Origin of the sequence: Pseudomonas veronii (genome assembly GCF_001439695.1) — a bacterium.
GTDB lineage: Bacteria > Pseudomonadota > Gammaproteobacteria > Pseudomonadales > Pseudomonadaceae > Aquipseudomonas > Aquipseudomonas veronii.
The window spans coordinates 1-57,671 of the sequence record NZ_JYLL01000028.1 but is presented as its reverse complement, the minus strand read 5'-3'; the positions used below and the strand labels follow the sequence as shown (position 1 = coordinate 57,671).

Sequence of the window (57,671 nt, the reverse complement as noted above, 5' to 3'; positions counted from 1 at the left end):
CATGAACAGCGAGGTCTGGGCAGTGCGGGTGGTCGGGCTGCTGAACACGTCTGTACCCTCCATGCCCAGTATTTTGAAGGCTTTGCCGATTTCGACGGCCTGTTGGGTGCCTTTGATCGTCAGGCCATCGGCGGGGCCGAAGCAAGGATTGGAGGAACGGTCGCAGCGTTCTTCATGGCGGACCAGCACCACCAGATTGCCGTCGCGCCAATTGGCCAGCAGGCCTGACGTCAGCAGGCGATTGGCCGTACTCAGGTCCGGTGGCGATACAGGCCAGGCCAGCAAACCTGCCAGCAATGTGCCGCACAGGGCGAGCGCTGCCGTGCCCAGCCAGAGTTTTTTCAGGCGTTTTGCCCGAGCTTGATACGAACGCGGTTTGGTCAGGGTCAGGTTAACCACACTATTCACCGTGGGATGTCAGGCAGCTTTTTATTAGTCAGGCACAACCGTTTGACTGTGCCCGTAGTGGAGCAAGAGCCTGTCATACGGTTGCTGTCTTTTTGCTGAAAACTGGAGCGTTAAAAGTTATGTGTGCCGACAACTAATAAGTTGAGCGTTATTGGCGCTTGTTCGGCACTTTATTCGGTGGTCGGTAGGTAACCGGTGAAATGTATGTGAAAAATTTGCGTGGCGAGGGCGGTCAGCCGTTATCCTCGATTGCAGTCCATTGGCGAGCGAGCGTTCCCATGTTGCAGGTGCAAGGTGTCCATAAATGCTACGTCACTGCGCAGGGCCCGCTGACGGTATTGGCCGGGGTTGATCTGCACTTGGCGGAGGGTGGCAGCCTGGCGCTGATGGGCGAGTCCGGCAGCGGGAAAAGCACGCTGCTGCACCTGGTGGCCGGCTTGGATCGTGTCGACGGCGGCAGTATCCGCGTGGGTGAGCAGCGTCTGGATCAGATGAGCGAGCGGCAGTTGGCCGATTGGCGGCGCACTGAGATCGGCCTGGTGTTCCAGCAGTTCAACCTGATCGGCAGCTTGCGCGTCGACGACAACCTGGCGTTCCAGGCGCGCCTGGCGGGGCGCTTTGATCCGCACTGGCAAGCGCAGTTGGTCGAGCGTCTGGGCCTGGGGGATCTGCTCAAGCGCTACCCGGAACAACTCTCCGGCGGCCAGCAGCAACGGGTGGCGGTGGGGCGGGCGCTGGCGTCTCGACCCGGCTTGCTGCTGGCGGACGAACCGACGGGCAATCTGGATGAGGCCACCAGCGATGAAGTGCTGCAACTGCTGCTGGACCTGTTGCGCGACACCCCCACCAGCTTGTTGATGGTCACTCACAGCCCGCGCATTGCCGCACGGCTCGACCGGCAGGTGGTGTTGCACCGCGGCCACGTCCTGCCTGCGGACGTCGGCTGAGATGGCGGTGCTCTATTGGACTTTACGCGCGTTGCTCAGCCACTGGCGGCGCCACCCCGTGCAGTTTTTCAGTGTGCTGACCGGGCTGTGGCTGGCCACCGCGCTGCTGACCGGGGTGCAAGCGCTCAACAGCCAGGCGCGGGACAGCTACGCCCGAGCCAGTCAGTTGATCGGCGGCGAACCCCAGGCCAGCCTCAGCATGCCCGACGGTGCCAGCTTCCCCCAGGCGCTGTTTGCCCAGTTGCGCCGCGCCGGCTGGCCGGTGTCGCCGGTGGTGCAAGGGCGGGTGCAGCTCAAGGGGCATGAGGACCGGCGCCTGCAATTGATGGGCATCGATCCGGTGTCGCTGCCCGGCAGCGGCGCGGTGGCGGGGCAGCGCTTGAGCCAGGCGCAAATGGTCGCGTTCTTCGACCCGCCGGGGCGCACCTGGATCGCCCCACACACCTTGCAGGCACTGGGGTTGCAGGCCGGTGAACGGCCGCTGACGGCCAGCGGGCAAGCCTTGCCGCCGTTGCAGGTTCAAGCGGACATGGCCCCCGGCCTGTTGCTGACCGACATCGGTTTTGCCCAACCGTTGCTGGACATGCCGGGGCGCCTGTCGCGGTTGTTGCTCGACACATCGTTCGCCGCCACCCATCCCACGCCGCCGGCCGGACTGCAACTCAAACAGGCGCAGGACAATAACCTCGCGCGCCTCACCGAAAGCTTTCACCTGAACCTGGATGCGCTGGGTTTTTTATCCTTTGTGGTCGGGCTGTTTATCGTCCATGCCGCCATCGGCCTGGCCCTGGAACAGCGGCGCGGGCTGCTGCGCACCTTGCGTGCTTGCGGGGTCAGCGGGCGGATGTTGCTCCTCGGCCTGGGCATGGAACTGGGCGCCCTGGCCCTGCTTGGCGGTGTGCTCGGTGTCGCCAGCGGCTATGTGCTCGCCAGTGTCTTGCTGCCGGATGTGGCCGCCAGCCTGCGCGGCCTGTACGGCGCTGAAGTGCCGGGGCAGTTGAGCCTCAGCCCGTGGTGGTGGCTCGCCGGGTTGGGCCTGAGCCTGCTCGGGGCGTTGCTCGCCGGGGCCGGCAGTGTGTGGCGCGCGGCGCGCTTGCCGTTGCTGGCGCTGGCCAACCCCCAGGCCTGGCATGAGGCCCATGGGCGCTGGTTGCGGCGTCAGGGCCGGGTGGCGAGTGCGGCGTTGCTGATCGCACTGTTGGCGCTATGGTGGGGCAACAGTCTGGCTGCCGGATTTGTGCTGATGGCGGCCTTGCTGCTCGGTGCCGCGTTGGGGCTGCCGGTGCTGCTCAATGCGCTGTTGAAAGCGCTGCTGGGACGCAGCCGCTCGGTGCTCGGGCAGTGGTTTCTCGCCGACTGCCGCCAACAGTTGCCGGCCTTGAGCCTGGCGCTGATGGCGTTGCTGTTGGCGCTGGCGGCCAACATCGGCGCGGGTTCCATGACCTCGGGTTTTCGCCTGACCTTCAGCAATTGGCTGGAACAACGCCTCACCGCCGAGCTGTACCTCAACCCAAGCACCCCGGCCCAGGCCGACCGGTTGAATACCTGGCTCACGCAACAACCGCTGGTGCAGGCGGTGCTGCCCACCTGGCAGGTCGCCGTGCAATTACAGGGCTGGCCGGCGGATGTGTTTGGCGTGGTCGACGCGCCGACCTATCGCCAGCATTGGCCGTTGCTCGAAGCCGTGAGCGCGCCGTGGGACCAGTTGCTGCGCAGTGACACGCTGATGCTCAGCGAGCAACTGGCGCGGCGCTTGAATGTGCAAGTGGGCGACGCCGTCAACATCCCCACGCCCGACGGTGTGTGGTCGCCCCAGGTGGTGGGGATCTACGCCGACTATGGCAACCCCAAGGGCCACGTGCTGGTCAATGCACAGCACCTGTTGGCGCATTGGCCGACGCTGTCGCCGGCTCGCTTCAACCTGCGCGTACTGCCGCAAAACGTGGCGCCGCTGGTGCATGAGGTGCAGCGCGAGTTCACCCTGGACGACAGCCGTATCGTTGACCAACAGACCCTCAAGGGCTGGTCAAGCCAAGTGTTCGAACGCACCTTTGCCGCCACCGCCGCCTTGAACAGCCTGACGCTGGGCGTGGCGGGCGTGGCGCTGTTCATCAGCCTGCTGACCCAGAGCCAAAGCCGCCTCGGCCAACTCGCCCCGCTGTGGGCATTGGGCGTGACGCGCCGGCAATTGATGCTGCTCAACCTGGGACAGACCTGGCTGCTCGCGGTGCTGACGCTGCTGCTGGCGTTGCCCTTGGGGTTGCTGTTGGCGTGGTGCCTGGATGCGGTGATCAATGTGCAGGCATTTGGCTGGCGCCTGCCGTTGCATGTTTTTCCCTGGCAGCTGGCGCAACTACTGGGGCTGGCGTTGCTGGCCACGTTGCTGGCGTCGGCATGGCCGTTGTGGCAGTTGTACCGCAGTCGCCCGGCGGATTTGTTGAGGACGTTTGCCCATGAAGATTAAGGCGCTGCTGTGCCTCGCTCTGTTGCTGGTGAGCGGCTGTGACAAAGCCCCCGCGCCCGAGGAAAGTTTCGCCGGCCTGGGCAGTGATGCGGCGGATTTTGCCCAGGTGGCGCCCGGCAAGGTCTTCGCTTTTCCCGAGGACCACGGCCCTCACGCCGGTTTTCGCATCGAGTGGTGGTACGTCACCGCCAACCTGCAAGACGCCCAGGGCCATGTGTTCGGCGTGCAATGGACCTTGTTTCGCAATGCCCTCAAGGCCGGGCCGACGCAACCGGGCTGGCACGACTCAACGATCTGGCTCGGCCACGCCGCCGTCACCTCGGCCACCCGGCACTACGCCGTCGAGCGCTACGCCCGTGGCGGCGTCGGCCAGGCCGGGGCCCAGGCCGCGCCGTTCAGTGCGTGGATCGATGACTGGAGCTTCGCCACCCGCCCAGGCGCCGCCGGCCCTTTGGCGGACATGCAGCTCAAGGCCAGCGGTCCGCAATTCGCCTACGACTTGCAACTGACGTCCAGTCGCCCGTTGGTGCTGCAAGGTGACAACGGCTACAGCCGCAAGTCCGACCAAGGCCAGGCCTCGTACTACTACAGCCAGCCGTTTTTCACCGCCAACGGCAGCGTCAGCCTCGACGGCAAGGTCTACCAGGTCACGGGCCCGGCCTGGCTCGACCGCGAGTGGAGCAGCCAACCCCTGGCCGCCGGCCAGACCGGCTGGGACTGGTTTTCCCTGCACCTGGACCGTGGCGAGCAGTTGATGCTGTTTCGCGTAAGGCAAAAGGACGGCACGGGTTATCTCACCGGCACCTGGATCGACCGCGAGGGCCATACCCAAACCCTGCACAACGCCGATATCCAACTTACGCCACTGGCCAGCACTGACATCGACGGGCGAAGTATCCCCACACGCTGGTCGCTGAAAATTCCCGGCAAGCAGTTGGATATCACCACCGATGCCGTCAACCCGAAGGCCTGGATGAACCTGAATATTCCGTACTGGGAAGGACCGGTGCAGTTTGAAGGCGGGGTTGGGTATCTGGAGATGACCGGGTATTAGCACTTTTCTGTAGGTGCTTATCGTCTTCTGCGTAGGCAACTTCCCAAATGTGATTTAGCCCCCTCGGACTTGTGCCGGGGCGGTGTTTGCTTGCTTATATTTCGACGCCAACTTCATCGCATCAAGGATGTAAGGCATGGCGCGGGGATACATCAACGACAAGCCAATCAGCTACAGCAGTTTGAAAACCTGGCTGATGGGCCACGGCATGAGCCGCCAGCACTCTGACCATTTTGATGTGTTGAATCATCACCTGCGCCGCGGGTGGGTGATACCGGGGCGGATGGTGATTGTTCCAGACACCGAGAGCGTCAGTTGCTCCTGGAATGAATCCTGGTGGGTGCGTTATGCCGAGGAAATTGATCGCAACCTGGAGCTGGACGCTGCGGCTGCACAGACGATGATCGATAACTACGACCTGCTGCAGAGCCTTCTGACGTATGGCTCGATAGGTATCGGCAGTGCGACATCGGCGTGGTCGCGGCACCTGGATGAAGTCGTGAACACATTGGAGGAAATCGAGCGTCTGCATCAACGCCTGAAAGCCGGCGGGTTGGATCGCCAGGCGTTTATCCGCCAGCGCCAAGTGCTGCTGGCGCTGCTGGGCACGCAACTGCGTGGTGCCGCACGATTTGGCACGGGATTGCGCGGCAATCAATCGCTGAAGAAGGTGCTGGGGATTTCAACCAAAAGCTATCTGAATAAGGGCGAGATCGCCGGGTATGCACAGCGCTTGAAGGCGATTTCGCAGACGTCGAAGTGGTTGGGCAAGGGCACTTATGTTGGGCTGGCGCTGGATGTGGGCGCAGCGGGTTTGGAGATCAAGGAGGCGTGTATGGTGGGGCGGGAGGCGCAGTGTCGGCGGGCGAAGTATGTGGAGATGGGGAGGTTGGCGGGTGGGGTGGCAGGAGCATCCTGGCTCACTGCGGCGGGTGCTGTTGCTACGCGTCGCGCCTGTACGATTTTTTTGGGTATTGCAACTAAAGGCCCCGGAGCACTGACGTGTGGAATTATCGGCGGCGCCGGGGGAGGGTATATAGGAGGAAATGCAGGGGGGGATACCGGTGCATTTCTGGGCGGCAAGATTATAGAGATCGATGGTGATTTGATCTTTCAACCCGAGGGGGCCTGACTATGGATCTTTTTCTCGTCTTTAGTATTTTACTGTTTATAGGCGCTCTGGTTGGCGTGGGACTTATGTTATACGCAGAGTGCAAAAAGCTCGAAGTGTTGGAAAGCTACTTCAGTGAAAACAAGCTGGTTTGCGATAACAAACGTTTTTGGGGAAGAAATATGCGGATCGACAGGTTTCAGCGCATGCTCCTGATCAATCAATTGTTAGGAATGCCCAAACTGCATGTAAAGAGGGGCGATGTGACTGAGGCAGAGCTGGCTTCAATCCCGATATCCCTTAAGCGTTGGGCACTTTGGCCGTATCGTCTTTCTTTTATTTGGCTGATCGCATCAGTCGTTTGGAGCATTTGGTACCGATGGTAGCTCACCTGTCCTCACCGCCACCTGGATGAACCTGAGTATTCCGTACTGGAAGGGTCGGTGAGGTTTAAGGGCTCTGGAGATGACCAGGTATTAGCACTTTTCTGTAGGCGCCGATCTTCTTCTGTGTAGGCAACTTCCTAAATGTGATTGAGCCCCCTAGGGCTTGTGTCCGGACAGTATTCGATTGCCTATATTTTGACGCCAACTTCATTGGTGATTTGATATTCCAGCCAGAGGGGGCTTAACCATGGATTTTTTTCTCGTTTATTCCATTGTGTTGTTTGTTGGGATGTCTGTCGTCTTGGGACTGCTGCTATTTGCCGAATATACAAAACTCGACGAGTTGGAAAGTTACTTCAGTGAAAACGAAGAAGTTCGCAACAACAAGCGCTTTTGGCGACGAAACCAGTGGATCGACAGACAATATCGCATGATGCTGATTTTTGAATACCTTGCAGACTCTAAACGCCATGTGAAAGCCGGTCTTGTGACCGAAGCCGAACTGGCGTCTGTTCCTTTAGCGCTCAAACGTTGGGTGTTGTGGCCCTATTACCTTGCGTTCATTTGGGCCATCGCAACGGTGGTTTGGTCGGTTTGGCGCAGGTGGTGCAACGTCATCATCTGAAAGGCACTGCATTCCTTTCAAAAAATACTGTACATATATACAGTAATATCCTACAGTCCATCCCAGGTGACCGGATGTCACCTGACCTTCAGTTTTTAACTATGGATGGATAAAAAATGAAATCGAAAAAAAACCTTATGCTGGGTGCAGCCATGGCGGCCTCCTGCTTCGTTTCGGCCTTCGCCCTGGCCGAGCAATACCCTCACCTGGCTGCGCAAGCGCTTCAACCCAACGTCAAACAGGCGTTGAAATCCGGTGCAAAAATCGCCGCCAACAAGGCTCCCACGGCGCTGAAACAGCAACTGCGGGCAGACGCTCAGTCGAAGAAAGCGGTATTCGTCGCGAAGGCCGAGGCCGATTCGGTGGTGGAAGACAACACCGCGCCGGCCCCCGTCACCCAAGTACAGAAAGCCACTGCCAAACAGGCTGCTGCAGTGCAGGCGGCGCTGGTTCAGGGTTGTGAAACCACGCTGGATGTCAACGCGCTCTATACGATCACCGGCGTGCAAACCGGCGATTTGCTGTGCTACCACTTCAACCTGCCGAAGAAGGCCCGGATCAACGCTCTGCTGGTCAGCCAGACGGCGGGCACCGACATGTCGTTGACCTTGTTCCAGGACGACGGCCAGGGCAATCCGCTGCCCTTGGGCACCTCCAATAACCCGGGCACCGCTGATGAGAGCCTTGGCGGCGTGGTGCCGGCCGGTGATTACTACTGGTTCATGGAAGCCAACGCGGCGGTCCAGGGGTCGGGCTTTCAGTTCGGTGTGGCGGTCGATACCAACCTCGACGCCTTCGAACCCAATGACACGCCGGACACCGCCTTCAAACTGCCTGACACGCTGAACTACATCAGTGGCAATGCCGACAGTCTCGATGACGTTGATTACTTCGACTTCACCGCAGTACGTGGCCAGAGCGTGGGGATCGCATTGACTGCCGACGCTGCCAGCGGCAGCGCGCGAGGCAAATGGATACTGGAGCGTTTCGATGGCGCGCAGTGGGTCACCGTGGGCGCGAATGTGCTATCGACCTCGATCCCGAGCCCTGGCGTCGGAGGGGTGGTCAAAGTGCGCGTGCGTCCGAACCAGCACCCGAACGAACCGTGGAGCGCGACGGGCAAATACAACCTGTCGCTGGGTTCCAGCCCGCGGGTGAACAGCCCTGATGTGAAAGGCGAGGCGAATGTGTTGCGCATCCCGTCCTCCGCTTCCAATGTGGGCTATGGCTACATGACCACCCAAGCCTATCGCGATCTGACTTGGACCATGGGCCTGTCGGACAGCACCGGTGCGCCGCTGGTAGGGCTGCATCCGATTGTGTATCTCGATCAGCATATCAACCCGGACACCGGCAATATCGTCTACAAGGCCTACTCGGCGGCCACCGACAGCTCGGGTCAAGCCGGCGGCACGATCAACGTGGGCACGTGCTCCGGTGATTTCCAGACCACCTTTGTCGATTATGCCCAGGGCTACAAAAACACCTGGCGCAGCGACTTTAACTACGGCGTGTGGCGCATGGAGGTACTGGAGTATCCGGGCATCGGTGTCGGTGGTGACAATGTCGAGTACGTCAGTTTTGGCCACTTGTGCAAACAGACGCTGCTCAGCAGCACCAAGAGCTGATGCAGTAAACCGGTAGTACCCAGGGCATACAGGCCGAGCGCCTGTATGCCCTTTTTGCATTATGGCGTCAGCGCCAGTTTCAACGGCACGCGTGCCATGCTCTCGGGCGGTGGAGAATGTGCGAGTTTTGGTCCAATAGGCGAACCCGCGCTAGGACGGGCTCAGGCGTGAACATTCAAATCAGCGGGTCCCAGCGTTGCGACCAGTCGCTTTCCGCCTTGACCACACCGCGCAGCAACTCCAGCGCCTGCTGCAACACGGCCGAATCCCGCGCCCGTGAGTACACCAGGAACGTCGGGAAGCTGAACTCCGGCGCCTTGGGCGCGCGTTGCATCACGCCGCTGTCGAGGTAGCTTTGCACCACTCGGGTACGGAAATACCCGGCACCGCCGTTCTCCAGAATGTACTGCAGCGCCAAGGGCCCGAGGTTGAAACTCAGCGCAGCGCGGGCCTTGTCGGGCAGCGCGGCGTCATGCTGCTGGCGAAACCCCGGGCCCCAGTCGATATACACATACGGGCCCGGCTTGCTCACCAGTTGCACCAGGATCAGCTTTTCTTCCAGCACCTGCTCCACCTGCAAACCCGGCCAGTACTGCGGCTGGAACACCAGCGCGGCGTCGAGCACACCCAGTTCCAATTGGCGCAGCAGGTATTCGCCCTCACGGATTTCCGTGCGCAGCGCATAGCCTGGGATATGTTCGCGCAAGGCCTGGGCCCAGCCGAGCATCAACGGGTTACACAGGCTGACCTCACCGCCGATATGCAGCACATTGCGATAGCCCTCGGGCAATGGCAGGTCGCGGCGCGCGGCTTCCCAGGTTTGCAGCAACTGGTTGGCGTACACCACAAAGGCCTCGCCGTCGGCGGTCAGCCGCGCACCGGCGCGGTTGCGCACAAACAGCGTGCTGTCCAGCTGGCTTTCGAGGTTCTTCACGCGTGCGGTGATGGCGGTCTGGGTGACGTGCAGTTTCTCGGCCGCCGCGGCCAGGCTGCCGCAGCGGGTGATTTCGAGGAAAGTGCGTGCCAGTTCGATGTCCATGAAGCCCCCGGGGATGATTGGGGGCCTATTGTAGTGGAATGCGCTCAAAAACTGTGGGAGGGGGCTTGCTCCCGATGGGGGTGTGCCAGAACCCGATCAGTCAACTGACACACTGCAATCGGGAGCAAGCCCCTCGCACCGTTGGGTTGGATCTACGCTGCTCCGGTGATCGGGGCTGGCAGGGGGGCGGTAGGGAATGCCTTTGCATATGCCTGGCAAACCCGCAACACCGTCTCATCGGCAAACCGCGCCGCCACCACGTGCAACCCCACCGGCAAGCCATTCGCCGCCAACCCGCACGGCACCGACGCTGCCGGTTGCTGGGTCAGGTTGAAGGGGTAGGTGAACGGTGTCCACTCCATCCATTCCTGCATCCCGGAGCCTGGCGGCACGTTGTGCCCGGCCTCGAACGCGGTGATCGGCATCATCGGCGACACCAGCACATCGTAGTGTTCATGGAATGCCGCCATCCGCGCCACCAGGGCTGCCCGTGCTTCCAGGGCCGCGCTGAAATCGTCCAGGCTCAGGCCCTCACCGCGTTGCGCGATACGCAGCAGGCCGGGGTCGAGCAGCTGCTTTTGCGCCTCGCTCATCGGGCCGGTCAGGCGGGCCGCGCCGGCCGCCCACAAGGTGTTGAACACCTCCTGCGGGTCGCTGAAACCCGGGTCGATCTGTTCGACATGGGCGCCCAACTGCACCAGGCCCGCCACAGCCCGGGCGACCACTTTGGCCACCTGCGGGTCGACATCGACGTAGCCGAAGGTGGGGCTGTAGGCAATGCGCAGGCCCTTCAAATCCACGGTCTCCGACAACCAGGGCGCGGTCCTTGGCGCGCCGATCAAGCCGTCTCGCGCATCCGGTTGTGCGACGGTTTGCAGCATCAAGACGCTGTCTTCCACGGTGCGGGTCATCGGCCCCAGGTGCGACAGGATCGTCATCGAACTGGCCGGCCACTGCGGCACATAGCCGAAGGTCGGCTTGATCCCGAAGGTGCCGGTAAACGCACAGGGAATGCGGATCGAGCCGCCGGCATCGCTGCCTTGGTGCAACACCCCCAGGTTCAGCGCAGCCGCCGCGCCCGCGCCGCCGGAGGAACCGCCGGTGGTCATGCGCGTGTCCCACGGGTTGCGGGTGATGCCGTACAGCGGGTTGTCGGTGACGCCTTTCCAGCCGAATTCCGGGGTGGTGGTCTTGCCCAGCAGCACCGCACCGGCCTTGCGCATAAACGCCGGGAAGGGCGCGTCCACGTCCCACGGGCCCTCGGCCGAAGAGGTGCGCGAGCCCTTGCGCGTGGGCATGCCGAGGGTCAGCGTGAGGTCCTTGATCGACGCCGGTACGCCATCCAGCGCACCGCAGGGTGCGCCTTTCAACCAGCGCGCTTGCGAGGCGCGTGCGGCGTTGAGTGCGCCCTCGGCATCGACATGGCAATAGGCATTGACCAGCGGGTTATAGCGCTCGATGCGCAACAGCGCGTCTTCGGTGACTTCCACCGGCGACAAGCTCTTGTCACGAAAATGCTGCAGCAGTTGCACCGCCGTCAGTTGGCCGATCTCACTCATGCCTGATCCCCCTGTGCCGCATTGACCATGGCGCGCAGCAACACCGCGCAACCTGCCGCCAGATCATCTGGTGCGGCGTTCTCGATTTCGTTGTGGCTGATGCCGCCTTCGCATGGCACAAAAATCATCCCGGCCGGGCCCAGTTCGGCGACGAAAATCGCGTCGTGCCCGGCGCCGCTGACGATGTCCATATGGCTCAGGCCCAAGGCGTCGGCGGCGTCGCGCACGGCGTTGACGCAGGCCGGGTGGAAGTCCAGCGGCGGGAAGTCGGCGGTAGCGGTCAACTCGAACGTCAGGCCGTGGCGTGCGGCGCTGGCTTCGATCACGCTGCGCACTTCATCGACCATGGCCTGCAGCTTGTCGGCATGCAGATGGCGCAGGTCGATGGTCATCTGGACCTGGCCCGGAATCACATTGCGCGAGCCGGGGCGCAGGCTCAGGCAGCCGACCGTGCCGCAGGCGTGGGGTTGCTGTTGATGTGCGATGCGGTTGACCGCGCTGACCACCTCGGCGGCGCCGACCAGGGCGTCCTTGCGCAGGTGCATCGGCGTCGGGCCGGCGTGGGCTTCGACGCCGGTGAGGGTCAGGTCGAACCACTTCTGGCCCAGGCAGCCCATCACCACGCCGATGGTGGTGGCGCGGTCTTCCAGCACCGGGCCTTGTTCGATATGCGCCTCGAAATACGCACCGACTGGATGGCCGAGCACCGCACGCGAACCGGCATAACCGATGCGCCGCAATTCCGCGCCCACCGACAGGCCCTGGTCGTCCTGCTTGTCCAAGGTGTCCTGCAAGTCGAACTTCCCGGCGAACACCCCGGACCCCATCATGCACGGCGGGAAGCGCGAGCCTTCTTCATTGGTCCATACCACCACCTCGATCGGCGCTTCGGTCTCGATCTTCAAATCATTGAGGGTGCGGATCACTTCCAGGCCGGCCATCACCCCGAAGCAACCGTCGAACTTGCCGCCGGTGGGCTGGGTGTCGATGTGGCTGCCGGTCATCACCGGCGGCAGGGCGGGATTGCGCCCTGGGCGCCGGGCAAAAATATTGCCGATGGCGTCGACGCTGACACTGCACCCGGCCGCCTCGCACCACTGCACGAACAGGTCGCGGGCCTGGCGGTCGAGGTCGGTGAGGGCCAGGCGGCACACGCCGCCTTTGACGGTGGCGCCGAGTCGGGCCAGGTCCATCAGCGATTGCCACAGACGGTCGCGGTTGATCAGCGGGGCGTTGCTCTGGAGCGGTTGTGCAAAGCTATTCATCTTCGAACTCCGGTCAGGCACTCAGGGCCAGGTAGCGGTTCTTGATCGTCGGGTCGGCGCGGAAGGCTTGCGCGCTGCCCTCGTACACCACGCGGCCCTGTTCGAGCACGTAATGGCGGTCGGCGAGCTTGTCGCAGACCATCAGGTTCTGTTCCACCAGCAGCACCGGCAGGCCGTCGTCCTTGACCTTGCGCAGGATCTTCACCAACTCGTCGACGATCACCGGGGCCAGGCCTTCGGTGGGTTCGTCGAGGATCAGCAGCTTGGGATCGTTGAGCAGGGCGCGGGCGATGGCGAGCATCTGTTGCTCGCCGCCGGAGAGCGCGTGGCCGGCGTTTTTGCGTCGCTCCTTGAGGCGCGGGAACATGCCGTAGACGTCTTCGAGTTGCCAGCGGCTGCTCTTGCGCGCGGCGATGCGCAGGTTTTCCTCGACGGTGAGCAGGCGGAAGATCCCGCGGTTCTCCGGCACCAACGCCAACCCCTGGCGTGCGATTTCAAAGATCTTCTGGCCCACCAGCGCCTGGCCGTTGAAGTGGATCTGGCCCTGGCGCGGGCAGATGATGCCGAGGATGCTGCGCAGCGTGGTGGTCTTGCCGGCGCCGTTGCGGCCGAGCAGGGTCACCAGTTCGCCGGGGTTGACGGTCAGCGACACGCCTTCGAGCACGTGGCTCTTGTCGTAGTAGGAATGGATATTCTCGACGATCAGCATCAGGCAGCCTCCCCAAGATAAGCCGTTCGCACACGTTCATCGGCGCGCACGAACTCCGGCGTGCCTTCCACCAGGATCTGGCCGTGGCTCATCACCGTGATGCGCTGGCTGATGGACATGACGATGCTCATGTTGTGTTCGATCAGCAGCACCGTGTGGTCGCGGCCCAGGTCGCTGATCAGTTGAGTCATGATCGGGATGTCATCGATGCCCATGCCCGAGGTGGGCTCGTCGAGCATCAACAGTTTCGGCTTGGAACAGATCGACATGCCCACCTCCAGCACCCGTTGCTGGCCATGGGACAACTCGCCGGCCAGGGTCGCGGCGCGGGCCGTGAGTTGCAGGCGTTCGAGCACCTGGTCGGCCATCTCCAGGTGTTCGCGCTTGCTCTCGACCCGACGCCAGAAATTCAAGGCACGCGCACCGTCGCGACCTTGGGCGGCCAGGCGCAGGTTTTCGCGCACGCTGAGGTTCTGGAACAGGCTGGTGAGCTGGAACGAACGCGCCATACCGAGGCCGACGCGGGCGTGGGCCGGTTTGCGCATCAGTGGCTGGCCGTCGAAATGGATCGCCCCGGCGGTGGCCTGGCGTTCGCCGGTCAGGCAGTGGAACAGGCTGGTTTTGCCCGCGCCGTTGGGGCCGATGATGGTGTGGATGGTGCCGGCCGCGACCTTCAGGTTGACGCCGTTGACCGCATGGAACGCGCCATAGGCCAGCTCCAGGTTCTTGGTTTCCAACAGGATGCTCATAGCCCTTGCTCCTTGGCGACGACGACGGCCTTGCGGCGGCCGCGCACTTTCTCGAACAGCGACGCCAGGCCGCCCCACAAACCACCGCGCATGAAGATCACCACCAGGATCAGGATCACCCCCAGCAGCATCAGCCAGCGCGGCCACAGGTCGGAGAGGAAATCCCCCAGCAGCACGATGGAACCGGCGCCCAGCAACGAACCGAACAGCGAGCCGGTGCCGCCGACGATGGTCATGATCAGGATGTTCTCGGACATCGCCAGGTCGATATTCGACAGCGGCACAAAGTGCAGCAACATGGCGTACAGCGCCCCGGCAATCCCGGTGACCGCGCCGGACAGCACGAACACCAGGATCTTGAAGTGGCGCGTGTCATAGCCGATGGCCGAGGCACGGGTTTCGTTTTCGCGGATCGCCATCAGCGTGCTGCCGAATGGCGAGGCGATGACGCGGCGTGCGCCGATAAAGATCAGCAGGAACAGCACCGCGACAAAACCGTAGAACGCGCGGGCGTCGGCCAACGACAGCAACACGCTGTCGCCGATGCGGATCTCCGGGCGCGGCACGCTGAGCAGGCCGTTGTCGCCGCCGGTCCAGTCGCTCAGGGTGTAGGCGACGAAATACGCCATCTGGCTGAACGCGAGCGTCAGCATGACGAAGTAGATGCCGGTGCGGCGGATCGCCAGGGCACCCACCAGCAGCGCCAGAAAGCCGCCGGCCACGGCAGCGCCGAGCAGCGCGCTGAACAGACCCAGTTGCAGGTGAATCATCAGCAGCGCCGCGCAGTACGCACCGGCCCCAAAGAAGATGCCTTGGCCGAACGACAACAGCCCGGTGTAGCCGAGCAACAGGTTGCAGGCCAGGGCGGCCATGGCAAAGATCAGAATCTCGCTGGCCAGGGTCGCCGAGGGCAGGACCAGCGGCAGGCCGATCAGCACTGCCAGCACCCACAGCAACATCGCTTTGGATTGGGTCTTGGCGAACGGCAGGGGATTTTTCTCGCTCATGTCAGGCTCTCCCGAACAGGCCGTAGGGGCGGACCAGAATCACCACGGCCATCGCGCCGTAGATCATCAGGCTCGCACCCTGGGGCCAGAGTGTGGTCATCAGGCTTTGCACCACGCCCACCAGCAAACCGCCGACCAGCGCACCGCTGAACGAGCCCATGCCGCCGATGACGACAACCACAAAGGCGATCCCGAGAATTTCCGGTCCGACAAAGGGCTGGGCACCGCGCAACGGCGCGAACAGTACGCCGGCCATGCCGGCCAGGCCGACGCCGAGGGCAAAGGTCATGGAGAACAGGCGGAAGATATTCGTGCCCAGCAGCGACACGGTTTCGGTGCTCTCGCTGCCGGCGCGCACCAGTGCGCCGAAGCGCGTGCGTTCCAGCAGCAGCCACAGGCCCAGGCCCACCAGCCCGGAAAATACGATGAGGAACAGGCGGTAATAGGGATAGACGAAATCGCCCAGCACCAGCACCCCGCGCAGCAGTTCCGGCACGGCGACGCTTTTGCCCACCGGGCCCCAGATCATCACGCTGGCTTCCTGGATGATCAGCGCGATCCCCAGCGTCACCAGGATCTGGAACATGTGCGGCAAGTGATAAATCCGCTGGATCAGCAAGCGCTCGATCACCCACGCCAGCGCGGCCACCACCAGCGGTGCCAGCAGCAGCGCCAGCCAGAAGCTGCCGGTGAGGCTCACGGCGGTGTAGCAGATGTAGGCGCCCAGCAGGAAGAACGCACCGTGGGCGAAGTTGACGAAGTTGAGCAGGCCGAAAATGATCGTCAGCCCGACCGCGATCAGGAAGTAGATCATCCCCAGGCCAAGGCCATTGAGTATCTGGAACAGGTAAAGATTGAGCATGCAGGAACCCTCGGCAGGAAGCCGCTCGCGCGGCCCTGCGGTGCAAATAGTCAGGGGGTCAGCCGAGCGTGCAGCCCGTGGCCTCGACCGGCGGGAATGACTGGCCGGCGCTGAGCACTTTGGCCAGGTCGTCCTTGTCGGCCATGTCGGCGGCGGCCTTGCCGATCAGCAGGTAGTAATCCTTGATCACCTGGTGGTCGCCGGCACGGATCGACTCCTTGCCGGTGGGGCCCTCGAAACTCAGGCCCTGCATGGCCTTGGCCACGGTCGGCCCGTCGAAGCTGCCGGTGGCGATGATGGTGTCCAGCATGACCTTGGTGCTGATGTAGTCGGCGGCCAGCGGGTAAGTGGGGTTGATGCCGTACTTGGCCTGGGTCAGCTTGACCAGTTCGCGGTTGAGCGGGCTGTCGACCTGGTGCCAGTACTGCGCGCCGAGGTACACGCCTTCGAGCACATCGCTGCCCAGTTCCTGGAACTGGTCGAGGCCGGCAGACCACACCAGCAGCACTTTCATGCGCTCCTTGATGCCGAAGTTGACCGCCTGGCGCAGGGTGTTGGACGACTGGCTGCCGAAGTTGAGCAGCACCAGTACGTCGGGCTTGGTGGCGATGGCGTTGGTCAGGTAGCCGGAGAATTCCTGCTCCTGCAGCGAGTGGTAGCTGTTGCCGACGTGTTCCAGGCCATGTTCCTTGAGCACGTTTTTGGCGCCTTCGAGCAAGGCTTCGCCGAACACGTATTGCGGGGTGATGGTGTACCAGCGCTTGGCGTCCGGCAGCAGCTTGATCAGCGGCACCAGGGTTTCGCGGATCGCGCCGTAGGTCGGCACCGACCAGCGGAAGGTCGCGTGGTTGCAGTCTTTGCCGGTGACCTCATCGGCACCCACCGGGGTCATGAACACGCCGCCGGCCTTGTCGACTTCCTTGGCCACCGCCAGCGCCGACGACGACAGGGTGCAGCCCTGGAAGAACCGCGCGCCGTCCTGCGCAATCGCTTCCTGCACCTTGCGCACCGCCTTGCCCGCGTTGCCTTCGGTGTCGATGACCTTGTAGTTCAGCGGGCGCCCAAGAATCTCGGGGTGCTGCGCCACCGCCAGGCGCGAACCCATGTCGGCGAACTTGCCATAACTGGCAAAGGCGCCAGACATGGACTTGAGGCCGTAAAAGGTAAAAGGCTCGGCGGCGAATGCCGAGCGCACGCTCAGCGGCAGGCTCAGGGCGGAGGCGAGGGTGAGGCTGGCTTTCAATAACGTACGACGCTGCATGGGGTGACTCCCTGGTTTAGTTATTGGCAGGAGCGGCAAGGGCGATACGGTGGAGCAGGGCCTGTGGGCAGGCATTTTTTTATTGGGGTAACGCAGTGTGCGGGTTGGAATGCAGTCAACTGTGGGAGGGGCGGTGCGACGATTGGACTTGCTCCCGATAGCGGTGTGTCAGTCGATATAACGGTGACTGTGCCGGCCTCATCGGGAGCAAGCTCCCTCCCACATTGGATCTGGGGTGTTCTTAAGAGTGATCGAACTCCAGTAGAAAATGCGGGCTGACCTGGCCTTCGAGCGCGGTCATATGGTGTTCGGCGTCGCACATGTGTTCATGCATCAGGCTGCGCACCGCGCTTTCATCGCCGGCGCGAAAGGCGCTCAACAGTTGCTTGTGATAGTCGAGGTTGGCCGCGTCGAACTGCTTGCGCTTGGGCTTGTAGGCTTTTTTCAGCACCACCAGGTCGCGCAGCAGGTCGTTGAGAAATTGCGCCGTAAAGCTCAGCAGCGGGTTGGGGCAGGCCTTGGCGAGCAGGTTGTGGAACTCCAGTTCCGCCAGGCGTTGTTCGCGCTGGCCGGCCTCGCTGTCTTCCGGCGCGCTGCAAAAATCCACGTTGGCCTGCAGCGCCTGGTAGTCGTCTTCGCTCAGGCGCCCGAGCACCGACACCGCCAGTTCCACTTCGATGACCTTGCGCAACTGGTACACCTGTTCGCCATCCAGGTGCTGGAAGTGCAGGTAGTTGCGCAGTGCGCGGCTGGCCGGTTCGGTGCCGGCCTGGTTCAGGTAGGCTCCGCCACTCGGGCCGGTGCGCGTGCTGACCAGGCCTTCGACTTCCAGGGCCTTGAGCGCTTCGCGGGCCGAGCCCTTGGAGCACTGGAAGCTTTCCATCAGCTCGCGCTCGGTGGGCAGGCGGTCGCCGGGCTTCAAGGCGTCGGTGACGATGGAGCGCTTGACCGACTCGACAATCACGTCGGACAGCTTCTGGCGTTTGCGTCGTAGCGGGCGAGTGAGCATGGGGTCTATTTATCGTATTAATGCGGATAAATAGCACTTAATAACGATTGGGCCGTAGCGTCAACGCAGGGTGTCGTTTCTGGTGTGGAAAGGTCGCAAACGGAGACTCATTGCACAGTGGCATCCGTACACACCGTCGAGCGCGGCGGTTTGTTCCCATGCATCAGATAATCGCCCACCCACTGGTTCACACAGGCACTCACGCCGCTGAACGAAACCCCGTGGGCATAGGCGTTCTTCAGTTGTACGCGGCTCGCCGGGAAGGTGCGCTCGAAGGCCCAGGCGGCGCCGGTGGACGGGGTTTGGTCGTCGAATTCGGCCTGGACCATCAGCAGACTGTCGAGCCGGGCGAGTTCCTTGTACGGCAAGCCCCGGCTGTGTTGTTGCGGCCAGGTGGTGCATTGACGCGCCTCGAGGGCGCTGCCGGCGACCGGGTACTTGGCGAGTGATTCGGTTTCTTTCTGCTGCCAGAGGTCTTCGTTGGAGTAGGTCGAGTCATTGCACAGGATCGCGGTTTTGACCGAGTCGGCGGCCGACATGCGCAACGGCCCGGGCTTGGGCACGTTGGCCTGCAAGGGTTCGCGCACGCGTTGCAGCAGCAGGCTGAACATCGACTTGGCGCGCTCTTCGATCACCGGGTCGGGGCTGAAGCGGTGTGCGCGGGCACGCGTTTCCAGCGCCAGGTCGTCGCCGTCGGGAGTGTCCCGCAGCCAGCGACTGAGCACGTGGGCGCCCATCAGGCCGGCGGGGTCGCTGTAGAAACGGTTGCTGGAACGCAGCGCGGTACGCACGCTGGGCAGCAGTTCCATGAACACACGGCGCACGGCGGCCGGCGTGTCGCCCAACTGATACACACCAGGGTCGAGGGCGGCGGCCTGGGCCACGAAACGCTCGAAAATCTTCTCCTTTTCGCTGGCGACGATCACGCTGGCGTGCTCGAACGTTGAGGTCCAGTTGATGTTCGAGTCGAGCACCATGCGCCCCACGTTCGCCGGAAACAGGCCGCCGTACCAGGCGCCGAGCCAGGTGCCGTAGGCGTTGCCCAGGTAGTTGAACTGCAACTCGCCCAATTGCTTGCGCACAAATTCCAGGTCGCGGGCGGTTTGCTCGGTGGTGATGTAAGGCGTCAGCGGGTGGCTGGCGCAGGCTTGGGCGATCAACCGCGCATTCTGGCGCGCGGCGGCGAGGTTGGCCGCGCTGCGGTCTTCGCTGACGTCCGCTTGCGGCACGATCCGCGCGTCGGAGCGGCATTCCAGGCGTGAGCCCGGCAGCCGGCCCAGGCCCCGCGGGGTGACTTCGATCACATCATAGGTATCGGCCAATTGGCGGTAAGTGTCGCCCCAGTCGGGTTGTCGGGCGTAGTGCTTCCAGACGGTGGCCAGGTGTACGGCGAAGGCGCCGCCGGCGTCGAGCCCGGGGCCACCCGGGTTGGCGAATATCGCGCCTTGGCGTGACAGCGGCAGTTTGGCGCCGACACGGGTGATGTCGAAGCTGATGCGACCACGCTCTGGCGCCCCATGGTCCAGGGGCGCGGTGACGATGCCGCATTGGGTGCGTTCGATGACTTCCGGGTCCAGGCGTTCGAGCGCCGGCTGCGGGCAGTCCAGGAACCATTCGATGCCGAACGGCGAGCGCGGCGTTTCAGCGTAAGCGCCGGTGGGCGCCAGGGCTGCGACCAGCACCAGGCAACGGTAGGTGATTGCGCGTGCAGCTGGAAGGGGTTTCATCAGCGATCCTGGCCTGTCGTGTGAGAAAAAGAAGCCACTGTTGTGGCTGCTTATTCGGGACGACTTTTTTACCAAGGACCGTGGGGGGAAAAATGTAGGAGGACAAAACGGCGAGTGTACGAAATGCGACTTTCGTTTATCGGATGTCGGATTCCCAGCCGCCGCCCAAAGCTTTGTACAAGGCGATACTGGCTTGCAGGCGCGACAAGCGCAGTTGCACATTCAGGTCCTGGGCCGTGTACAGGGTGCGCTGGCTGTCCAGCACGCTCAGCCAGTCTTCGGCGCCCGCCTGGTAGCGGCTTTCGGCGATGCGCAAGGCGTTCTGCGCCGCCTGCAGCTCTTGCGTTTGCCATTGGCGCTGCTGGTCCAGGCGTGTGATGTTGCTGAGGGCTTTTTCCACATCGGCGAAACCGTTGATGATCGCCCCGCGATAGGTCTGCAGCAGCTCGTCCTGGCGCGCGCGGGCCTTGTCCCGTTCGGCGGTTAAACGGCCGTTGTTGAAGATCGGTGCGACCAGGCCGCCCGTCAGCGTGTAATACGGGCTGCGCAGGATCTCCACGGCTTTGCCGGCGTCGGAGCCGAAGGTCGCGCCGAGCGTCACCGCAGGCAGCATGGCCGCGCGGGCGACGCGAACATCTGCTTGCGCCGCCGCCAGTTCGGCCTCGGCCTTGGCCAGGTCGGGGCGCCGGCTCAGCAGTTGGCTGGGCACGCCCGAGCCGATGCGCGGCCAGGTGAGGGCCTGGAAGGGCTCGGTGCCCAGGTCCAACGCCTGGACCGGCTGGCCGAGGAGGGCGGCGAGGGTGATCCGCGACTCTTGCGCCAGTTGTTGAATCAGCGGCAATTGCCGTTGCTGGCTGGCGACCAGGCTTTGCTGCTGGGCCAGTTCCAGGGCCGTGGCGGAACCGGCGTCGTAGCGGGTCTGCACCAATTCCAGCACGTTGCGTGCATTCGCCAGGTTCAACTCGGCGATCTGCTCGCGCTGGCGTGCGGCGAGGGTTTGCGCGTAGCGGTCGGCGACGTTGCTGAGCAGGGTCAGTTCCACGGTAGCCTGGTCCGACGCGCTGGCCCGCAGGCTATGCAGGGCGCTGTCTCGCGCGGCAGCGCGGCCGCCCCAGAAATCCACTTCATAACTGGCGCTGAGGTTGGCGCCGAAGCTGTTGACCGTGTCATTGCTTTGCGTCGCGTCCAGGTCCGGCCCGCCCTGGCCGCGCAGTAACTTCTGATGGCTGGTGGACAGGTTGAACTTCACTTCCGGCAACAGCGGTGCGCCGGCGATCACTGCCGTGGCTTGGGCCTGGCGCACCCGTGCGACGGCGGCCGCCACGTCAAAACTGTCACGGCGTGCCTGTTCGATCAGGCGGTTCAGTTGCGGGCTGCCGAATTGCGTCCACCAGCGCTGGTTGTTGAGTTGGGCGGCGTCACGCTCGGCGTACTGCCAGGCGGTCGGTGCTGCCACGCCGCTGTCGACGGCGGGCAGGCTGGCGGCGCAGGCATTGAGCAGCAGGCACAGGCCGAGTACGCACACAGGGGGGGCGGGGGATCGTTTATTCACTGGTCAACGCCTTAACCGGATCGAGCCGGGCAGCTTTACGGGCCGGCATAAAGCCGAATACGACGCCAGTGACCAGTGCGCAGCCAAACGCGCCGAGCACCGCCACCAGGGAAAACTGCACCGCGACCTTGGCCAGCATCAGCACGCCGCCGACCAGCAGCGCCAGGCCGATACCGCACAGGCCGCCAACCACCGAGAGCATCAGCGCCTCGGTCAGGAACTGGCGCAGGATGTCGCGCTGGCGCGCGCCGGTGGCCATGCGGATACCGATTTCGCGGGTGCGTTCGCGCACGGTCATCAACATGATGTTCATCACCCCGATGCCGCCCACCAGCAGCGAAATCGCGGCGATCGAACCGAGCATCAGCGACAGCGTGTTTTGCGTGTGCGCCTCGGCCTGGATCATTGCCGCGTTGTTGGTCAGTTGGTAGTCACGCTTGCCGTTATGCAGGCGCAGCATCAGTTGGTCGATGGCTTGTTCGGCTTCCCGTACCTTGCGCGCATCGGCGGCGGCAATCACCACGTATTCGGGGTTGTACGTGCCGAACAGGCGCACGCTGGCGGCGGAGTAGGGAATGGCCACGCGGTCGTCGCTGTCTTTATTGCCGGAGCTGGAGCCCTTTTCCGCGAGCACGCCGATCACCTGGAAAGGCACGTTTTCGATGAGGATGTATTGGCCGATCGGGCTGACCTGCTTGAACAGTTTCTCGCGGATGCGGTGGCCGATCACCGCGACCGTGGCACCGGCGCGCTCGTCGGCTTCGGTGAAGTAACTGCCCTCGACCACCGGCCAGTTGAAGATCTGCGGAAAGTTGACGTCGTTGCCGCCCACATAGGCCAGGTAATCCAGGTTGCCGTAGCGGATGCCGGCGTCGCTGCCGTTGACCGGCATGATCCGCTTGATCTGCGGCAGCGTCGCCAATGCCGCGACATCGTTGAGGGTCACGATGCCCAGCGGCGTGCGCGGGTTGGGCGAGGAGCCACTGAGGTAGAGGATGTTGGAGCCGAATGCGCCCATCTGTGCCATGACCTGGCGCTTGCTGCCTTCGCCCACCGCCAGCATCACCACCACCGAGGCCACGCCGATGATGATCCCGAGCAGGGTCAGGGCGGTGCGGAAGCGGTTGATCCACATCACGCGCCAGGCGGCCTGCACGGCGTCGAGCAGTTCGGCCTTCCACGCGCCGTTGTGCTCGGCGCCTTCGGCCAGGCGCTGGCGCAGGTCGACGGCTTGCAGCGCCGCGCTGTCGGCGCTGTCGGCGCTGGCCGGGCGGTGGCGGGTGCTGTCGGCCGAGTCGCTGATGATCAGGCCGTCGCGAATTTCGATGATGCGGTTGGCCCGCGCCGCCACGTCGCGGTCGTGGGTGATCAGGATCACCACGTGGCCCTGGCTGGCCAGTTCGTCGAGCAGGCGCATTACCTCGGCGCCGCTGTGGCTGTCGAGGGCGCCGGTGGGCTCGTCGGCGAGGATGATATGCCCCCCGTTCATCAGCGCGCGGGCGATGGAGACCCGTTGCTGCTGGCCGCCGGACAGTTGATGCGGACGGTTGCCGGTGCGGTCGGCCAGGCCCAGGCGCGTGAGCAGGGCCCTGGCGCGGGCGTGGCGTTCGGCGGCGCTGATGCCGGCGTAGATCGCCGGCATTTCGACGTTTTCCTGGGCCGACGCCGACGGGATCAAGTGGTAGCCCTGGAACACAAAGCCGAAGGCTTCGCGGCGCAGCCAAGCCAGTGCGTCGCTGTCCAGGTGCGCGACGTTTTCGCCGGCGAACAGGTAGTCGCCGGCGGTGGGGCGGTCGAGGCAGCCGAGGATGTTCATCAGTGTGGATTTGCCGGAACCCGAGGCGCCGACGATGGCGACGAATTCCCCGGCATGGATCGACAGGTCGACGCCGCGCAATACGTCGACCTGCGGGCTGTCGCCGCCGCCGTAGGATTTGCGGATGTGCTTGAGTTCGATCAGGGGCGTGCTCAATTCAACCCCCCGCTGCCGTCGCCCGGCCCGATCAGCAGGTGATCGCCTTCGCTGAGGCCTTCCAACACTTCGACGCGCAGGCGGTCGCTGATGCCCAGACGCACGACGCGCTCTTCGATGCGGCCGTTTTCCGCGACCACGCGGGCGGTCTGCCGGTCGGCGCTGGTGCTGTCTTGCAGGGCGGCGACCGGCGCGGTGAGCGCATCCTTGACCTGGCCGGCGACGAAAAACACTTGGGTGGTCATTTCGGCCATCAAGGCGTTGTCGCTGTTGTCCACGTCCAGCAGCACGGTGTACAGCACCACGCGGCCGCTGCCGCTCTTGTTCGAACTGCTGGGGCTGCCGCTGCCCTGGGTTTCGTTCAGCGGCTTGGGCGGGATCGGCAGGATCTGCCGCACGCTGCTGGTCCAGCGGCGGTTGCCGCCGCTGAGGGTGGTGAAATAGGCGGTCATACCGGGTTTGACGTGGCCGATATCGGCTTCCGAGACCTCGGCCCACACGGTCATCGGTGACAACTTGGCGATGCGCAGGATCAGCGGCGTTTGCTGCTGGGCATTGAGGGTCTGGCCGACCCGTGCGTCCACCGCCACCACGGTGCCGGTCATCGGCGCATAGATGCGCGTATAGCCCAATTCCGCCTCGTCCCTGCGCAGGCTGGCCTGGGCCTGGAGAATCTGCGCCTGGAACATGTCGACCCGCGCCTGGGTGGCGCTCAGTTCGGACTTGGCGGTTTGCACGTCCTCTTCGCGGGTCGCGTTGCCGGCGGCCAGGCGCTGCTGGCGCTGGTACTTCTGGCGCGCCAGTGCGTGCTGGGCTTTCTGCTCCTGCAATTGGGCCTTGAGGTTTTCGATGGCGTAGCGGCTGGCGTCGAGCTTGGCTTTTTGCGTCGAGGGGTCGATCTCTACCAGCAACTGGCCTTCCTGCACCTGATCGCCGGCTTCGACATGGATCTTGCGGATCTGCCCGGACGCCTGGGCGCCCACATCCACATAGCGTCGCGGTTGCAGGGTGCCCAGGGCGGTGACGCTGTTTTCAATGTTGCCGCGGGTCACGGTAACGGTGACCAGGCTGTCGCGCCCCGGCGGCTGCAATTGCCAGGCGGCGATGCCGATAACAGGGATCAGGCACGCCACAACCAGCAGGGCGTGTCGGGCAGGTCGAGGGCGTTTCATGGGTTGGTTCCAGCCAGGAAAGTTCGGACCGCAGTTGCGGGGGGCTGACAGTTAAACGAGAGCATGGCCCGAAGATTTAGGCTGTTTCACAAGTAGTTACAGTGCTGGCGAGTAAAAAAATTGCCCGCTGAAGCAAGTCTTCTTTAAAAGTAGATGAGAATTACTATAAATTGCACTTGCCCAAACTGCCATCACTCATGGGCTGTCTTTTTAAGCATTCAAGGACCTAATACCGCCGTCAGGTGGTCGGGAGTCATGTTGGAAAACTACTATCGCGAGCTGGTGTGTTTCCTCAACGCCAAGCTGGGCAACCGCCAGGTGGCCGAAGATGTGGTGCATGACGCTTATGTGCGGGTGCTGGAACGCGCCAGTGACACCCCCATCGACCAGCCCCGCGCCTTTTTGTACCGTACCGCGCTGAACCTGGTGATCGACGGCCATCGACGCAACGCCTTGCGTCAGGTCGAGCCGCTGGAGGTGCTGGACGCCGAAGAGCGCTTCGCCAACGCTTCGCCCCACGCCACCCACGATCACACTCAGCGCCTGCAGATGCTCGAACGCGCCTTGGCCGAGTTGCCGGCGGTCTGCCGCGACAGCTTCCTGCTGCGCAAGCTCGACGGCCTGTCCCACGCGCAGATTGCCGAGCGCCTGGGGATTTCCCGCAGCCTGGTGGAAAAACACATTGTCAATGCGATGAAGCACTGCCGGGTGCGGATGCGCGAGTGGGACGCACCCTGAGCGTCAAGTGGTTAAATTTTAATTCATTGTCCTCGTTTCCTATCAACACATGACCTGTTGTGCAGGTCGTGAAGGTATTCCCGCCCCACCGCCAAGGGGCTTATCCAGAGGACACTGGAATGACACAGGCAATTGCTTCGCCCGCGGTTCACGACTTGATCGGTATCGGTTTCGGCCCTTCGAACCTGGCGCTGGCCATCGCCCTGCAGGAGCGCGAAAAGGCCCAGGGCAAACTGGACGTGCTGTTTCTCGACAAGCAGGCCGACTACCGTTGGCACGGCAATACCCTGGTGACCCAGAGCGAACTGCAGATTTCGTTCCTCAAGGACTTGGTGACCCTGCGCAACCCCACCAGCCCATATTCCTTCGTCAACTACCTGAAAGCCCACAACCGTCTGGTCGATTTCATCAACCTTGGCACGTTCTATCCATGCCGCATGGAGTTCAACGACTACCTGCGCTGGGTCGCCGGGCAGTTCCAGGCCCAGAGCCGCTACGGCGAGGAAGTGCTGGCCATCGAACCGATCCTGCATCAGCAGCAGGTTGAAGCACTGCGCGTGATTTCCCGCGATGCGTTGGGTGAACAGCATGTCCGCACCACCCGTTCGGTGGTGGTCAGCGCTGGCGGCACGCCGCGCGTGCCCGACGTGTTCAAGGCGTTCGGGGATGACCCCCGCGTGTTCCACCATTCCCAGTACCTGGCGCGCATGGCCCAGCAGCCTTGCGTGCAGGGCAAGGCGATGCGTATCGCGGTGATCGGCGGCGGCCAGAGCGCGGCCGAAGCGTTCATCGATTTGAACGACGGCTTCCCGGCGGTACAAGTCGATATGATCCTCCGCGGCTCGGCGCTGAAACCGGCGGATGACAGCCCGTTCGTCAACGAAGTGTTTTCGCCGGCCTTTACCGACCTGGTGTTCCAGCAGGTCGGCGCCGAGCGTGAGCGGCTGATCGCCGAGTACCAGAACACCAACTATTCGGTGGTTGACCTGGAGTTGATCGAGCGCATCTATGGCATCTTCTATCGCCAGAAAGTCTCCGGCACCGCGCGCCAGGCCTTCCGCACCATGACCGTAGTCGAGAACGTCAGCGCCGGTCCGTTGGGCATCGAGTTGACCCTGCGCAATAACGCCAACGGCGAAACCAGCGTCAGCCATTACGACGCGGTGATCCTGGCCACCGGCTACGAGCGCCAGATGCACCGCGAGTTGCTGGCGCCGCTGCAGGCCTATATGAGCGACTTCGAAGTCAGCCGCGACTACCGCATCGTGACGGATGAGCGGTGCAAGGCCGGCATCTACATCCAGGGTTTCAGCCAGGCCAGCCATGGGTTGAGCGATACCTTGCTGTCGGTGCTGCCGATCCGGGCGGATGAGATTGCCGCATCGTTGTACGCGCATGATCGCCACCGTGGGCAGGGGCGTTCGGTGCAGGATTTGCTGCTTGCTACGGCGAGCTGATGAACGCTTGTAGCGACTTTTGGAGGCATCTGCCGTACCGGGGTAGAAAATGTGGGAGGGGGCTTGCCCGCGATGGCGGTGTATCAGTCAACTAATTTGTAGCTGACAGATTGCAATCGGGGGCAAGCCCCCTCCCACACTTTTGACCGCGTTCGGCTTCCAGGATGTGGTCGGCTATAAGGCCGCGGCCAAGAGCAGAATGAGCCCTATCTGATCCACGGAGATCCAAATGTGGGAGGGGGCAAGCCCCCTCCCACAATCTCGACCGCGTTCGGCTTCCAGGATGTGGTCGGCTAATAAGGCCGCGGCCAAGAGCAGAATGAGCCCTATCTGATCCACGGAGATCCAAATGTGGGAGGGGGCTTGCCCCCGATGGCGGTGTATCAGTCAACTAATTTGTAGCTGACAGATTGCAATCGGGGGCAAGCCCCCTCCCACACTCTTGACCGCATTCGGCTTCCAGGATGTGGTCGGCTAATAAGGCCGCGGCCAAGAGCAGAATGAGCCCTATCTGATCCACGGAGATCAAAATGTGGGAGGGGGCTTGCCCCCGATGGCGGTGTATCAGTCAACTAATTTGTAGCTGACAGATTGCAATCGGGGGCAAGCCCCCTCCCACACTCTTGACCGCGTTCGGCTTCCAGGATGTGGTCGGCTATAAGGCCGCGGCCAAGAGCAGAATGAGCTTTATCTGATCCACGGAGATCCAAATGTGGGAGGGGGCTTGCCCCCGATGGCGGTGTATCAGTCAACTAATTTGTAGCTGACAAATTGCAATCGGGGGCAAGCCCCCTCCCACATTTGATCTTCGGTGTCTGGGGATCAGGCCAGTTCGGTGGCGGTGTTTTTGACTACCGCGAGTTCGGGGTGGGCCACCAATTTGTCGATGTGCAACTCATCGTTGTTCAACCAGGTCTCCGTCAGCACTCGGTAATGTTCCATATCCCGGCAACGCATGCGCAGGCTGTAGTCGAACGGCCCGCTGATCAACTGGCATTCGAACACCTGCGGGCAGGCTTTGACGCAGGCTTCGAAGGCCTTTTGCGCCGAGCGCCCGCTCTGGTTGGACAAGGCCACCAGCACCAGCAGCGACAGCCCCGGTGAGACCATCTGCACGTCGATGATCGCCCCGTACCCGCGGATCACCCCGCGCCGTTCGAGCTTGCGCACCCGTTCCAGGCAGGGCCTGGGGGTCAGATGCACCAGCGACGAGAGCTTCTCGTAGGTGATACGCCCCTGATGCCGCAGCACGTCGATGATCGCCTCATCGATGCGATCCAGCGCAGGGGAGGAATGGGGTCCGTTGGCCTTGGTATCCATGGGTTTCACTTCAAGCGGTTGGAAAGAAATTGCTGCAAGCGTTCGCTGTTGGGATGGTCGAGAATTTCGGCACCGCCTTGTTCTTCGACGCGGCCCTGGTGCAAAAACAGCACTTGGCTGGACACCTGGCGGGCAAAGCCCATTTCGTGGGTGACCATCAACATGGTACGACCTTCCTCAGCCAACGTCTGTATGACTTTGAGGACTTCTCCTACAAGCTCAGGGTCCAAGGCGGAGGTCGGTTCGTCGAACAGAATGATTTCCGGTTCCATCGCCAAGGCGCGGGCGATGGCGACGCGCTGCTGCTGGCCGCCGGACAGAAACGCCGGGTATTGATCCGCCACCCGGCCCGGCAAGCCGACCTTGTCCAGGTACAGCCGCGCACGTCGTTCCGCCTCGGCCGCACTCACGCCCAACACCCGGCGCGGGGCCATGGTGATGTTTTCCAGTACGGTCATGTGGCTCCACAGGTTGAAATGCTGGAACACCATGGCCAGGCGTGTGCGCAGGTTCTGCAGTTGCGCCTGGTGCGGTGCGCGGGTGCCGGCGCGGCCCTGGCGCATTTCGATGCTGATGCCGTCCAGGGTGATGACCCCGGCGTCCGGCTGTTCGAGAAAGTTGATGCAGCGCAGCATCGTGCTTTTGCCCGAGCCGCTGGCGCCGATCAGGCTGATCACATCGCCGTTGCGTGCGTTGAGGGAAACGCCCTTGAGCACTTCATGTTCGCCGTAGCGTTTGTGGATGCCTTCGACTTGCAGTTTGACCGCCGCCGTCGCCGCCTTGGCGATAGGGGCTGCGGGTGTCTCGACGGGATAAGTGGCCAGGGCCTGCGCGGACTGATTCATGGGTTAGCCTCGGGTAGGAACAAGAAAACGCATCCAGCGACGTTCGGCCAGTCGAAACAGGCCCACCAGTGCAAAGGACAGCAGCATGTAGAGCAGCGCGGCGATACCAAAGGCCTGGAACGTCAGGAACGTCTCGGCATTCGCATCGCGGGCCACCTTGAGGATGTCGGCGACGGTGGCGGTAAACGCCAGCGACGTGGCGTGCAGCATCAGGATCATTTCATTGCTGTAGGCCGGCAACGCACGGCGCAGCGCGGCGGGCACCACCACAAACAGGTTCAGTCGCCAGCCGTGCAGGCCATAGGCGCGTGCCGCTTCGATTTCGCCATGGGGAATGTTGCGGATCGCCCCGGCGAAGATTTCCACGGTGTAGGCACAGGTGTTGAGGACGAACGCCAGCAGCGTGCAGTTCAACGCGTTGCGGAAGAACTGGTTGAGCAGGGCGTTGTCCTGCACCACCTCCAGGCTGTACAGCCCGGTGTAGCAAATCAACAGTTGGATATACAGCGGCGTGCCGCGAAACAGGTAGGTGTACACCTCCACCGGCCAGCGCAGCCAGGCGTGTTCCGAGACGCGGGCGATCGCCAGGGGGATCGACAGGAAAAACCCGAACAGCACCGAGATGATGAACAACCACAGGGTCATCGCCACCCCGGACACACCCGCGCCGTCGCTGTACAGGTAGGCCAGGCCGTATTGCTGGAACAGTTCGATCATCGCGCCATCCCCTTGATGCCGAGGTTGTAGCGCCGTTCGAGGCGCTTGAAGATGCGGTTGGAGAGGGTGGTGATCACCAGGTACACCAGGCCCGCGAGGATCAGGAAGTACAGCGGCTCGTTGGTGGTCTTGCCGGCGTTCTGTGCGGCTTTGACCAGGTCGGACAGGCCGATGATCGACACCAGCGCCGTGGACTTGAGCAACACCAGCCAGTTATTGCCCAGCCCCGGCAGGGCGAAGCGCATCAACTGCGGGAACAGCACCAGGCGAAAGCGCTGCCAGCGGCTCAGGCCATAGGCGGTCGCGGCTTCCAGTTGACCGGCCGGCACGCTGAGGATCGCGCCGCGAAAGTTTTCGGTGAAATAGGCGCCGTAGATAAACCCCAGGGTGACCACCCCGGCGGTAAACGGGTCGATTTCAAAGTAGTTCCAGCCGAAGGCTTCGGTCAGGTCGTTCAGCCACAGTTGCAGGCTGTAGAAAATCAGCAGGATCAGCACCAGGTCCGGCACGCTGCGAATCAGCGTGGTGTAGAGCGTGGCCGGCACCCGCAGCAGTTTGACGCTGGAGAGTTTGGCGCCAGCGGCGATCAGGCCCAGGCCAAGGCTCAGGGCCAGTGCGAGGAACGCCAGCTTGACCGTCATCCAGGCGCCCTGGGCGAGCATCGGGCCGTAGCCCTGCAGGTTGAGGAATTCGTTCATGGGGAGATCTCTAAAGGGCGCAGACAGACCCCTGGGGGAGCGGGCTTTTGGGGGAGGGGGATTGCCCCCTCCCACACAAGTCTTCTCTCACAGGGGCGGTGTTGGCTTACTCGTTGTAGATGTCTTGATCGCCGAAGTATTTCTTCTGGATCTGGGCGTAGGTGCCATCGGCCTGGACGGCGGCGATGCCCTTGTTGATCAGCGCGCGCAGTTCCTGGTCGTTCTTGCGCAGGCCCATGGCGATGTCCAGGGGCAGCGTCGGGTCCTTGAAGGCCGGGCCGGTCTTGAAGTCGGCGCCTTCGGGCTTGGACAGGAAGTTGAGCTGGGCTTCGAGTTTGTCGGTCAGGGTGGCGTCGAGGCGGCCGTTTTGCAGGTCGGCGTAGTTCTGGTCCTGGGACTGGTACGCCTTGATCTGGGCGCCGAGCTTGGCCAGGTGCGCGCGGGCGTAGGCTTCCTGCAACGAGCCCTGCAGCACGCCGACTTGTTTACCCTTGAGGGATTCCGGCGTGTCGCCGAAGTCGGCGTTCTTGCGGGTGATCACCGAGGTGGGGCTGAGGAACAGGCGGTCGGTGAAGTCGATCTGTTTTTCCCGCGCCGGGGTCACGGCCATGGAGGACATGATCGCGTCGAACTTGCGCGCGCGCAGGGCGGGGATCATGCCGTCGAATTCGTTATGCACCCAGGTGCATTTGACTTCGAGCTTGGCGCAGATCGCGTTGCCCAGCTCGATATCGAAGCCTTGCAGGCTGCCATCGGCGGCGACGGACTCGAAGGGTGGGTATTCGGGGAATACGCCGAAGCGGATTTCTTTCCAGTCTTGGGCGTGGGCGGCGCTGGCGCACAGCGGCAATAGCAACGCAGCGAACAATGAGCGGAGTGGCGTCATGTGGAGTCCCTATATTTTGTAATTGATGTCAGGGCAGTCAAAGGAGCAGCGCGCATTCATTTGCTGACTCTTCGGTCGCGCTCAGAATGCTTCAAGGTGGTGCGTTTTTTGTGTCGTTTACCCCGTGCTCAAAGCGCGAATTGCGCTGTTAAAACAGGCAATGCAGCGGAATCGGCTGCGGCACCCGCTGAATCGGCTTTTGATCGTCGCGGTTCTGGCCTGCCCTCGGCGCAAAGCGGCAGGCCAGAGCGGTTTCAGGCGCGCTTTTTGTGCTGTACGCGCGGAGGTTGGGCCAGGCGTGCGAACAGGTCTTTCGGGTCGGCCAGGTCGGGCACCAGTTCCAGTTCGCTGCCGACGTCCAGCGCCTTGGCCACGTCCAGCACGTAGCGCAGCGCCGAATAGTCTTCGATGGCAAAACCCACCGAATCGAACAGGGTGACCTGGCGCGCATTCTCGCGGCCGGGCGCCTGGCCGTTGATCACTTGCCACAGTTCGGTGACCGGCGAATCGGCCGGCATGTGCTGAATTTCACCTTCGATGCGGCTCTGCGGTTCGTATTCGACGATCACCCGCGCACGCATCGACGATGCGTCGGTCCAGTTCGGTCTTGCCCGGGCAATCGCCGCCCACGGCGTTGAGGTGCATGCCGGGTTCGATCATCTCGTCGGTGAGGATGGTCGCGTAGGCCTTGTCGGCGGTGACGGTGGTGATGATGTCCGCGCCTTTCACCGCTTCGGCCACGCTGGCGGCCAGGATCACCTTGATTGCCGGGAACGCCTTGAGGTTGGCCGCCAGCTTGGCGGTGGCCCTGGCGTCGATGTCGAACAGGCGGATTTCATTGATGCCCAGCAGGGTGTGGAAGGCCAGGGCCTGGAATTCGCTTTGCGAACCGTTGCCGATCAGCGCCATGCTGCGGCTGTTGTCCCGGGCCAGGTAGCGTGCGACCAGGGCCGAGGTGGCGGCGGTGCGAATCGCGGTGGTCAGGGTCATTTCCGCCAGCAGCAGCGGCCGGCCGGTGTCCACGTCACCCAAGGCGCCGAAGGCCATCACGGTGAGCATGCCGGCCTGGGTGTTTTTCGGGTGGCCGTTGACGTATTTGAAGGCATACAGCGACGCGTCGGACACCGGCATCAGTTCGATCACGCCCTCCGGCGAGTGGTTGGCCAGGCGCGCACATTTCTCGAAGTCCTGCCAGCGCAGGTAGTCGGCGCGGATGTACTCGGCCATCTCGGTGATGCAGGTTTGCAGGCCTTTTTGCGAGACCAGGTAGCTGAGGTCGTTGACGTCGATATAGCGGGTCATGGAGTGGCTCCTGTCGTTATTGGAAGGTGGCGCGGGCGGGCAGATGCACTTCCGCGAGCATGCAGCGGGCACTGCCGCCGCCGATGCGTTCGATGTTGTCGATGTTCACCACCACCGGCCGCGTGTGGCGTTCCACATGCCGGCGCTGCGCGGGTTGCAGGGCGTTCCAGGCGCTGGCGGACATCACCAGCAGCGGCTGGCCGTCGCGGTCGTGGACTTCGAGCATGTTGCCGGCGAAGGCTTCCAACTGGTCGAAATCGAGGGCGAGGATGTCCTTGCCGGTGTCGCGCAGGGAATGCTCCAGGGCCTGGCGCTCTTCGGCGTCCGGCAGGGCTTGCAGGCACACCACCGAGAGGTTGCGGCCGACGCTCATCATCACGTTGCTGTGGTAGATCGGCGCGTGGTGGCGGTCGACGGCGTGGAACACGCAGAGCTGGTAGTCGAGGCGTTCGGCGAACTGGCGCAGAGCGTCGTGGTGGGTGCGCCCGGAGTGGCAGGCGTAGCTGATCCGGTGCTGGCGGTCGAGCACCATGCTGCCGGTGCCTTCGAGGAAGATGTTCTGTTGTTCGAGATGGCTGAGGTCAATCGTGTCCTTGATTGCAAAACGCTGTTCGAGGACGTGCAGCACGCCCTTGTTGCGCTCCAATCGGCGGTTCTGGCCTTCCATCGGGTAGAGCACCAGGCTGCCGTCGGCGTGGCTGCTCCACCAGTTGTTGGGGAAGATCGAGTCGGGGGTGTGCGGTGCCGGGGTGTCCTGCACGACCAGGACTTCGACGCCATGCCGGCGCAGGGTGTCGACATAGCCGTCGAACTCTTCCAGCGCTTTGTGCTGTGCGTCGAGCGGGTCGAGGGGCTGGCGTTGGAAACGGTTGTTGATCGCGGTGTCCGGGTTGAAGGCAAAGCGCGCCGGGCGAATCATCAAGACGGTGTTGGTGGTTTGCATGGGGGCACGAATCCATGGGTTGAGCAGTGGAGCTATTTTGTGCGGGTTGACGGAGGAATCCCGGCTGAAACCGAGGCGGCGCTCAGCCGGGAAAGCTGAAAAGTGGGGTGTGGCAGCCGAATCGGCTGTGCGGGCTGGAATGCGATCAAGCGGTGGCGGATAGGTTGGCTGACGGAGCGCTATCGCAGGCAAGCCAGCTCCCACATTAGTATGGAGGTGGTTGTGGTATCCGAGTCAGGAAGGAGAGTGCATGTCTATCGCCGTTCGTATTGCCCAGGCCGCCGATGCAGATGGGATCAGCCGGGTCATCCTCGCCGCCTTGCACAGCAGCAATGCGCGTGACTATCCGGCGGATGTGATCGCCCGGGTGGCGGGCAACTTCACACCCGATGCGGTGCTCGAACTGCTCCGGCGTCGGTCGGTGCTGGTGGCGGTTCAGGACGAAGTGATCGTCGCCACCGCTTCCCTTGACGGTAATGTGGTGCGCTCGGTGTTCGTCAACCCGGCGCTGCAAGGGCAGGGCATCGGTCGGCTGCTGATGATCGAAATCGAATTGCGCGCCCGTGAGGCCGGGGTGACGGTGTTGAACGTGCCGTCTTCGCTGAGCGCCGAGTCGTTCTATACCAAACTGGGCTTTCACACCGTGCGCGACGTCTACCATGGCAACGAGCGCACGTTGGTGATGGAGAAAGCGCTGTCGTCGCGTCACCCTATCGGCGTCTACCGCGACCGTCTGCACCGGGCGCAGGTGGTTACGTTGTGGCAGGACGCTTTTGGTTATGACACCGCGCACAACCTGCCGACCCTGGCGATCGATAAGAAGCTGGCGGTCAATGACGGGCTGTTCTTTGTGGCGACGGATAAGAACGTCGTGATCGGTACTGTTCTGGCGGGGTACGACGGGCATCGTGGTTGGTTGTATTCGGTGGCGGTGCGCGCCGACTATCGCCGGCAAGGGCTGGGTGCGTCGCTGGTGCGGCATGCGGAGCAGGCCTTGAGCGCCTTGGGGTGTATGAAGATCAACCTGCAGATCACCGGCGGCAATGACACGGTGGTGGGGTTCTACGAGGCGTTGGGGTACGGGGTGGAGCCGAGGATCAGCATGGGCAAGAAGATGGTGGAAAATATCCCGACTCAATCCTGAGAATGATCGCAGATCAAATGTGGGAGGGGGCTTGCCCCCGATGACGGTGGGTCAGTCGATACCTCCCGTGACTGACACTCCGCTATCGGGGGCAAGCCCCCTCCTACAGGGTATTGCGGTGTGGCGGGGTTAGACCTTGACGATCCAGCCTTCTGGCGCTTCGACGTCGCCAGATTGCACGCCGGTCAGCTCTTTATAGAGCTTCTGGGTGATCGGGCCGACTTCGGTCTCGCTGTAGAACACGTGCAGTTTGCCCTGGTACTCGATACCGCCGATCGGCGAAATCACGGCAGCCGTCCCGCAGGCACCGGCTTCCTGGAAGATATCCAGTTGGTCGATGAACACTTCGCCTTCGACCACTTCCAGGCCCAGGCGGGTCTTGGCCAGTTCGATCAGCGACATGCGGGTGATGCCTGGCAGTACCGAAGGCGACTTCGGCGTGATGAACTTGTTGTCTCGGGTGATCCCAAAGAAGTTGGCCGAACCGACTTCCTCGATCTTCGAGTGCGTGGCCGGGTCCAGGTAGATGCTGTCGGCGAAGCCGGCTTTTTTCGCTTCGGAACCTGGCAGCAGGCTGGCGGCGTAGTTGCCACCGACCTTGGCGGCGCCGGTACCGTGTGGCGCGGCGCGGTCGTAGCCGGAGATCTGGAAGTTGTGCGGCACCAGGCCGCCCTTGAAGTAGGCGCCGACCGGGATCGCGAACACCGAGAAGATGAACTCCGGCGCGGTACGCACGCCGATGTTGTCACCGGTGCCGATCACGAACGGGCGCAGGTACAGCGCGCCGCCGCTGCCATACGGCGGGATGAACCGCTCGTTGGCACGAACCACTTGCTTGCAGGCGTCGATGAAGGCTTCGGTCGGCACTTGCGGCATCAACAGGCGACCGCAACTGCGCTGCATGCGCGCGGCGTTCTGGTCCGGGCGGAACAGGTTGATCGAGCCGTCCTTGCAGCGATAGGCCTTGAGGCCTTCAAAGCACTGTTGGCCGTAGTGCAGGGCGGTGGAGCCCTCGCTGATGTGCAGCACGTTGTCTTCGGTCAGGGTGCCCGCTTGCCACTCGCCGTTTTTCCAGGTCTGGATAAACCGCTTGTCGGTCTTGATGTAGTCAAAACCCAGCTTGTCCCAATTGATGCTTTCGTTACCCATGACACCCTCTATCTCTGGTCAAGTCGGTTTTTTTCTGAATGAGCGCAACAATACTGCATTCTTGCTTCATGTGGGAGCGGGCTTTTGTGGGAGGGGGCTTGCCCCCGATGAGGGCGCGCCAGTCGGCACATGCGTTGACTGGCCCACCGCTATCGGGGGCAAGCCCCCTCCCACAAAAGCCCGCTTCCACGGGGGGTGCGTTTTTTACAGGTGGAGGGGGTGGCCCAGCGCTCGTAGGGCGGCTTCCTGGACGGCTTCGCCTAGGGTCGGGTGGGCGTGGATGGTGCCGGCCACGTCTTCCAGGCGCGCGCCCATTTCCAGGCTCAGCCCAAAGGCGGTGGACAGCTCGGACACGCCGACGCCAACCGCCTGCCAGCCGACAATCAGATGATTGTCACGCCGCGCCACCACCCGCACGAAGCCGCTTTTCGACTCCAGGGTCATGGCCCGGCCATTGGCCGCGAACGGGAAGCTCGACACGATGCAGTCCAGCCCCGCCGCCTTGGCCTCGTCGGGCGACTTGCCGACCACCACCAACTCCGGGTCGGTAAAGCACACGGCCGGGATCGCCGCCGGGTTGAATTCGCGGTGTTGACCGCTGATCAGTTCGGCGACCATTTCGCCCTGGGCCATGGCCCGGTGCGCGAGCATTGGCTCGCCGCTGAGGTCGCCGATGGCCCACACATTGCGCATGCTGGTCTGGCAGCGGTGGTCGATCCTGACCGCCGCGCCGTGCATCTCCAGGTCCAGCGCTTCGAGGTTCCAGCCCCGGGTGTTGGGGGTGCGACCGACGGCGACCAGCACCTGATCGGTCTCCAGCGACACGGTGTCGCCCTTCGGGTCGCGCACTTGCAGGCGGTTGTGCTCAAAGCCGGTGACGCTGTGCTTGAGGTACAGCTTCACACCCAATTGCTTGAGCGACTCGGCCACCGGCTGGGTCAGCTCGGCGTCGTAGGCCGGCAGGATACGCTCCTGCGCTTCGACCACGCTGACTTCGGCGCCCAGCTTGCGGTAGGCAATCCCCAGTTCCAGGCCGATATAACCGCCACCCACCACAATCAGGCGCTTGGGCACGCGGGTCGGCGCCAGGGCTTCGGTGGACGAGATGATCGGCCCGCCGATCGGCAGCATCGGCAGGTTGACGCTTTTCGAGCCGGTGGCCAGCAGCAGGTGTTCGCACTGGATACGCTGGCCGTCGACGTCGACGGTCTTGCCGTCCACCACCTGGGCCCACCCGTGGATGACCTGCACCTTGTGTTTCTTCAGCAGCGCGGCAACCCCGCTGGTCAGGCGGTCGACGATGGCGTCTTTCCAAGCCACGCTTTTGCGGATGTCCAGGGTCGGCACATCCACTTCGATGCCCAGTTGGGAGCCCTGGCTGTGGTGTACGGTCTGCTGGAACTGTTCGGCCACGTGGATCAAGGCCTTGGACGGGATGCAGCCGATATTCAGGCAGGTGCCGCCCAGCGCCTGGCCTTCCACGAGGATGGTCGGGATGCCCAGCTGGCCGGCGCGGATCGCCGCCACATAACCGCCAGGGCCGCCGCCGATGATCAGCAGGGTGGTGTGCAATGTCTGAGTCATGCCCTTACTCCAGGAACAGGCTGGCGGGTTGTTCGAGCAGGCCGCGAATGGCCTGGATGAATTGCGCCGCGTCCATGCCGTCGACCACGCGGTGATCGAACGAGCTGGAGAGGTTCATCATCTTGCGGATCACGATCTGGCCCTTGATCACCATCGGCCGCTCGACGATGCGGTTGACGCCGACGATGGCCACTTCCGGCAGGTTCAGCACCGGCGTGCTGACGATGCCGCCCAAGGCGCCGAGGCTGGTCAGGGTGATGGTCGACCCCGACAGTTCGTCGCGGTTGGCCTTGCCAGTGCGCGCGGCGTTGGCCAAACGCGCGATTTCCTCGGCATTGCCCCACAGGCTGCGTGCTTCGGCGTGGCGCACCACCGGCACCATCAGGCCCACATCGCTCTGGGTGGCGACGCCCACATGCACCGCACCGAGGCGGGTGATGACCTGGGCTTCGTCGTCGTAACGCGCATTGATCTGTGGGAAATCGCGCAACGCCACGACCATGGCGCGCACGATGAACGGTAGCAGCGTCAGCTTGCCGCGTGTCGCACCGTGTTTTTCATTGAGGTGTACGCGCAGTTCGTCGAGGGCGGTGACGTCGATCTCTTCCACATAGCTGAAATGCGCGGCGCGCCGGGTGGCGTCCTGCATGCGCTGGGCGATTTTGCGGCGCATGCCGATCACCGGGATCTGTTCTTCGTCGTTGCGTTCGGCGTAGGGGTTGGCGGCCGTAGTTTTTTTCGCCGGACTCTGGAGCAAGTAAGCGTCCAAATCTTCGTGCAGAATCCGGCCCGCCGGACCGGACCCCTGCACCAGGCGCAGGGGAATGCCTGCATCCAGCGCATGCTTGCGCACGGCGGGGGAGGCCAGCGGACGCTCGTTGGCATCGCGGGCCACGGGGGCCTGGGGCGCGACGGACGGTTTGAGCGCCAGTGTGCTTTCTACCGCTGGGGCCGGCTTGCTTTGCGCTACCGGCGCAGGCGCCGCCTTGGCCGGTTCAGCCGTCATCGGCACGTCTTTGGTATTGCCCGCGCCTTCCACTTCGATGCTGATCAGCACACTGCCCACGGCCATGACTTCACCCGGCTCGCCGCCGAGGGCAAGTACCTTGCCGTGGACCGGCGAGGGAATGTCCACCATCGCCTTGTCGGTCATCACATCCGCCAGCACCTGGTCTTCGACGACCAGGTCGCCGACCTTCACATGCCAGGCCGAAAGTTCAACTTCTGCGATGCCTTCGCCAATGTCCGGCATCTTGATAACGTGCGTGCCCATTCAGACCTCCATGACCCGTTTCAACGCCGCGCCCACACGGGACGGCCCTGGGAAATACGCCCATTCCTGCGCGTGCGGGTAGGGGGTGTCCCAACCGGTGACGCGTTCGATCGGCGCTTCCAGGTGGTGGAAGCAATGTTCCTGCACCAGCGCCACCAGCTCGGCGCCAAAGCCGCAGGTGCGGGTGGCTTCATGCACCACCACGCAACGGCCGGTCTTTTTCACCGAGTTGACGATGGTTTCCAGGTCCAGCGGCCACAGGCTGCGCAGGTCGATGACCTCGGCGTCGATACCGGTTTCTTCGGCGGCGACTTGCGACACGTACACGGTGGTGCCGTAGGTCAGCACGGTGACGGCCGAACCCGGACGCACGATCGCGGCCACGTCCAGCGGCACGCTGTAGTAACCGTCCGGCACTTGCGCCTGCGGGTGTTTCGACCACGGCGTTACCGGGCGGTCGTGGTGGCCGTCGAACGGGCCGTTGTACAGGCGCTTGGGTTCGAGGAAGATCACCGGGTCGTCGTTTTCGATCGAGGCGATCAACAGGCCCTTGGCGTCATAGGGGTTGGACGGCATCACCGTGCGCAGGCCGCAGACCTGGGTGAACACCGCTTCGATACTCTGGCTGTGGGTCTGGCCGCCGTAGATGCCGCCGCCGCAGGGCATGCGCAGGGTCAACGGCGCGGTGAACTGGCCGGCCGAGCGATAACGCAGGCGTGCCGCTTCGGAGATGATCTGGTCGCTGGCTGGGTAGACGTAGTCGGCGAACTGGATTTCCGCCACCGGGCGCAGGCCGTAGGCGCCCATGCCCACCGCCACGCCGACGATGCCGCTTTCGGAGATCGGCGCGTCAAACACCCGCGAACTGCCGTACTTGTTCTGCAAGCCTTCGGTGCAACGGAATACGCCGCCGAAATAGCCAACGTCCTGGCCGAACACCACCACGTTGTCGTCACGCTCAAGCATCACGTCCATGGCCGAGCGCAGGGCCTGGATCATGGTCATGGTGGTGGTGGTCATGGCGGTTTCCAATTCGATGCTGTTGTTGTGATCGTTCATGTCAGACCCCCAACTCTTGACGCTGGCGCTTCAAGTGCTCCGGCATCTCTTTGTAGACGTCTTCGAACATGGTCGCGGCGCTTGGAATCTGGCCGCCGGCGAGGGTGCCGTACTGTTCGGCTGCTTTCTGCGCCTTGACCACTTCGGCCTCCAGTTCGGCACTGACCGTCGCGTGTTCCTCTTCGGACCACTGGCCGATCTTGATCAGGTGCTGCTTGAGGCGCGCAATCGGGTCGCCCAGGGGGAAGTGGCTCCAGTCGTCGGCGGGGCGGTACTTGGACGGATCATCCGACGTGGAGTGCGGGCCGGCGCGGTAGGTGACCCATTCGATCAGGGTCGGGCCGAGGTTGCGGCGCGCGCGTTCGGCGGCCCAGGCGGAAGCGGCGTACACCGCGATGAAGTCGTTGCCGTCCACGCGCAGGGAGGCGATGCCGCACCCGACGCCGCGTCCGGCGAAGGTAGTGGCTTCACCGCCGGCGATGGCCTGGAAGGTGGAGATGGCCCACTGGTTGTTGACCACGTTGAGAATCACCGGCGCGCGGTAGACGTGGGCGAAGGTGAGGGCGGTGTGGAAGTCCGATTCGGCAGTGGCGCCGTCGCCGATCCAGGCCGAGGCGATCTTGGTATCGCCCTTGATCGCCGAGGCCATGCCCCAGCCCACGGCTTGTACGAATTGGGTGGCAAGGTTGCCGGAAATGGTGAAGAAGCCGGCGTCTTTCACCGAATACATGATCGGCAGTTGCCGGCCCTTGAGCGGGTCGTGCTCGTTGGACAGCAGTTGGCAGATCAGGTCCACCAGCGGCACGTCGCGGGCCATCAGGATGCTTTGCTGGCGATAGGTGGGGAAGCACATGTCGTCGATGTTCAGGGCCAGGGCCTGGGCGCTGCCGATGGCTTCTTCGCCGAGGCTCTGCATGTAGAACGACATTTTCTTCTGACGCTGGGCGACCACCATGCGGTTGTCGAAGATGCGCGTCTTGAGCATGGCGCGCATGCCCCGGCGCAGGATCTCGACAGGCACGTCTTCAGCCCACGGACCGAGGGCCTGGCCCTGGTCGTCGAGCACGCGGATCAGGCCCTTGGCCAAATCGGCGGTGTCGGCGGGTTCTACGTCGATGCTGGGTTTGCGCACCAGGCCGGCGTCGGTCAGACGCAGGTAGGTAAAGTCAGTCTTGCAGCCTGGGCGGCCCGAGGGTTCGGGAACGTGCAGGCGCAGTGGTGCATACGGCTGGTTCATGGCTTTCTACGCTCGATCTTGTGAATTTCTTGTAGTGGGCGCGCTAGCTGACCGTCATCCTCCGGGTAGGAGAAATCTTGTCCTACAACAATCATAGGCGGGGCGTAGAAGAATATTTATCTGTGTTTCGTTGCGCTCGGGCTCATTTGCGGATAAAAAAACTGCATAAACATAATAAACAGGTGATTTTGTCTCATGCGCAAACTGGACCGTACCGATATCGGCATTCTCAACGCCCTGCAGGAGAATGCGCGCATCACCAACGCCGACCTCGCCCGCTCGGTCAACCTGTCGCCCACGCCGTGTTTCAATCGGGTCAAGGCGATGGAGGAACTGGGCCTGATTCGCGACCAGGTAACCTTGCTCGATGCCGACCTGCTGGGGCTGCACGTCAACGTGTTTATCCATGTCAGCCTGGAAAAGCAGAACGAACTGGCCTTGCAGCAATTCGAAGGGGCGATTTCCGACCGGCCCGAGGTGATGGAGTGCTACTTGATGGCCGGCGACCCGGACTATTTGATCCGTGTGTTGGTGCCGACGATCCAGTCGCTGGAGCGTTTCATGATGGACTTTCTGACCAAAGTGCCAGGTGTTGCCAATATCCGCTCCAGCTTCGCTCTTAAACAAGTGCGCTATAAGACCGCGTTGCCACTGCCGCCGGATGGATTGATGGTCTGAGACAAGGTTCGCGGCGCAACGCAACGCAACTCATGCATTGCTCTTTATTGGCGCGCGCTTTTTAGTATTGACACCTGTCAATGTATGTTTTACCTGAGCGCTCTATTGTATCGGCTACGTTCCCCATTCAAGTGGCCGGACAAGTCATGGAGAATCAGCCGCCAAGGTGCCGTGTACCCTACGACTTTAATCTAACTTCGTATTCTAAATATTGCCGCCTGGCCCGATTGACTTCCAACGCGCTTTGGGCTTCAGGCTGGATGAGTTTTGTTGTTTAGCTAAGTAATTAAAAAGAACGGGGTTTTTTTCTTGCATCATAAAAATTTCCTTGATCGCTCACGAATTTTTCACGCGTTATTAAACAAATTAGTAGCTATAAGCCACCTAACTAACAATTCCACGTAAAAGGTGAATCGAGATGTCTATGAGATCCCTGAAATTGAATCTACGTACCACCCTTTGTTTCGGAGTGGTTTGCATTCTGTTGTTAATACAAGGGGGCATGACGCTGGTAAAAGTCGATTCCGTCTATTCTTCAACCATCGAGATTGAAAGCAACTGGCTGCCCAGTATTCGCCTGGCTGGAAGAATCGATTCAGCCCTGTTTAAGTTACGTCTGGAGTTGCGCCGTTTTGCCATGGACAGTGCCCGGCAGGATCAAAGTTCACGGGATAGCCTTCAAAGTATCCGATCGGAGTTGATGAAGATCGCCCAGAGCTACGCTCCCATGGTGTCGAGCCCCGAGGAGCAGGCCAAATATGACGAAGTCATGAGCAGTATTGGCACTTACAACCAGAAGATCGACGAGTTTCTGACACTCTCTACCACAGGCACCTCTGCGCAGATCGCCGCTTATCTGAGCGACGTGCAAGCCCCCGTCGCCCTCAAGGCGCAGGACTCGATCAACGACCTGATCACCCTGAACGGGCGCGGCTCCAATGAGGCGGTGCGGATCGCCTCCAGCGAATACAACGCGACTCGTCTGTTTACCTGGGTGCTGATGGGCGCTTCAGTGCTGTTGACCGTGGTCGTCGCGAGCCTGTTTACCCGCAGTATCATTACCCCAGTGCGTGAGTTGCTGGTGTCGACCTCCAAGATCGCCGACGGTGATCTGCGCGTGGCCATCGCCGTCAACGGCAAGGATGAGCTGACGGAGCTGCAACAATCGACTGCCGCGATGCAGATGAACCTCAAAACCACTTTGCAGCACATCTCCGAAGCCTCCGGGCAGTTGGCCTCGGCTGCCGAAGAGATGAGTTCGATTACCCGTGAGTCCAGCGCCGGTATCGAGCGCCAGAGCATGGAAACCGACCAGGCCGCCACGGCGGTCAATGAGATGACTGCGGCGGTGGAAGAAGTCGCGCGCAATGCCGTCTCGGCCTCCCAGTCGACCCAGGACTCCCAACGCTCGGCCCAAATCGGCCAGGAGCGTGTGACCCAGACCATCGCGTCGATTGAAAAACTCAGCGCCACCGTGCAGCAGACCGGTATGGAAGTCGAAGGCCTGGCCAAGCAGGCCCAGGACATCGCACGGGTGGTGGAAGTGATCCGCTCGATTGCCGAACAGACCAACCTGCTGGCGCTGAACGCCGCCATCGAAGCGGCGCGGGCCGGCGAGCAAGGCCGAGGGTTTGCGGTGGTGGCCGATGAAGTGCGGGCGCTGGCTCACCGGACCCAGACCTCGACCCAGGAAATCGAGCAGATGATCGCGAAGATCCAGGTCTGTTCCAACGAGGCGGTGTCGTCGATGACCATGAACCGCAGCGAAGCGGTGGACTCCCTGAAAATCGCCCACGAAGCAGGCCAGGCCATCACCCAGATCACCGAAGCGATTGCCGACATCAACGACCGGAACCAGTTGATCGCGACGGCCTCCGAAGAACAGGCGCATGTGGCGCGCTCCGTCGACCAGAACCTGATCAGCATTCGCGACCTGTCGATCCAGAGTTCGTCGGCCGCCGGGCAAACGTCGATTGCCAGCCACGAACTGTCGAAGCTGGCGATGGATCTCAAGCAGATTGTGGCTCAGTTCTCCATCGCGTGAACCCGCGACGCAGGTGGCCGGTTGAGCGCGTTCAGAGCTGATTGAGCGGGATCTTCAGGTACACCACCCCATTCTCTTCGGGCGGCGGCAGATTCCCCGCCCGCACATTCACCTGGATCGCCGGCAGCAGCAGTGTCGGCATCCCCAGCCCGGCATCGCGCTGGGTCCGCATCTGCACAAACGCCGCTTCATCCACCCCGTCATGCACATGGATATTGCCCGCGCGCTGCTCGGCCACGGTGGTCTGGCACCGGGCCTCACGGCCTTGTGGCGGGTAGTCGTGGCATACGTACAGTCGGGTCTGCGGCGGGAAGGCCAGGAGCTTGCGCATCGACGCATACAGCTGGTGTGCATCGCCACCGGGGAAGTCGCAGCGGGCGGTGCCGACGTCGGGCATGAACAGGGTGTCGCCGACCAGGATCAGTTGATCGTCGATCAGGTAGGCCATGTCCGCCGGGGTGTGGCCGGGCACGTGCAAGGCCTGGGCCTTCAAGTTGCCGATAGGGAAGATTTCATCCGGGGCGAACAGGTGGTCGAACTGCGAACCGTCGACGCGAAATTCCGGCTCCAGGTTGAACAGGTGCTTGAACACGTGCTGCACCTTGCTGATGGCCTGGCCAATGGCGATCTTGCCGCCCAACGTCCGGCGCAGGTAAGGCGCGGCGGACAGATGGTCGGCATGGGCGTGGGTTTCCAGCAGCCATTGCACCTGCAAGCGATGTTCGCGCACGTAGGCGATCACCTTGTCGGCCTGGCGTGTGTCGGTGCGCCCGGAGGCCGGGTCGTAATTGAGCACCGAGTCGACGATGGCGCAGGGGCCATCGTCGGCCTCATGCACCACATAGGTGTAGGTCGACGATGCCTCGTCCAGAAAAGCCTGAATCAACGCGGGCATGGGCGGCGGTCCTTGGTGGTGGGCTGCGGGTTACATTCGCGATGTGTCCCACATGGACTTGGCAGATTAAGGGAAAAAAACGCTGCGAGGCAAAGTGTCGACCTGTAACAGGACATGACGCGGTCTTTCGGCATGTTGTTCAGGGTCGGTCTTACACCCTAAGTGCCGCGTCTGTGAACGGGCCGGTCTTACACCGAATTTGCCGAGCCCCCGCTGCCCGTCCAAAGCACCCTGAAATTGGCGCCAAGGCAGCGTAGGCCGTGGCCTGGCAGCTTTCGATAATCGCCTCCGACATCATGTCCCCGTTGCGGAGCGCACCATGCATAACAATAAGAAACTCCCCCTGCGTCTGTTGCCTGTGTTTCTCGTCGGCCTGGGCCTGAGCCCGTTCGCCAGCGCCGAAATCATGCTGTACGACAAAGACGAAACCACCTTCTCCACCGATGGCTACATCAACGCCTTCTACGTCAACAGCAACGTAGACCGCGCCGGTGACCAATACGACCGCCGCCAGGCTCGGGTGAAGATGGGCTTTTTGCCCAACTACCTGGGCTTCAACATGACCAAGCAGGCCGACGACCTCAAGCTCGGCGCCCGTGCCTCGTTCTGGGTGACCATCAACGACAGCCAGACCAACGGCACCGACACTGCCATCGATGTGCGCCAGTTCTACGGCACCGTAGCCAATCCGGAGTGGGGCGAAGTGCTGATCGGCAAGGACTTCGGCCTGTTCGCCCGCTCCAACATCCTGCTCGACGAATTGCTCGCGGGCTACGGCCAGGTCAGCGACAGCCTCGGCCTGGTCGACGGCGGCGGGGTTTCGTTCGGCAATATCGGCAGCGGCTATCCATACCCGTTCCCGACCTCGCAGATCACCTACCGCACCCCGGTGATGGACGGCCTGCGTGTTGCCGTCGGCATCCTCGACCCGGTCGATACCAACGACAGCAGCCCCCAAGGCAAGGCCTACCAGAAAAACCCGCGTACCGAGAGCGAGATCACCTACCAGTTCGACCTGGGCGGGGCGAAGATCTACAGCTGGCTCAACGGCAGCTACCAGACTTCGGACAACACCGATTCCAACGTCGACAGCGTCACCTCCAAAGGCGTGGGCTACGGCGTGCAGGCGAAAATGGGCGGCCTGTCCCTGACCGGCTCGGGCTTCCAGGCCAAGGGCATCAACCCGTTCTTCACCAACAATGCCGGCGAAGCGACCCTGCGCAATGTCGACAGCAACGGCTACTTGCTGCAAGGCTCCTACAAGCTGGGCAAGAACCGCCTGGCGCTGTCGTATGGCAAGACCAAGGACGACGGCAACGGCGTGGTGGGCAGCGGCGCCGACTATGACACCCGTGGCATTGCGCTGTTTCACGACGTGAACGACAACCTGAAGCTGGTCGCTGAATACAACCAGTTCCAGATCAAGGGGCATGACACCAGCGCCCAAAATGAAGACACCGACACCTTCGCCGTCGGTGCCGTGCTCACTTGGTAAGACCTGACTGCCCTGGTCTTTAAGTGGTACGCGGTCAAAATGTGGGAGGGGGCTTGCCCCCGATAGCGGTGGTTCAGTTGGCTCATTTGTAGCTGATCCACCGCCATCGGGAGCAAGCCCCCTCCCACATTTGATTACCTGCATCCTGAGCGTCTCATCCCATCGCATCCCCCCACCCAGTACCCAAGTAGCATAGGTTCCGCCCCCCCAGCCTTCGTACACTCATGCCTCAGAGCGGAGAGTCGACGATGCACAACCATGAAGGCGTAGTCAGTGCCATGTCTCTGGCCACCGATGCCGGGCAGGCCGCCGAAGAATTGGCCGAGCAACTGCTGCATCCGTACCTGGGCTTCGTGCTGTTTTTCTGCTCGGCTTCCTACGACCTGCAGGCGCTCGGCCAAGCCCTGCAACGTTGTTTCGGCAATGTGCGCCTCGTCGGTTGCACCAGCGCCGGCGAGATCACACCCCAAGGCTACGGGCGCAATTGCGTGACGGCGATGGGCTTTAACCACGCGCATTTTTCGATTGCCACCGAACTGATCGACCAGGTGGAACACTTCAGCCTGATCGACGCCCAGCACATGGTCGAACGTCTGGTGGGCGGCTGTCGCAGCAACACCCTGGCGCCGATCAAGGGCAACACTTTCGCCCTGACCTTGCTCGACGGGCTGTCCAGCCGTGAAGAAATGGTGCTCGCGGCCCTCAGCGCGGCGCTCGGCGATATCCCGCATTTCGGCGGTTCGGCCGGCGACGACAACTACCTCACGCACACCCACGTGTATTTCAACGGCGCGTTCCACAGCGGCGCGGCCGTGGTGGTGCTGGTCAATACCTGGCTGGACTTCGAGGTGTTCACCACCCACCACATTCTGCCGCGTGCGGAAAAACTCGTGGTGACCGGCGCCGACAGCCCGTCGCGGCGAGTGTTCGAGCTCAACGCCGAGCCCGCCGCGGAGGAGTACGCGCGGCACATCGGCGTGGCCGTGGCCGACCTCGACCACCGCGTCTTCGCCGCGCACCCGCTGGCGGTACGTATCCACGACCAGTACTACGTCAGGGCGATACAGCAGGTGCATGACGACCTGAGCCTGAGTTTCTACTGCGCCGTGGAAAACGGCATCGTCCTCACGGTGATGACACCCGGGCCGATCCTGCCGAACCTGGTAACCCTGTTCGACGGCCTGCAATCTCGCCTCGGCGAGCTGCTGCTGACCATTGGCTGCGACTGCTTCCTGCGCCGCCTGGAGCTGGAAGACAGCGGCACCCTGGAGCAGATCGGCGGCTTCCTGCGCGACCAGCGGGTGATGGGGTTCAACACCTACGGAGAACAGTTCAATGGCATGCATATCAACCAGACCTTCACCGGCGTCGCCATTGCCCGAGGGCGAGCCCCAGGATCGCAATGAACTGTTGGCCGAGTTGGCGCGGCTACGCCTGGACAACTACAAGCTGACGCGGATCAACGCGGCGCTGATCGAGCGCATCGAGTCCGGGGTGACCCAGGGCAACGACCCCTACACCACGTTCCAGCACTCGGTGGTGCTCGCCGAACAAGTGCGCGAGCGCACCGACGCGCTGAACCAGGCGATGGCCGAACTGCGCGCCAGCAACCACTTGCTGATCAACGCCCGCCTGCGCGCCGAAACCCTGCGCCGCGAGCAGGCCGCGGCGCAAAAGGCGCAGGAGAGCGAGCGCTGGATTCGCCTGATCACCGACCATGTGCCGGCGCTGATCGGCTACCTGAATGCCGACCTGGTGTATGAGTTCACCAACAAGGTCTATGAAGAATGGTACTGCTGGCCGCGGGGCATGATGCTCGGCCAGAGCCTGCGCGAAGTCCACAGCGAACAACACTGTCAGCGCCTGGATGCCTACGTCTCGCGGGCGCTGGCGGGGGAGAGCGTGACCTTCGAATTCGCCGAAACCAACATCAACAACCAGGAGCGCTACATGCTGCGCTCCTACGTGCCCAACCGCCTGGCCAGTGGCGAAGTGGTGGGGATCTTTGTGCTGATCCGCGACATCACCGAGCGCCGGCGCACCGCCGAAGCCTTGCACCAGGCCTATCAGAACCTGGAGCTGCGCGTCGCCCAGCGCACCTCGGAACTGACCTCGCTGAACGACCAGTTGCTGCGCGAAATCGACGAACGCCGCCGCGTGGAATCGCGCCTGCGCGAAGCCAAGCTCGAAGCCGAGCAGGCCAACCTGTCGAAAACCAAATTCCTCGCCGCCGTCAGCCACGACCTGTTGCAACCGCTGAACGCCGCGCGCCTGTTCACCGGCGCCTTGCTTGAACGCCGCGAACCCCAGGCCAATGAAACCCTGGTGCGCAACGTGAGCAACTCGCTGGAAGACGTGGAAAACCTGTTGGGCACCCTGGTCGATATTTCCAAGCTGGATGCCGGGGTGATCAAAGCCGATATCGCCCCGTTCGCCCTCAGCGAGCTGCTCGACAACCTCGCCGTCGAATTCACCCAACTGGCGCGCAGCGAAGGCCTGGAGTTGCACTTCGTCGGCTGCTCGGCGCTGGTGCGCAGCGATATCCAGCTGCTGGCGCGGATTCTGCGCAACCTGCTGAGCAATGCGATTCGCTACACCTACTCGGGGCGCGTGGTGCTGGGCTGCCGCCGCCAGCACCAGCGCTTGTCGATCCAGGTCTGGGACAGCGGCATGGGCATTGCCGAAGATCGCCTGGAGGAAATTTTCCAGGAGTTCAAGCGCGGCGATGTGCAGCGGCGCGACCAGGATCGCGGGTTGGGCCTGGGCCTGGCCATCGTGGAAAAAATCGCCGGCATCCTCGGCCATCGCATCACCGTCAAGTCGTGGCCGGGCAAGGGCTCGATGTTCGCGGTGGACGTGCCCTTGAGCGCCACCGCGCCCAAATCGCTGCCGCAGCCGTCCATGAGCGAACCGATGCTGGAGCGCCTGCAAGGCGCGCGGGTGTGGGTGCTGGATAACGACGCAGCGATCTGCGCCGGAATGCGGACCTTGCTGGAGGGGTGGGGCTGCCGGGTGGTCACCGCGTTATCGGAACAAGACCTGGCGCGGCAGGTGGACAACTACCACGCCGAGGCCGACCTGCTGATCGCCGATTACCACCTGGACGATGAGCAGAACGGCGTCGACGCCGTGGCACGCATCAACGCCCGGCGCGCCAGCCCGATCCCGGCCATGATGATCACCGCCAATTACAGCAACGAACTGAAGCTGCAGATCCGCGAACTGGGGCACACCTTAATGCACAAGCCGGTGCGGCCGATGAAGCTCAAGACCGCGATGAGCCACCTCTTAGGCAAATGACCACCGAACGCTCCTCAAACAGCGATCAAACAGAGATCCAGAGATCCAGAGAACAAATGGAGAACCAGAGATCAAATGGAGATCCAATGTGGGAGGGGGCTTGCCCCCGATAGCTGACTGTCAGTCACTGCACCTATAACTGATCCACCGTTATCGGGGGCAAGCCCCCTCCCACACAAGCCCCACACAAACCCCACACAAACCCCTTCCCACAAGGGTTCTATGCGCTTTCCGAAAGATCAGCGACGCAGATAAGAACCAAAATCAATATCCCCCGCGCTCAAGATCGCCTGCACCCGATTATGCACATTCAACTTGCGCAAAATCGCCGACACATGGGCCTTCACCGTGGTCTCGGCGATCTCCAGGGTGTAGGCAATCTGCTTGTTCGACTCGCCCTTGGTCATCCGCTCCAGCACCAGCAACTGCTTGCGGGTCAACGCCTGCAGCAATTCCGGAGCGAAGCCCGGGTTTTCGTTCAGGCGCCGGTGGGTGCCGGGTTTCTGGGTGCGGATGATGTCCGGCGGCAGGTACACATTGCCGTTGAGAATCTGCTGGATCGCCTCGGTCATTTGCTGGCGCGGCGACGACTTGGTGATAAAACCGACGGCGCCATAGGTGATGGCCTGCAGCACGATTTGCTTGTCTTGCTCGGCGGACACGATCACCACCGGGATGGTCGGCGATTCGTTGCGCAGGTTGATCAGGCCATTGAGACCGTGCATGCCGGGCATGTTCAGGTCGAGCAGGATCAGATCGAGGTCGTCGTGTTCCTGGGTCAGCGCCAGGGCGCTGTCCAGGTCGGCGGTCTCCATCACTTCGCTGCCGGGGAAACCATCGCTGATGACGTTATGAATCGCTTCGCGAAACAGTGGGTGATCATCGGCAATCAGGATTTTGTACATGGCCGTTCACCTTTCTTATTGTGGTTATTCAAATGGCTCGGGTTGCGCCACCGACACCGGCAGCTTCGCCGCTTCCCAGGCATCCAGGCCATCGCGATACCAATACACAGAGGTATAGCCCAGGTTGGCCGCACGTTTTACCGCGTTCCAACTCAGCCAGCAATCGGAGCGGCAATAGAAGACCAATGGTCGTGCCAGGTTGCCGCCGCTGTAGGTGTACAGGTGGCGCACGAAATAGCTTTGCCACTCCGGCGTGAGGTCGCCGTCGCCGGTGTTGGCCAGCCAACGGCTGCCGGGCAGGTTGGCGTGGGGCTGGTCTTCGATGAAGCGGCCTTGCAGCCACTGGCGGCGATACGTATCGATCAGCACCGGGGCTGGGGTTTGGGTCAGCAGGGCTTGCAGGGCAGGGGTGTCGATGATCGTCGCGCCCTGCACATGATCGGGCGTGGGGCTGCGATACAGGCTGATGCGATAGCCGTCGGCGGAAAATAATGCGGTATCGGCCTGTACGTTGGCGGCAAACAGGCACAGCAGCGCCAACAAGGGCAGTCGGGCAGGCAGCATGGCAGGGCGATCCTTATCGTTATGCGCCCATTACACGTGAGTCCCGAGCCCTTGGGAATGCGACGATAGACAGTAAAACCAGTACTAAAGTAGTAGTTTTTGCCGCCCTCAGCCTTTTTTGCGCAACGCCGCATGCTGGGGGTTGAAGGTCAGCACCGCCAACACCGCGAACAGTACGGTCAAGCCCAGGCACACCGCGAGGGCCAGGCCGGCGAAGCGTTCATACAGGGCAAAGCGCACCAGCTCGACGGCGTGGGTGAAGGGGTTGATTGCGCACAGCCAATACAACCACTCGCTGGAGTCGCGCATCTTCCACAACGGGTACAGCGCCGACGATATGAAAAACAGCGGGAAGATCACGAAATTCATCACCCCGGCAAAGTTCTCCAGTTGACGGATCGCGTTCGACAGCAGCAAACCCAGCGCGCTCAGCATCAAGGCCACCAGCAGCAAGGCCGGCAGGGCGATCAACAGCCCCATGACAGGCGGTTGCACGCCGTAGACCCAGGCGATCGCCAGGAACCCGTATACCTGCAACAGTGAAATCAGCGCGGTGGCGAGCAACTTGCTGCACAGCAAAAACGTGCGCGGCAGCGGGCTGGTCAGCAGCACGCGCATGCTGCCCATCTCGCGGTCGTAGACCATCGACAGCGAACCCTGCATGCCGTTGAACAGCAGGATCATGCAAGCCAGCCCCGGGATGATGTAGACCTCATAGGGAATGTAGGTGTCGTAGGGTTCGATCACCGAGATACCCAGCGCGGCGCGGAACCCGGCGGCGAACACCAGCAGCCACAACAGCGGGCGCACCAGGGCGCTGAGAAACCGCGTGCGCTGCAATACAAAGCGCAGCCACTCGCGCAGCACGATGCCGCGCAAGCATTGCCAGTAAGCGTTCATGCCGGGGCTCCCGTCGTTGTGGGGCGGGTCAGGCGCGCAAAGACGCTGCCGAGGTCGCCACCCTGTTCGAGGATCAGCGCATCGACCTGCCCGCTGGCCACCAAGCGGCCCTGGTGCAGGATCATCAACGCATCGTCGGGTTGCACTTCATCGAGCAGGTGGGTGGTCCACAGCACGCTGATGCCTTGCTCAAGGCACAGGTTGCGCACGTGCTGGTTCAGCGCCAGGCGGCTGGCGGGGTCGAGGCCGACGCTGGCTTCATCCAGCAGCAGCAAGCGCGGTTCATGCAACAACGCCCGGGCGATTTCCACGCGGCGCCGGTGCCCGCCGTTGAGCTCGCGGACTTTTTCGCGGCGCCGCTCGGTGAGGGCCTGGCGCGCCAGCTCGGCGGCGACGCGCACGTCGGTCTGGCGCCGCGACAAACCGTGCAGCGCGGCGTGATAACGCAGGTTCTGTTCGACGCTCAAGTCCAGGTCCAGGGTGCTTTGCTGGAACACCACCCCCAGTTGCGTGAGGGCTGCGCGCGGTGCATCGCGCAGGGAGTGGCCGCCGACGCGGATGTCGCCGCTTTGCAGGTCGTACAAGCGCGTGAGCAGGGCGATCAAGGTCGACTTGCCGGCGCCGTTGGGCCCCAGCAACGCGGCGAACCGCCCCGGTGCCAGGCTGAAGCTCACCTCGTGCAAGGCCTGGCGCGCGCCATAGGCGAAGCTCAGGTCGCGCACCTCCAGGGCGTTCATGGCGTGACCACCACGCCCCATGGATAACGCCCGACCTTCACCGACTTGAGCACCTTGAGGCTGTCCACATCGATCACCGACACGTCGCCGCTGACGCCATTGGTGGCCAGCAACTGTTTTTCGTCCGGGGTAAATGCCATCTGCCACACGCGGCGGCCCACCAGCAGGTAGTCGAGGATCTCGAAGGTCTTGGCGTCGATCACTGCCACATGGTTGGCCGGGCCCAGGGCGACAAAGGCGTACTTGCCGTCGGAACTGAGCTTGATCCCCACCGGCTGCACCTTGTCCGGGTGGACGCCCTTGATCTTGAACGTCAGGGTTTTGAGGATCGCGCGGCTGGCCACATCGAGAATGGTCACGGTGCCGCCGATCTCCGCCGAGGCCCACAGCTGTGAGCCATCGTGGTTGAACTCGACGAAGCGCGGGCGCTGGTCCACCAGGGTGCTGTCGACCAGGGTCTGGGTGCTGGTGTCGATCCAGTGCAGCATGTTCGTGGTTTCGCTGGTGTTCACCGCCCACTTGCCGTCCGGGCTCACGGCCATGCCTTCGGGCTCTACGCCGACGTTGATCTGGCCTAGCACCTTGGAGGTCTCGGTGTCGATCACGGTGACCAGTGCATCGTCTTCGTTGGACACATACAGCCAGCGGTCATTGGGGTGCAGGGCGAACTGCTCGGGGTCTTTGCCGGAGGGCAGTTCCTTGATGATCTTGCGCGTGGCCACGTCCATCACCTGCACGCGGTCCGAGTCGCTGGCGCAGATGTACAGCAGCTTTTTGTCATGGGACAGCAGCAGGCCCCGCGGGCGCTGGCCGACCTTGAGCGTGTCGGTGACTTGCAGGGTCTGCATGTCGATCAGGCTGAGGGTGTTGTCTTTCTCGTTGGAGACCCAGGCGGTGCTGGCCACGGCGTGCCCGACGGCAAGCAGCAGGGCGCATGAGAGCAGGGTGCGGCGCATGGCGGATTCCTTATTATTGTGAGTAGGGGAGCGATCAAGGGAAGCGGCAGGTCACCTCGGGTTTGTCGTAGCCCAGGCTGTCCATTTCGTTGAAGGGGTGCAGGAAACCGTCCTGGGGCGAGGTGCTGACCAGCGCGCGGGGCTGCACGATCGGAATCGGTTGGCGCAGCTCGCCGTTCCACGCGCGATAGCTGAGCTTGCGGCCCTTGAAGCCGTCCAGCGGCAGTTGCTCGCTGATCTCCAGTTGGCGGATGGTCATGGGGTCGACCTGGCGCAGCTTGTTCACCGCACTGGCAACGCTGCGCACGGCCATCCAGGCGGCGAAGTCGCGGTCGTTCATCCAGCGCCCGGCCAGGGCTTCGAAGCGTTTTTGCAGTTGCGCGGCGCCGTAGGTCTCGACGGTCTTGTGCCAGCCGGTGGGCGTCAGGCCCTGGGTGCCGGCGACGGGGCGCGGGTACCAGGTCTGGTAGGGCACGTACTCGCCGAAGTCGCCGCGCTCGTCCGCCACCAGCACCACGTCGTATTCGGCGGTCTGGGTGAACAGCGGCATGTCTGCCTGGGCGCTGCGGCGTTGGTCGTTATCGAAGCGCCAGGCTTTCTCCGCCACCAGATGCACGCCGAAGCGCTTGGCGGCGCGGCGCAGGGCGGCGGCGTAGGCCTGGTCATCCTCGGTGGGGCCGACGATCAGCAGCGCCTTCTGCCATTTGCGCACCACCAGAAATTGCGCCAGGGCATCGGCGAGCATGGCGCGGCTGGGCAGCGTGTGCAGCACGTTGCCCAGGCAGTCGGTGCTGCGCAGGCTGTCATCGGGGCTGCCGGCGTTGAACAGCAGGCTGTCGGGCAGGGCCGCGCTGAGCTGGCGCAGGCTGGCGGCGGGGGCGTTGACCACGAACAGGCGCAGGCCCTGGTCGTGCTGGGCCTGGGCGGCGGTGAGCAGGGCGTCGGGGCTGTCCACCGTGGCGCTGGTCAGGCTGTAGCGTTGGTTGAGAAAGGCGCCGGTGCTGTTGCTGTCGATGATCGCCAGTTCCGCACCGCGTTGCCCGGCGTCGGTGGGCTCGGGGATCACATTCGACAGCAGCGGCCCAGGGTCGGGCCGATAGCCCAGGTAGCCGATCTGCACCGCCAACGGCGCCTCGGCGGCCTGGCTGGCAGTGGCCACCCCGGCGGCGCAGGCAATCGCCAGCAGGTAGAGCACGGCGTAGGGGGCGAGCTGGCGCATAAGGCACTCCATGTCAGGTAGCGCCAGCATAGGAAGCCTTATGTCTGCTGCAAATATGCAGAAAGTACCGCTGAGCCAGTACCAAGGTAGTAGCCCCGCGCAGGTGGCGCGGTCTTAGCATGGGTTACCCCCACCGTGTCCATCCGGGAGATGAACGATCATGCAAATCCTCAAGGCGCTGCTTTTGCCGTTCCTGCTGATCGTGAGCCTGATCGGCGTCGACAAGCTGCACGCACCACGCCCGGCGCTGAGCGTGCCCGCCAGCGTGGCGCACTAGGTATGTCGGCACTGTGGCGCATCAACCTGTGGGTGTGCGGTTTCTTCGCCTTGGTCACCTGCGCCTGCACCGCGCTGTTGCTGCATCAGGCCCTGACGGATGTGGAGCGTGAGCTGCAATCGGCCGAAGCGGTGGTGCATTACCTCAGCGCAACCGCCGAGCGCGACCCGGCCAGCCTGCAACCGCATCTCACCGCCAGCCTGCGCCATGTGCGCGTGCATTGGCTGACCCCCGACGAGACCTTGCCGGCGCCGCTGCCGTCCGGCCTGGACGCCTGGCTCGGGCGCCTGCTGTTTGCCGAGGCGCGGCGCAGTGCCCAGGTACTGGACCTGCCGGACGGCCGCCGCGTGTCCATCGTCGTCGACCCGCGGGATGAGATCGATGAAGTCTGGGACTCCCTGCAACAACTGTTGAGCCTGTGCGCCCTGGCCCTGGCCCTGAGCCTGCTGACCATCCGCTGGGCGGTGCGCCGTGGCATGGGCGTACTCGACGAACTGCTGCGCGCCTTGCAACAGGTGTGCGCCGGCCAGCTCAATGTGCGCCTGCGCAGCGCAGGATCACCCGAAGCGCGGCAACTGGCGCTGCATTTCAACCGCATGACCGACGCCCTGGAGCAGGCGCACACCGACAATACCCAACTGACCCAAACCCTGATGGCGGTGCAAGAGCAGGAGCGCAACCACCTGGCCCAGACCCTGCATGATGACCTCGGCCAATACCTGGCCGGTATTCGCGCCCAGGCCTGCCTGTTGCGTCTGGTCACCGACCAACCGCAATTGCTCGCGCGCACGGTGGCGCAACTGGAAGATCACTGCGATCACTTGCAGCAAGGCTTTCGCGCACTGGTCCACGACCTGTACCCGGTGGCCCTGCAGCACCTGCCGCTGGCCGAGGCGTTCGCGATGCTGGTGACGCAGTGGCAGGCCAGCCATGGCATCGATTGCCGGCTGCGGGTCAGCGCGGACCTGCCGGCGTTGTCCGGGGCGAGCAAGACGCACCTCTATCGCCTGCTGCAGGAAGCCCTGACCAATATCGTGCGGCATGCCGATGCCAGCCAGGTGCGCGTGCGCCTGCATCGTCACGGTTCGCGCCTGCGCCTGTGGGTGCGCGATAACGGCTGCGGCGCGCAAACGCCGCAGCGTCCGGGCGTCGGCCTGTATTCGATGTACGAACGCGCGCGCTGCCTGGGCGGCGAACTGACAATCCTCAGCCACCCCGGCGCCGGTTGGGCGCTGGCGTTGAACATGCCATTGGAGGCCTCATGAATATTCTGTTGGTGGACGACCATGCGGTGGTGCGCCAAGGCTATGCCAGCCTGTTGCGTGCACTGTTGCCGGCCATCGAAGTGCGCGAAGCGGCCAGCGGCGAAGAGGCCTTGAGCCGGGTCCAGGAAGCACTGCCGCATTTGGTGATCATGGACTTCGGCCTGCCCGGCATCAGCGGCCTGGAAACCACGCGCCGCCTGCGCCAGCGCCTGCCGCAACTGCGCGTGCTGTTCTTCAGCATGCACGACGAACTGCCGCTGGTGCGCCAGGCCCTGGAAGCCGGCGCCTCGGGCTACCTGACCAAAAGCTCGGCGCCCGAGGTGCTGATCGAAGCAGTGCGGCGCGTCCTCGACGGCCACGCCTATATCGAACAGTCCCTCGCCACCCAACTGGCCTACACGCCAAGCGACCAACGCTTGCAAGGCATGACACCGCGTGAGCTGGAGATTTTCCTGATGCTGGCCAGAGGCACGCCGACCCGAGTGATTGCCGACCAGTTGAATATCAGCAGCAAGACCGTGTCCAACCACCTGACCCTGCTCAAGAGCAAATTGCAGGTCAGTTCCCATGCCGAACTGGTCCACCTGGGAATCGACCTAGGCGTGGTGCGCGTAGCGGGCTGATCCTCCCCCGTGTACCCCTGTTACCACTGTAGGAGCGAGCTTGCTCGCGAAAACCGTCAACGATAACGCAAAAAACCAGACCCCCCGCAGCGCTCCCGGGTTTTTCGCGAGCAAGCTCGCTCCTACAAAAGTTACCGCTCAGTGCCCATGCCTAGCGCGGGCACCTAGGCCCCACTGTAGGAGCGAGCTTGCTCGCGAAAACCGTCAACGATAACGCAAAAAACCAGACCCCCCGCGGCGCTCCCGGGTTTTTCGCGAGCAAGCTCGCTCCTACAAAAGTTACCGCTCAGTGCCCATGCCTAGCGCGGGCACCTAGACCCCACTGTAGGAGCGAGCTTGCTCGCGAAAACCGTCAACGATAACGCAAAAAACCAGACCCCCCGCAGCGCTCCCGGGTTTTTCGCGAGCAAGCTCGCTCCTACAAAAGTTACCGGTCAGTACCCATGCCTAGCGGGGCACCTAGACCCCACTGTAGGAGCGAGCTCGCTCGCGAAGACCGTCAACGATAACGCGAAAAACCAGACCCCCCGCAGCGCTCCCGGGTTTTTCGCGAGCAAGCTCGCTCCTACAAAAGTTACCGGTCAGTGCCCACGCCTAGCGCGGCACCTAGACCCCATTGTAGGAGCGAGCTTGCTCGCGAAAACCGTCAACGATAACGCGAAAAACCAGACCCCCCGCGGCGCTCTTGGGTTTTTCGCGAGCAAGCTCGCTCCTACAAAAGTTACCGATCAGTGCCCATGCCTAGCGCGGGCACCTAGACCCCACTGTAGGAGCGAGCTTGCTCGCGAAAACCGTCAACGATAACGCGAAAAACCAGACCCCCCGCAGCGCTCCCGGGTTTTTCGCGAGCAAGCTCGCTCCTACAAAAGTTACCGGTCAGTGCCCATGCCTAGCGCGGGCACCTAGACCCCACTGTAGGAGCGAGCTTGCTCGCGAAAACCGTCAACGATAACGC

Annotated in this window: 49 protein-coding genes and 1 pseudogene (1 of these 50 running past the window's edge); 17 read left to right on the top strand and 33 right to left on the bottom strand. The window is 62.9% G+C overall.

All coding sequences use genetic code 11. The features are described from left to right. Positions 1-408, bottom strand: partial view of a lipopolysaccharide core heptose(II)-phosphate phosphatase PmrG gene (gene pmrG, locus TU80_RS24870; protein WP_057005615.1) — the 5' portion only. 273 nt of this gene lie to the left of the window's left edge; only the first 408 of its 681 coding nucleotides appear in the window; the start codon lies at positions 406-408; the stop codon falls past the left edge of the window. Between the two features lie 278 nt (positions 409-686). Between pmrG and TU80_RS24865 the strand changes: the two genes are divergently transcribed. The 7 genes from TU80_RS24865 to TU80_RS24835 all read left to right on the top strand — a co-directional run bounded on the left by TU80_RS24865 (position 687) and on the right by TU80_RS24835 (position 8,623). Further along, entirely contained in the window at positions 687-1,355 is a 669-nt protein-coding gene (locus tag TU80_RS24865) for an ABC transporter ATP-binding protein (RefSeq protein WP_057005614.1), read from the top strand. 1 nt (position 1,356) lies between these two features. Further along, complete coding sequence (locus TU80_RS24860) at positions 1,357-3,819, top strand: ABC transporter permease (protein WP_057005613.1); 2,463 nt, start codon at positions 1,357-1,359, stop codon at positions 3,817-3,819. Further along, a complete protein-coding gene (locus tag TU80_RS24855; protein ID WP_057005612.1) occupies positions 3,809-4,873 on the top strand; it encodes a lipocalin-like domain-containing protein in 1,065 nt (354 codons plus the stop codon). The genes TU80_RS24860 and TU80_RS24855 overlap by 11 nt, the downstream gene beginning before the upstream one ends. A 136-nt stretch (positions 4,874-5,009) precedes the next feature. After that, positions 5,010-6,005, top strand: a complete 996-nt coding sequence (locus tag TU80_RS24850) for a hypothetical protein (protein WP_057005611.1) — start codon at positions 5,010-5,012, stop codon at positions 6,003-6,005. Between the two features lie 2 nt (positions 6,006-6,007). After that, positions 6,008-6,370 carry a hypothetical protein gene (locus TU80_RS24845; protein WP_057005610.1) on the top strand — a complete coding sequence of 121 codons (363 nt, stop codon included), beginning with the start codon at positions 6,008-6,010 and terminating at the stop codon, positions 6,368-6,370. 247 nt (positions 6,371-6,617) lie between these two features. Then, on the top strand, positions 6,618-6,995 hold the full coding sequence (locus TU80_RS24840) for a hypothetical protein (protein WP_057005609.1): 378 nt from the start codon (positions 6,618-6,620) through the stop codon (positions 6,993-6,995). Positions 6,996-7,111: 116 nt separating this feature from the next. Continuing rightward, a complete protein-coding gene (locus TU80_RS24835) occupies positions 7,112-8,623 on the top strand; it encodes a hypothetical protein (protein ID WP_057005608.1) in 1,512 nt (503 codons plus the stop codon). Positions 8,624-8,798: 175 nt separating this feature from the next. Here the strand turns inward: TU80_RS24835 and TU80_RS24830 are convergent, their stop codons facing one another. The 13 genes from TU80_RS24830 to TU80_RS24770 all read right to left on the bottom strand — a co-directional run bounded on the left by TU80_RS24830 (position 8,799) and on the right by TU80_RS24770 (position 24,506). After that, positions 8,799-9,662, bottom strand: coding sequence for a LysR family transcriptional regulator (locus TU80_RS24830; protein ID WP_017847522.1), 864 nt, complete (start codon positions 9,660-9,662; stop codon positions 8,799-8,801). A 152-nt stretch (positions 9,663-9,814) separates the two neighbouring features. Beyond that, positions 9,815-11,221, bottom strand: a complete 1,407-nt coding sequence (locus TU80_RS24825) for an amidase (RefSeq protein WP_057005607.1) — start codon at positions 11,219-11,221, stop codon at positions 9,815-9,817. Then, a complete protein-coding gene (locus tag TU80_RS24820) occupies positions 11,218-12,486 on the bottom strand; it encodes a Zn-dependent hydrolase (protein ID WP_046382790.1) in 1,269 nt (422 codons plus the stop codon). Before TU80_RS24820 ends, TU80_RS24825 begins: the two co-directional genes overlap by 4 nt. A 13-nt stretch (positions 12,487-12,499) precedes the next feature. After that, a complete protein-coding gene (locus tag TU80_RS24815) occupies positions 12,500-13,195 on the bottom strand; it encodes an ABC transporter ATP-binding protein (protein WP_017847519.1) in 696 nt (231 codons plus the stop codon). After that, positions 13,195-13,944, bottom strand: a complete 750-nt coding sequence (locus TU80_RS24810) for an ABC transporter ATP-binding protein (protein WP_017847518.1) — start codon at positions 13,942-13,944, stop codon at positions 13,195-13,197. Before TU80_RS24810 ends, TU80_RS24815 begins: the two co-directional genes overlap by 1 nt. Next, positions 13,941-14,951, bottom strand: coding sequence for a branched-chain amino acid ABC transporter permease (locus TU80_RS24805; protein ID WP_046382792.1), 1,011 nt, complete (start codon positions 14,949-14,951; stop codon positions 13,941-13,943). The genes TU80_RS24810 and TU80_RS24805 overlap by 4 nt, the downstream gene beginning before the upstream one ends. Before the next feature lies 1 nt (position 14,952). Beyond that, positions 14,953-15,813, bottom strand: coding sequence for a branched-chain amino acid ABC transporter permease (locus tag TU80_RS24800; protein ID WP_046382793.1), 861 nt, complete (start codon positions 15,811-15,813; stop codon positions 14,953-14,955). Positions 15,814-15,871: 58 nt separating this feature from the next. Then, positions 15,872-17,074 (bottom strand): ABC transporter substrate-binding protein, encoded by a 1,203-nt coding sequence (locus TU80_RS24795; RefSeq protein ID WP_046382794.1) that lies wholly within the window; start codon positions 17,072-17,074, stop codon positions 15,872-15,874. Between the two features lie 241 nt (positions 17,075-17,315). Further along, positions 17,316-18,083 (bottom strand): FadR/GntR family transcriptional regulator, encoded by a 768-nt coding sequence (locus tag TU80_RS24790; RefSeq protein WP_046382795.1) that lies wholly within the window; start codon positions 18,081-18,083, stop codon positions 17,316-17,318. Between the two features lie 107 nt (positions 18,084-18,190). Beyond that, positions 18,191-19,810 (bottom strand): alpha/beta fold hydrolase, encoded by a 1,620-nt coding sequence (locus tag TU80_RS24785; protein WP_082643891.1) that lies wholly within the window; start codon positions 19,808-19,810, stop codon positions 18,191-18,193. A 136-nt stretch (positions 19,811-19,946) separates the two neighbouring features. Beyond that, a complete protein-coding gene (locus TU80_RS24780; RefSeq protein WP_057005606.1) occupies positions 19,947-21,362 on the bottom strand; it encodes an efflux transporter outer membrane subunit in 1,416 nt (471 codons plus the stop codon). Beyond that, the gene (locus TU80_RS24775; protein WP_057005605.1) at positions 21,355-23,334 is read right to left on the bottom strand and encodes a MacB family efflux pump subunit; all 1,980 of its coding nucleotides are present in this window, start codon (positions 23,332-23,334) and stop codon (positions 21,355-21,357) included. Before TU80_RS24775 ends, TU80_RS24780 begins: the two co-directional genes overlap by 8 nt. Further along, complete coding sequence (locus TU80_RS24770) at positions 23,331-24,506, bottom strand: efflux RND transporter periplasmic adaptor subunit (protein WP_057005604.1); 1,176 nt, start codon at positions 24,504-24,506, stop codon at positions 23,331-23,333. The genes TU80_RS24775 and TU80_RS24770 overlap by 4 nt, the downstream gene beginning before the upstream one ends. A gap of 255 nt (positions 24,507-24,761) precedes the next feature. On the opposite strand from TU80_RS24770, the gene TU80_RS24765 reads away from it, so the two are divergent. Then, positions 24,762-25,244 (top strand): sigma-70 family RNA polymerase sigma factor, encoded by a 483-nt coding sequence (locus TU80_RS24765; RefSeq protein WP_017847509.1) that lies wholly within the window; start codon positions 24,762-24,764, stop codon positions 25,242-25,244. 119 nt (positions 25,245-25,363) lie between these two features. Next, on the top strand, positions 25,364-26,701 hold the full coding sequence (locus TU80_RS24760) for a lysine N(6)-hydroxylase/L-ornithine N(5)-oxygenase family protein (protein WP_057005603.1): 1,338 nt from the start codon (positions 25,364-25,366) through the stop codon (positions 26,699-26,701). A gap of 822 nt (positions 26,702-27,523) precedes the next feature. On the opposite strand, the gene TU80_RS24755 is transcribed toward TU80_RS24760, so the two are convergent. From TU80_RS24755 to ctlX, 7 genes and pseudogenes are all read right to left on the bottom strand, one after another. Continuing rightward, positions 27,524-28,021 (bottom strand): Lrp/AsnC family transcriptional regulator, encoded by a 498-nt coding sequence (locus tag TU80_RS24755; protein WP_029296543.1) that lies wholly within the window; start codon positions 28,019-28,021, stop codon positions 27,524-27,526. A 5-nt stretch (positions 28,022-28,026) separates the two neighbouring features. Continuing rightward, a complete protein-coding gene (locus TU80_RS24750) occupies positions 28,027-28,866 on the bottom strand; it encodes an ABC transporter ATP-binding protein (RefSeq protein WP_057005602.1) in 840 nt (279 codons plus the stop codon). Between the two features lie 3 nt (positions 28,867-28,869). Beyond that, entirely contained in the window at positions 28,870-29,583 is a 714-nt protein-coding gene (locus tag TU80_RS24745; protein WP_046382798.1) for an ABC transporter permease, read from the bottom strand. Then, positions 29,580-30,281: an ABC transporter permease gene (locus tag TU80_RS24740; RefSeq protein WP_057005601.1), complete on the bottom strand. Its 702-nt coding sequence runs from the start codon at positions 30,279-30,281 to the stop codon at positions 29,580-29,582. Before TU80_RS24740 ends, TU80_RS24745 begins: the two co-directional genes overlap by 4 nt. Positions 30,282-30,387: 106 nt before the next feature. Continuing rightward, positions 30,388-31,167 carry an ABC transporter substrate-binding protein gene (locus tag TU80_RS24735; protein ID WP_046382800.1) on the bottom strand — a complete coding sequence of 260 codons (780 nt, stop codon included), beginning with the start codon at positions 31,165-31,167 and terminating at the stop codon, positions 30,388-30,390. Positions 31,168-31,421: 254 nt separating this feature from the next. Beyond that, positions 31,422-32,469: pseudogene (locus TU80_RS24730) on the bottom strand (ornithine cyclodeaminase). Positions 32,470-32,485: 16 nt separating this feature from the next. Next, entirely contained in the window at positions 32,486-33,412 is a 927-nt protein-coding gene (gene ctlX, locus TU80_RS24725) for a citrulline utilization hydrolase CtlX (protein WP_057005600.1), read from the bottom strand. Positions 33,413-33,662: 250 nt separating this feature from the next. Here ctlX and TU80_RS32015 point away from each other — a divergent pair, with 250 nt between their 5' ends. Next, the gene (locus tag TU80_RS32015) at positions 33,663-34,556 is read left to right on the top strand and encodes a GNAT family acetyltransferase (RefSeq protein WP_017847504.1); all 894 of its coding nucleotides are present in this window, start codon (positions 33,663-33,665) and stop codon (positions 34,554-34,556) included. A 129-nt stretch (positions 34,557-34,685) separates the two neighbouring features. On the opposite strand, the gene TU80_RS24710 is transcribed toward TU80_RS32015, so the two are convergent. The 5 genes from TU80_RS24710 to TU80_RS24690 all read right to left on the bottom strand — a co-directional run bounded on the left by TU80_RS24710 (position 34,686) and on the right by TU80_RS24690 (position 40,858). Continuing rightward, positions 34,686-35,705: a branched-chain amino acid aminotransferase gene (locus TU80_RS24710; RefSeq protein ID WP_017847503.1), complete on the bottom strand. Its 1,020-nt coding sequence runs from the start codon at positions 35,703-35,705 to the stop codon at positions 34,686-34,688. Positions 35,706-35,909: 204 nt separating this feature from the next. After that, positions 35,910-37,289, bottom strand: coding sequence for a dihydrolipoyl dehydrogenase (gene lpdA, locus TU80_RS24705; RefSeq protein WP_046487274.1), 1,380 nt, complete (start codon positions 37,287-37,289; stop codon positions 35,910-35,912). A gap of 4 nt (positions 37,290-37,293) precedes the next feature. After that, entirely contained in the window at positions 37,294-38,562 is a 1,269-nt protein-coding gene (locus tag TU80_RS24700; protein ID WP_017847501.1) for a dihydrolipoamide acetyltransferase family protein, read from the bottom strand. Beyond that, positions 38,563-39,621: an alpha-ketoacid dehydrogenase subunit beta gene (locus TU80_RS24695; RefSeq protein WP_017847500.1), complete on the bottom strand. Its 1,059-nt coding sequence runs from the start codon at positions 39,619-39,621 to the stop codon at positions 38,563-38,565. A 1-nt stretch (position 39,622) separates the two neighbouring features. Next, positions 39,623-40,858, bottom strand: coding sequence for a 3-methyl-2-oxobutanoate dehydrogenase (2-methylpropanoyl-transferring) subunit alpha (locus TU80_RS24690; RefSeq protein WP_057005599.1), 1,236 nt, complete (start codon positions 40,856-40,858; stop codon positions 39,623-39,625). Positions 40,859-41,053: 195 nt separating this feature from the next. On the opposite strand from TU80_RS24690, the gene TU80_RS24685 reads away from it, so the two are divergent. Next, entirely contained in the window at positions 41,054-41,536 is a 483-nt protein-coding gene (locus TU80_RS24685; protein ID WP_017847498.1) for an Lrp/AsnC family transcriptional regulator, read from the top strand. A 418-nt stretch (positions 41,537-41,954) separates the two neighbouring features. Continuing rightward, complete coding sequence (locus TU80_RS24680; protein WP_057005598.1) at positions 41,955-43,580, top strand: methyl-accepting chemotaxis protein; 1,626 nt, start codon at positions 41,955-41,957, stop codon at positions 43,578-43,580. A gap of 31 nt (positions 43,581-43,611) precedes the next feature. Here the strand turns inward: TU80_RS24680 and TU80_RS24675 are convergent, their stop codons facing one another. Then, positions 43,612-44,475 carry an MBL fold metallo-hydrolase gene (locus TU80_RS24675; protein WP_046382806.1) on the bottom strand — a complete coding sequence of 288 codons (864 nt, stop codon included), beginning with the start codon at positions 44,473-44,475 and terminating at the stop codon, positions 43,612-43,614. Positions 44,476-44,794: 319 nt separating this feature from the next. On the opposite strand from TU80_RS24675, the gene TU80_RS24670 reads away from it, so the two are divergent. From TU80_RS24670 to TU80_RS24660, 3 genes are all read left to right on the top strand, one after another. Beyond that, on the top strand, positions 44,795-45,970 hold the full coding sequence (locus TU80_RS24670) for a porin (RefSeq protein WP_017847495.1): 1,176 nt from the start codon (positions 44,795-44,797) through the stop codon (positions 45,968-45,970). Positions 45,971-46,218: 248 nt separating this feature from the next. Continuing rightward, positions 46,219-47,376, top strand: coding sequence for a nitric oxide-sensing protein NosP (gene nosP / locus TU80_RS24665; protein ID WP_046382808.1), 1,158 nt, complete (start codon positions 46,219-46,221; stop codon positions 47,374-47,376). Continuing rightward, positions 47,306-49,270, top strand: coding sequence for a PAS domain-containing hybrid sensor histidine kinase/response regulator (locus tag TU80_RS24660; protein ID WP_079444258.1), 1,965 nt, complete (start codon positions 47,306-47,308; stop codon positions 49,268-49,270). Before nosP ends, TU80_RS24660 begins: the two co-directional genes overlap by 71 nt. A gap of 239 nt (positions 49,271-49,509) precedes the next feature. Here the strand turns inward: TU80_RS24660 and TU80_RS24655 are convergent, their stop codons facing one another. The 6 genes from TU80_RS24655 to TU80_RS24630 form a co-directional block, all read right to left on the bottom strand. Continuing rightward, complete coding sequence (locus TU80_RS24655) at positions 49,510-50,175, bottom strand: response regulator transcription factor (RefSeq protein ID WP_017847492.1); 666 nt, start codon at positions 50,173-50,175, stop codon at positions 49,510-49,512. Between the two features lie 24 nt (positions 50,176-50,199). Next, positions 50,200-50,739, bottom strand: a complete 540-nt coding sequence (locus TU80_RS24650; protein WP_046382809.1) for a PQQ-dependent catabolism-associated CXXCW motif protein — start codon at positions 50,737-50,739, stop codon at positions 50,200-50,202. Positions 50,740-50,847: 108 nt separating this feature from the next. Continuing rightward, positions 50,848-51,639 carry an ABC transporter permease gene (locus TU80_RS24645; RefSeq protein WP_057005597.1) on the bottom strand — a complete coding sequence of 264 codons (792 nt, stop codon included), beginning with the start codon at positions 51,637-51,639 and terminating at the stop codon, positions 50,848-50,850. Further along, on the bottom strand, positions 51,636-52,376 hold the full coding sequence (locus TU80_RS24640; protein WP_017847489.1) for an ABC transporter ATP-binding protein: 741 nt from the start codon (positions 52,374-52,376) through the stop codon (positions 51,636-51,638). Before TU80_RS24640 ends, TU80_RS24645 begins: the two co-directional genes overlap by 4 nt. Further along, entirely contained in the window at positions 52,373-53,332 is a 960-nt protein-coding gene (locus tag TU80_RS24635; RefSeq protein ID WP_057005596.1) for a YVTN family beta-propeller repeat protein, read from the bottom strand. The genes TU80_RS24640 and TU80_RS24635 overlap by 4 nt, the downstream gene beginning before the upstream one ends. Positions 53,333-53,366: 34 nt before the next feature. Next, a complete protein-coding gene (locus TU80_RS24630; protein ID WP_057005595.1) occupies positions 53,367-54,551 on the bottom strand; it encodes an ABC transporter substrate-binding protein in 1,185 nt (394 codons plus the stop codon). Between the two features lie 279 nt (positions 54,552-54,830). On the opposite strand from TU80_RS24630, the gene TU80_RS24625 reads away from it, so the two are divergent. Together TU80_RS24625 and TU80_RS24620 are read left to right on the top strand one after the other, a co-directional pair. Further along, a complete protein-coding gene (locus tag TU80_RS24625; protein ID WP_046382812.1) occupies positions 54,831-56,093 on the top strand; it encodes a HAMP domain-containing sensor histidine kinase in 1,263 nt (420 codons plus the stop codon). Further along, the gene (locus TU80_RS24620; RefSeq protein WP_017847484.1) at positions 56,090-56,716 is read left to right on the top strand and encodes a response regulator transcription factor; all 627 of its coding nucleotides are present in this window, start codon (positions 56,090-56,092) and stop codon (positions 56,714-56,716) included. Before TU80_RS24625 ends, TU80_RS24620 begins: the two co-directional genes overlap by 4 nt. Positions 56,717-57,671: the final 955 nt, after the last annotated feature.

Bases quoted from the DNA above. Each gene is read 5' to 3' on its own strand.
- TU80_RS24765 (WP_017847509.1), top strand. From the start codon at position 24,762: ATGTTGGAAAACTACTATCGCGAGCTGGTGTGTTTCCTCAACGCCAAG.
- TU80_RS24675 (WP_046382806.1), bottom strand. From the start codon at position 44,475: ATGCCCGCGTTGATTCAGGCTTTTCTGGACGAGGCATCGTCGACCTAC.
- TU80_RS24790 (WP_046382795.1), bottom strand. From the start codon at position 18,083: ATGCTCACTCGCCCGCTACGACGCAAACGCCAGAAGCTGTCCGACGTG.
- TU80_RS24800 (WP_046382793.1), bottom strand. From the start codon at position 15,813: ATGCTCAATCTTTACCTGTTCCAGATACTCAATGGCCTTGGCCTGGGG.
- TU80_RS24865 (WP_057005614.1), top strand. From the start codon at position 687: ATGTTGCAGGTGCAAGGTGTCCATAAATGCTACGTCACTGCGCAGGGC.
- TU80_RS24635 (WP_057005596.1), bottom strand. From the start codon at position 53,332: ATGCGCCGCACCCTGCTCTCATGCGCCCTGCTGCTTGCCGTCGGGCAC.
- TU80_RS24770 (WP_057005604.1), bottom strand. From the start codon at position 24,506: ATGAAACGCCCTCGACCTGCCCGACACGCCCTGCTGGTTGTGGCGTGC.
- TU80_RS24645 (WP_057005597.1), bottom strand. From the start codon at position 51,639: ATGAACGCTTACTGGCAATGCTTGCGCGGCATCGTGCTGCGCGAGTGG.
- TU80_RS24680 (WP_057005598.1), top strand. From the start codon at position 41,955: ATGTCTATGAGATCCCTGAAATTGAATCTACGTACCACCCTTTGTTTC.
- TU80_RS24840 (WP_057005609.1), top strand. From the start codon at position 6,618: ATGGATTTTTTTCTCGTTTATTCCATTGTGTTGTTTGTTGGGATGTCT.
- nosP (WP_046382808.1), top strand. From the start codon at position 46,219: ATGCACAACCATGAAGGCGTAGTCAGTGCCATGTCTCTGGCCACCGAT.
- TU80_RS24750 (WP_057005602.1), bottom strand. From the start codon at position 28,866: ATGAATCAGTCCGCGCAGGCCCTGGCCACTTATCCCGTCGAGACACCC.
- TU80_RS24755 (WP_029296543.1), bottom strand. From the start codon at position 28,021: ATGGATACCAAGGCCAACGGACCCCATTCCTCCCCTGCGCTGGATCGC.
- TU80_RS24805 (WP_046382792.1), bottom strand. From the start codon at position 14,951: ATGAGCGAGAAAAATCCCCTGCCGTTCGCCAAGACCCAATCCAAAGCG.
- TU80_RS24630 (WP_057005595.1), bottom strand. From the start codon at position 54,551: ATGCGCCAGCTCGCCCCCTACGCCGTGCTCTACCTGCTGGCGATTGCC.
- TU80_RS24660 (WP_079444258.1), top strand. From the start codon at position 47,306: ATGGCATGCATATCAACCAGACCTTCACCGGCGTCGCCATTGCCCGAG.
- TU80_RS24620 (WP_017847484.1), top strand. From the start codon at position 56,090: ATGAATATTCTGTTGGTGGACGACCATGCGGTGGTGCGCCAAGGCTAT.
- TU80_RS24745 (WP_046382798.1), bottom strand. From the start codon at position 29,583: ATGATCGAACTGTTCCAGCAATACGGCCTGGCCTACCTGTACAGCGAC.
- TU80_RS24795 (WP_046382794.1), bottom strand. From the start codon at position 17,074: ATGCAGCGTCGTACGTTATTGAAAGCCAGCCTCACCCTCGCCTCCGCC.
- TU80_RS24815 (WP_017847519.1), bottom strand. From the start codon at position 13,195: ATGCTGATCGTCGAGAATATCCATTCCTACTACGACAAGAGCCACGTG.
- TU80_RS24810 (WP_017847518.1), bottom strand. From the start codon at position 13,944: ATGAGCATCCTGTTGGAAACCAAGAACCTGGAGCTGGCCTATGGCGCG.
- TU80_RS24835 (WP_057005608.1), top strand. From the start codon at position 7,112: ATGAAATCGAAAAAAAACCTTATGCTGGGTGCAGCCATGGCGGCCTCC.
- TU80_RS24740 (WP_057005601.1), bottom strand. From the start codon at position 30,281: ATGAACGAATTCCTCAACCTGCAGGGCTACGGCCCGATGCTCGCCCAG.
- TU80_RS24685 (WP_017847498.1), top strand. From the start codon at position 41,054: ATGCGCAAACTGGACCGTACCGATATCGGCATTCTCAACGCCCTGCAG.
- TU80_RS24690 (WP_057005599.1), bottom strand. From the start codon at position 40,858: ATGAACCAGCCGTATGCACCACTGCGCCTGCACGTTCCCGAACCCTCG.
- TU80_RS24820 (WP_046382790.1), bottom strand. From the start codon at position 12,486: ATGAATAGCTTTGCACAACCGCTCCAGAGCAACGCCCCGCTGATCAAC.
- TU80_RS24650 (WP_046382809.1), bottom strand. From the start codon at position 50,739: ATGCTGCCTGCCCGACTGCCCTTGTTGGCGCTGCTGTGCCTGTTTGCC.
- TU80_RS24785 (WP_082643891.1), bottom strand. From the start codon at position 19,810: ATGAAACCCCTTCCAGCTGCACGCGCAATCACCTACCGTTGCCTGGTG.
- TU80_RS24700 (WP_017847501.1), bottom strand. From the start codon at position 38,562: ATGGGCACGCACGTTATCAAGATGCCGGACATTGGCGAAGGCATCGCA.
- TU80_RS24695 (WP_017847500.1), bottom strand. From the start codon at position 39,621: ATGAACGATCACAACAACAGCATCGAATTGGAAACCGCCATGACCACC.
- TU80_RS24625 (WP_046382812.1), top strand. From the start codon at position 54,831: ATGTCGGCACTGTGGCGCATCAACCTGTGGGTGTGCGGTTTCTTCGCC.
- TU80_RS24640 (WP_017847489.1), bottom strand. From the start codon at position 52,376: ATGAACGCCCTGGAGGTGCGCGACCTGAGCTTCGCCTATGGCGCGCGC.
- TU80_RS24670 (WP_017847495.1), top strand. From the start codon at position 44,795: ATGCATAACAATAAGAAACTCCCCCTGCGTCTGTTGCCTGTGTTTCTC.
- ctlX (WP_057005600.1), bottom strand. From the start codon at position 33,412: ATGCAAACCACCAACACCGTCTTGATGATTCGCCCGGCGCGCTTTGCC.
- TU80_RS24830 (WP_017847522.1), bottom strand. From the start codon at position 9,662: ATGGACATCGAACTGGCACGCACTTTCCTCGAAATCACCCGCTGCGGC.
- TU80_RS24825 (WP_057005607.1), bottom strand. From the start codon at position 11,221: ATGAGTGAGATCGGCCAACTGACGGCGGTGCAACTGCTGCAGCATTTT.
- TU80_RS24710 (WP_017847503.1), bottom strand. From the start codon at position 35,705: ATGGGTAACGAAAGCATCAATTGGGACAAGCTGGGTTTTGACTACATC.
- TU80_RS24860 (WP_057005613.1), top strand. From the start codon at position 1,357: ATGGCGGTGCTCTATTGGACTTTACGCGCGTTGCTCAGCCACTGGCGG.
- lpdA (WP_046487274.1), bottom strand. From the start codon at position 37,289: ATGACTCAGACATTGCACACCACCCTGCTGATCATCGGCGGCGGCCCT.
- TU80_RS24760 (WP_057005603.1), top strand. From the start codon at position 25,364: ATGACACAGGCAATTGCTTCGCCCGCGGTTCACGACTTGATCGGTATC.
- TU80_RS24655 (WP_017847492.1), bottom strand. From the start codon at position 50,175: ATGTACAAAATCCTGATTGCCGATGATCACCCACTGTTTCGCGAAGCG.
- TU80_RS32015 (WP_017847504.1), top strand. From the start codon at position 33,663: ATGTCTATCGCCGTTCGTATTGCCCAGGCCGCCGATGCAGATGGGATC.
- TU80_RS24850 (WP_057005611.1), top strand. From the start codon at position 5,010: ATGGCGCGGGGATACATCAACGACAAGCCAATCAGCTACAGCAGTTTG.
- TU80_RS24855 (WP_057005612.1), top strand. From the start codon at position 3,809: ATGAAGATTAAGGCGCTGCTGTGCCTCGCTCTGTTGCTGGTGAGCGGC.
- TU80_RS24845 (WP_057005610.1), top strand. From the start codon at position 6,008: ATGGATCTTTTTCTCGTCTTTAGTATTTTACTGTTTATAGGCGCTCTG.
- TU80_RS24735 (WP_046382800.1), bottom strand. From the start codon at position 31,167: ATGACGCCACTCCGCTCATTGTTCGCTGCGTTGCTATTGCCGCTGTGC.